Origin of the sequence: Bisbaumannia pacifica (assembly GCF_007989625.1) — a bacterium.
GTDB lineage: Bacteria > Pseudomonadota > Gammaproteobacteria > Pseudomonadales > Halomonadaceae > Bisbaumannia > Bisbaumannia pacifica.
This window is the reverse complement of the sequence record NZ_BJUK01000019.1, coordinates 1-55236: the sequence shown is the minus strand read 5'-3', so window position 1 is coordinate 55236 and position 55236 is coordinate 1. Positions and strand designations below refer to the sequence as shown.

Annotated in this window: 51 protein-coding genes and 3 tRNA genes (1 of these 54 only partly in view); 35 read left to right on the top strand and 19 right to left on the bottom strand. The window is 69.2% G+C overall.

Annotated elements, in window-relative coordinates; genetic code table 11:
• The 9 genes from HPA02_RS09840 to HPA02_RS09800 form a co-directional block, all read left to right on the top strand.
• Positions 1-95 carry the 3' portion of an acetyl-CoA sensor PanZ family protein gene (locus tag HPA02_RS09840; RefSeq protein WP_146803008.1) on the top strand. 358 nt of this gene lie to the left of the window's left edge, so the window shows 95 of its 453 coding nt (coding positions 359-453); its start codon lies beyond the left edge, outside the window; its stop codon occupies positions 93-95.
• Positions 92-2416 carry an AsmA family protein gene (locus HPA02_RS09835; RefSeq protein ID WP_146803007.1) on the top strand — a complete coding sequence of 775 codons (2325 nt, stop codon included), beginning with the start codon at positions 92-94 and terminating at the stop codon, positions 2414-2416. The genes HPA02_RS09840 and HPA02_RS09835 overlap by 4 nt, the downstream gene beginning before the upstream one ends.
• A 61-nt stretch (positions 2417-2477) precedes the next feature.
• A complete protein-coding gene (gene mutY / locus HPA02_RS09830) occupies positions 2478-3563 on the top strand; it encodes an A/G-specific adenine glycosylase (protein ID WP_146803006.1) in 1086 nt (361 codons plus the stop codon).
• Positions 3564-3583: 20 nt separating this feature from the next.
• Entirely contained in the window at positions 3584-3856 is a 273-nt protein-coding gene (locus HPA02_RS09825; protein WP_146803005.1) for an oxidative damage protection protein, read from the top strand.
• Positions 3857-3929: 73 nt separating this feature from the next.
• Positions 3930-4005, top strand: a tRNA-Phe gene (locus HPA02_RS09820).
• A gap of 6 nt (positions 4006-4011) precedes the next feature.
• Positions 4012-4086: transfer RNA gene (locus tag HPA02_RS09815), tRNA-Gln, on the top strand.
• 61 nt (positions 4087-4147) lie between these two features.
• A tRNA-Thr gene (locus tag HPA02_RS09810) sits at positions 4148-4223 on the top strand.
• A gap of 256 nt (positions 4224-4479) precedes the next feature.
• Positions 4480-5415, top strand: coding sequence for an ectoine hydroxylase (gene thpD, locus HPA02_RS09805; RefSeq protein ID WP_146803004.1), 936 nt, complete (start codon positions 4480-4482; stop codon positions 5413-5415).
• A gap of 96 nt (positions 5416-5511) precedes the next feature.
• Positions 5512-6177 (top strand): fumarylacetoacetate hydrolase family protein, encoded by a 666-nt coding sequence (locus HPA02_RS09800; protein WP_146803003.1) that lies wholly within the window; start codon positions 5512-5514, stop codon positions 6175-6177.
• 72 nt (positions 6178-6249) lie between these two features.
• On the opposite strand, the gene speA is transcribed toward HPA02_RS09800, so the two are convergent.
• From speA to HPA02_RS09785, 3 genes are all read right to left on the bottom strand, one after another.
• The gene (speA, locus tag HPA02_RS09795; protein WP_146803002.1) at positions 6250-8151 is read right to left on the bottom strand and encodes a biosynthetic arginine decarboxylase; all 1902 of its coding nucleotides are present in this window, start codon (positions 8149-8151) and stop codon (positions 6250-6252) included.
• A complete protein-coding gene (locus HPA02_RS09790; RefSeq protein ID WP_146803001.1) occupies positions 8148-9110 on the bottom strand; it encodes a homoserine kinase in 963 nt (320 codons plus the stop codon). Before HPA02_RS09790 ends, speA begins: the two co-directional genes overlap by 4 nt.
• 75 nt (positions 9111-9185) lie before the next feature.
• Positions 9186-9452: a DUF2782 domain-containing protein gene (locus HPA02_RS09785; RefSeq protein ID WP_146803000.1), complete on the bottom strand. Its 267-nt coding sequence runs from the start codon at positions 9450-9452 to the stop codon at positions 9186-9188.
• Positions 9453-9605: 153 nt separating this feature from the next.
• Here HPA02_RS09785 and polA point away from each other — a divergent pair, with 153 nt between their 5' ends.
• A complete protein-coding gene (gene polA, locus HPA02_RS09780; protein ID WP_146802999.1) occupies positions 9606-12368 on the top strand; it encodes a DNA polymerase I in 2763 nt (920 codons plus the stop codon).
• Position 12369: 1 nt separating this feature from the next.
• Entirely contained in the window at positions 12370-13074 is a 705-nt protein-coding gene (locus HPA02_RS09775; RefSeq protein ID WP_146802998.1) for a TIGR04283 family arsenosugar biosynthesis glycosyltransferase, read from the top strand.
• Between the two features lie 24 nt (positions 13075-13098).
• On the opposite strand, the gene HPA02_RS09770 is transcribed toward HPA02_RS09775, so the two are convergent.
• Genes HPA02_RS09770 through HPA02_RS09760 form a run of 3 tightly spaced genes read right to left on the bottom strand, consistent with a single transcriptional unit; the run spans position 13099 to position 16654 of the window.
• Positions 13099-13812: a sulfite exporter TauE/SafE family protein gene (locus HPA02_RS09770; protein WP_146802997.1), complete on the bottom strand. Its 714-nt coding sequence runs from the start codon at positions 13810-13812 to the stop codon at positions 13099-13101.
• Positions 13805-15280 carry an amidohydrolase family protein gene (locus HPA02_RS09765; protein ID WP_146802996.1) on the bottom strand — a complete coding sequence of 492 codons (1476 nt, stop codon included), beginning with the start codon at positions 15278-15280 and terminating at the stop codon, positions 13805-13807. Before HPA02_RS09765 ends, HPA02_RS09770 begins: the two co-directional genes overlap by 8 nt.
• Before the next feature lie 3 nt (positions 15281-15283).
• Positions 15284-16654: a uracil-xanthine permease family protein gene (locus HPA02_RS09760; RefSeq protein WP_146802995.1), complete on the bottom strand. Its 1371-nt coding sequence runs from the start codon at positions 16652-16654 to the stop codon at positions 15284-15286.
• 140 nt (positions 16655-16794) lie between these two features.
• Between HPA02_RS09760 and HPA02_RS09755 the strand changes: the two genes are divergently transcribed.
• Entirely contained in the window at positions 16795-17700 is a 906-nt protein-coding gene (locus HPA02_RS09755) for a LysR family transcriptional regulator (protein WP_186809965.1), read from the top strand.
• Between the two features lie 73 nt (positions 17701-17773).
• Here HPA02_RS09755 and HPA02_RS09750 read toward each other — a convergent pair whose 3' ends face one another.
• Positions 17774-18802, bottom strand: coding sequence for a Fe(3+) ABC transporter substrate-binding protein (locus HPA02_RS09750; protein WP_146802993.1), 1029 nt, complete (start codon positions 18800-18802; stop codon positions 17774-17776).
• A 206-nt stretch (positions 18803-19008) separates the two neighbouring features.
• On the opposite strand from HPA02_RS09750, the gene HPA02_RS09745 reads away from it, so the two are divergent.
• Positions 19009-20127, top strand: coding sequence for an ABC transporter ATP-binding protein (locus tag HPA02_RS09745; protein WP_146802992.1), 1119 nt, complete (start codon positions 19009-19011; stop codon positions 20125-20127).
• Here the strand turns inward: HPA02_RS09745 and HPA02_RS09740 are convergent.
• A complete protein-coding gene (locus tag HPA02_RS09740) occupies positions 20086-21789 on the bottom strand; it encodes an ABC transporter permease (protein ID WP_146802991.1) in 1704 nt (567 codons plus the stop codon). The two genes, HPA02_RS09745 and HPA02_RS09740, sit on opposite strands and share 42 nt — an antisense overlap.
• 177 nt (positions 21790-21966) lie before the next feature.
• Here HPA02_RS09740 and HPA02_RS09735 point away from each other — a divergent pair, with 177 nt between their 5' ends.
• Entirely contained in the window at positions 21967-24204 is a 2238-nt protein-coding gene (locus tag HPA02_RS09735; RefSeq protein WP_146803030.1) for a tRNA(Met) cytidine acetyltransferase TmcA, read from the top strand.
• 138 nt (positions 24205-24342) lie between these two features.
• Complete coding sequence (locus tag HPA02_RS09730) at positions 24343-25803, top strand: aminoacyl-histidine dipeptidase (protein ID WP_146802990.1); 1461 nt, start codon at positions 24343-24345, stop codon at positions 25801-25803.
• Positions 25804-25874: 71 nt separating this feature from the next.
• Here the strand turns inward: HPA02_RS09730 and HPA02_RS09725 are convergent, their stop codons facing one another.
• A complete protein-coding gene (locus HPA02_RS09725) occupies positions 25875-26348 on the bottom strand; it encodes a Dps family protein (RefSeq protein WP_146802989.1) in 474 nt (157 codons plus the stop codon).
• A gap of 207 nt (positions 26349-26555) precedes the next feature.
• Positions 26556-27707, bottom strand: coding sequence for a glycerate kinase (locus HPA02_RS09720; protein ID WP_146802988.1), 1152 nt, complete (start codon positions 27705-27707; stop codon positions 26556-26558).
• Positions 27708-27873: 166 nt separating this feature from the next.
• Here HPA02_RS09720 and HPA02_RS09715 point away from each other — a divergent pair, with 166 nt between their 5' ends.
• From HPA02_RS09715 to HPA02_RS09690, 6 genes are read left to right on the top strand one after another with little or no spacing between them, the layout of a single operon-like run.
• Complete coding sequence (locus tag HPA02_RS09715) at positions 27874-28392, top strand: hypothetical protein (protein WP_146802987.1); 519 nt, start codon at positions 27874-27876, stop codon at positions 28390-28392.
• The gene (locus tag HPA02_RS09710; protein WP_146802986.1) at positions 28389-28739 is read left to right on the top strand and encodes a hypothetical protein; all 351 of its coding nucleotides are present in this window, start codon (positions 28389-28391) and stop codon (positions 28737-28739) included. Before HPA02_RS09715 ends, HPA02_RS09710 begins: the two co-directional genes overlap by 4 nt.
• Positions 28736-30508, top strand: coding sequence for a sensor histidine kinase (locus HPA02_RS09705; RefSeq protein ID WP_232341166.1), 1773 nt, complete (start codon positions 28736-28738; stop codon positions 30506-30508). The genes HPA02_RS09710 and HPA02_RS09705 overlap by 4 nt, the downstream gene beginning before the upstream one ends.
• Positions 30501-31871 (top strand): sigma-54-dependent transcriptional regulator, encoded by a 1371-nt coding sequence (locus HPA02_RS09700; RefSeq protein WP_146802985.1) that lies wholly within the window; start codon positions 30501-30503, stop codon positions 31869-31871. The genes HPA02_RS09705 and HPA02_RS09700 overlap by 8 nt, the downstream gene beginning before the upstream one ends.
• 32 nt (positions 31872-31903) lie before the next feature.
• A complete protein-coding gene (locus HPA02_RS09695; RefSeq protein ID WP_244945902.1) occupies positions 31904-32572 on the top strand; it encodes a DUF1007 family protein in 669 nt (222 codons plus the stop codon).
• A gap of 34 nt (positions 32573-32606) precedes the next feature.
• Positions 32607-33686 carry a nickel/cobalt transporter gene (locus tag HPA02_RS09690; protein WP_146802984.1) on the top strand — a complete coding sequence of 360 codons (1080 nt, stop codon included), beginning with the start codon at positions 32607-32609 and terminating at the stop codon, positions 33684-33686.
• 12 nt (positions 33687-33698) lie between these two features.
• Here the strand turns inward: HPA02_RS09690 and HPA02_RS09685 are convergent, their stop codons facing one another.
• A complete protein-coding gene (locus HPA02_RS09685; RefSeq protein ID WP_146802983.1) occupies positions 33699-34127 on the bottom strand; it encodes an HIT domain-containing protein in 429 nt (142 codons plus the stop codon).
• A 204-nt stretch (positions 34128-34331) separates the two neighbouring features.
• Here HPA02_RS09685 and HPA02_RS09680 point away from each other — a divergent pair, with 204 nt between their 5' ends.
• From HPA02_RS09680 to HPA02_RS09660, 5 genes are all read left to right on the top strand, one after another.
• Positions 34332-35351, top strand: a complete 1020-nt coding sequence (locus HPA02_RS09680) for a TAXI family TRAP transporter solute-binding subunit (protein WP_146802982.1) — start codon at positions 34332-34334, stop codon at positions 35349-35351.
• A gap of 280 nt (positions 35352-35631) precedes the next feature.
• Positions 35632-37764, top strand: a complete 2133-nt coding sequence (locus HPA02_RS09675) for a TRAP transporter permease (RefSeq protein ID WP_146802981.1) — start codon at positions 35632-35634, stop codon at positions 37762-37764.
• Entirely contained in the window at positions 37761-38507 is a 747-nt protein-coding gene (locus HPA02_RS09670) for a sulfite exporter TauE/SafE family protein (RefSeq protein WP_146802980.1), read from the top strand. Before HPA02_RS09675 ends, HPA02_RS09670 begins: the two co-directional genes overlap by 4 nt.
• Positions 38508-38579: 72 nt before the next feature.
• The gene (locus HPA02_RS09665) at positions 38580-38711 is read left to right on the top strand and encodes an entericidin A/B family lipoprotein (protein WP_146802979.1); all 132 of its coding nucleotides are present in this window, start codon (positions 38580-38582) and stop codon (positions 38709-38711) included.
• A 98-nt stretch (positions 38712-38809) separates the two neighbouring features.
• Entirely contained in the window at positions 38810-39154 is a 345-nt protein-coding gene (locus HPA02_RS09660; protein ID WP_244945901.1) for an I78 family peptidase inhibitor, read from the top strand.
• 55 nt (positions 39155-39209) lie between these two features.
• Here HPA02_RS09660 and HPA02_RS09655 read toward each other — a convergent pair whose 3' ends face one another.
• From HPA02_RS09655 to HPA02_RS09645, 3 genes are all read right to left on the bottom strand, one after another.
• The gene (locus HPA02_RS09655; protein WP_146803026.1) at positions 39210-39722 is read right to left on the bottom strand and encodes an acyl-CoA thioesterase; all 513 of its coding nucleotides are present in this window, start codon (positions 39720-39722) and stop codon (positions 39210-39212) included.
• Between the two features lie 121 nt (positions 39723-39843).
• Positions 39844-41154, bottom strand: a complete 1311-nt coding sequence (locus HPA02_RS09650; RefSeq protein ID WP_146802978.1) for a short-chain fatty acid transporter — start codon at positions 41152-41154, stop codon at positions 39844-39846.
• A 74-nt stretch (positions 41155-41228) separates the two neighbouring features.
• The gene (locus tag HPA02_RS09645) at positions 41229-42569 is read right to left on the bottom strand and encodes an MATE family efflux transporter (RefSeq protein ID WP_244945900.1); all 1341 of its coding nucleotides are present in this window, start codon (positions 42567-42569) and stop codon (positions 41229-41231) included.
• A gap of 101 nt (positions 42570-42670) precedes the next feature.
• On the opposite strand from HPA02_RS09645, the gene HPA02_RS09640 reads away from it, so the two are divergent.
• Positions 42671-42997 (top strand): hypothetical protein, encoded by a 327-nt coding sequence (locus tag HPA02_RS09640; protein ID WP_232341164.1) that lies wholly within the window; start codon positions 42671-42673, stop codon positions 42995-42997.
• Between the two features lie 71 nt (positions 42998-43068).
• Here HPA02_RS09640 and HPA02_RS09635 read toward each other — a convergent pair whose 3' ends face one another.
• From HPA02_RS09635 to HPA02_RS09625, 3 genes are all read right to left on the bottom strand, one after another.
• Positions 43069-43317, bottom strand: a complete 249-nt coding sequence (locus tag HPA02_RS09635; protein ID WP_146802976.1) for a YfhL family 4Fe-4S dicluster ferredoxin — start codon at positions 43315-43317, stop codon at positions 43069-43071.
• A 47-nt stretch (positions 43318-43364) separates the two neighbouring features.
• A complete protein-coding gene (gene coaD / locus HPA02_RS09630) occupies positions 43365-43844 on the bottom strand; it encodes a pantetheine-phosphate adenylyltransferase (RefSeq protein WP_146802975.1) in 480 nt (159 codons plus the stop codon).
• A gap of 134 nt (positions 43845-43978) precedes the next feature.
• Entirely contained in the window at positions 43979-45856 is a 1878-nt protein-coding gene (locus HPA02_RS09625; RefSeq protein WP_146803024.1) for a beta-ketoacyl synthase, read from the bottom strand.
• A gap of 308 nt (positions 45857-46164) precedes the next feature.
• On the opposite strand from HPA02_RS09625, the gene trmB reads away from it, so the two are divergent.
• The 3 genes from trmB to dacB all read left to right on the top strand — a co-directional run bounded on the left by trmB (position 46165) and on the right by dacB (position 48721).
• Entirely contained in the window at positions 46165-46854 is a 690-nt protein-coding gene (trmB, locus tag HPA02_RS09620; RefSeq protein ID WP_146802974.1) for a tRNA (guanine(46)-N(7))-methyltransferase TrmB, read from the top strand.
• 66 nt (positions 46855-46920) lie between these two features.
• Positions 46921-47250: a DMT family transporter gene (locus HPA02_RS09615; protein ID WP_146802973.1), complete on the top strand. Its 330-nt coding sequence runs from the start codon at positions 46921-46923 to the stop codon at positions 47248-47250.
• Between the two features lie 34 nt (positions 47251-47284).
• On the top strand, positions 47285-48721 hold the full coding sequence (gene dacB / locus HPA02_RS09610; RefSeq protein ID WP_146802972.1) for a D-alanyl-D-alanine carboxypeptidase/D-alanyl-D-alanine endopeptidase: 1437 nt from the start codon (positions 47285-47287) through the stop codon (positions 48719-48721).
• Here the strand turns inward: dacB and HPA02_RS09605 are convergent.
• Positions 48709-49596, bottom strand: a complete 888-nt coding sequence (locus HPA02_RS09605; protein ID WP_146802971.1) for a LysR family transcriptional regulator — start codon at positions 49594-49596, stop codon at positions 48709-48711. The genes dacB and HPA02_RS09605 overlap by 13 nt on opposite strands.
• 135 nt (positions 49597-49731) lie before the next feature.
• On the opposite strand from HPA02_RS09605, the gene HPA02_RS09600 reads away from it, so the two are divergent.
• From HPA02_RS09600 to HPA02_RS09590, 3 genes are read left to right on the top strand one after another with little or no spacing between them, the layout of a single operon-like run.
• Positions 49732-49944 carry a hypothetical protein gene (locus HPA02_RS09600; RefSeq protein ID WP_146802970.1) on the top strand — a complete coding sequence of 71 codons (213 nt, stop codon included), beginning with the start codon at positions 49732-49734 and terminating at the stop codon, positions 49942-49944.
• A complete protein-coding gene (locus tag HPA02_RS09595) occupies positions 49937-51394 on the top strand; it encodes a sodium:solute symporter family protein (RefSeq protein WP_146802969.1) in 1458 nt (485 codons plus the stop codon). Before HPA02_RS09600 ends, HPA02_RS09595 begins: the two co-directional genes overlap by 8 nt.
• 17 nt (positions 51395-51411) lie before the next feature.
• Entirely contained in the window at positions 51412-52713 is a 1302-nt protein-coding gene (locus HPA02_RS09590) for an amidohydrolase (RefSeq protein WP_146802968.1), read from the top strand.
• 27 nt (positions 52714-52740) lie between these two features.
• Here the strand turns inward: HPA02_RS09590 and HPA02_RS09585 are convergent, their stop codons facing one another.
• On the bottom strand, positions 52741-53616 hold the full coding sequence (locus tag HPA02_RS09585; RefSeq protein WP_146802967.1) for a LysR family transcriptional regulator: 876 nt from the start codon (positions 53614-53616) through the stop codon (positions 52741-52743).
• A 103-nt stretch (positions 53617-53719) separates the two neighbouring features.
• Between HPA02_RS09585 and HPA02_RS09580 the strand changes: the two genes are divergently transcribed.
• Together HPA02_RS09580 and catC are read left to right on the top strand one after the other, a co-directional pair.
• A complete protein-coding gene (locus HPA02_RS09580; RefSeq protein ID WP_146802966.1) occupies positions 53720-54838 on the top strand; it encodes a muconate/chloromuconate family cycloisomerase in 1119 nt (372 codons plus the stop codon).
• 57 nt (positions 54839-54895) lie between these two features.
• Entirely contained in the window at positions 54896-55186 is a 291-nt protein-coding gene (catC, locus tag HPA02_RS09575; RefSeq protein WP_146802965.1) for a muconolactone Delta-isomerase, read from the top strand.
• The last annotated feature ends 50 nt before the right edge of the window (positions 55187-55236 follow it).

Sequence of the window (55236 nt, the reverse complement as noted above, 5' to 3'; positions counted from 1 at the left end):
ACGATCAACTGCTGCTGTCGCGCCTGGGCTATCGCCCCTCGGCGGACGGTCGCTACTTCCAGTTCGAACCCCCGGCCAAGGAGTCGCCCGAATGAGAGCCTTGCTGCGAGCCCTGCTGGCGGTGGTGGGTGTCCTGGGCCTGGTGATGGTGGCGGCGGTGATCTATGTCACCACCTTCTTCGATCCCAACGACCTCAAGCCGCGGTTGATTCAGGTGGTGCGCGACCAGAGCGGCCTGGAGCTGGCCCTGGAGGGCCCCCTGAGCTGGTCCTTCTATCCCCGCCTGGGGGTCAGTGTCTCCGAGGCGGAGGCCTGGCTGCCGCAGCAGACGCCGGAGGACGCGCCCTTCGTGGCCTTCGACCAGGCCGAGGTGAGCCTCGCCTTCGCCCCGTTGCTGCGCGGCATGATCGCCATCGAGGGACTGACCCTGGATGGCATGCGCCTCAACCTGGAACGTGACGCCGAGGGGCATGGCAACTGGGAGACCCTGCTCGAGCGTCTCGATGGCGAGGAGGCCGCCGAGCAGGCCCTGGCTCCGGCCGCCGCCGGTGTCGCGCCGGAGGAGGCCGGCATGGCGGTGGCCCTGAATATCGCCAGCGTCCAGCTGCGTGGGGGGCAGATCAGTTATGTGGATCGTCGGCAGGACCTGCGGCTGCAGGCCGAGTCGCTGCAGATTACCGGCACCCAGGTCAACCCCAGCCGCGCCTTCCCGCTGCGTGGTGATTTCACCCTGCGCACCTACGCCGAGGGCCAGGAGGCGCCACGCTATACCAGCGAGGTGGGCTTCGATGGTCGGGTGCGTCTGGGGTTTGGCGACGGCCGCTATCGCCTGGAGGATACCAGCCTGACCACCCGCACCGAGCTAGCCATACTCGACGGGCATCGCCAGCGTGTCGACCTGAGGCTGGCAGAGCTGGTGGCCGAGCCGGCCCTGGGTCGCTATCGCGCCGAGGGGGGACGCCTGGAGCTGGGGCTCTCCCATCCCAGGCTGGGCGAGACGGAGCTGCCGCTCTCCCTCGCTTTCGTCGCCGATGCCGACCTGCGTGGCCAGGAAGTGATGCTGCGCGAGCTGGAGCTGGAAGGCCCCGATGGCCTGCGGCTGAGCGGCAACCTCACCGCCAGCCAGCTGTTCGAGGCGCCCCAGTACACCGGCCAGGTGAGCCTGGCGCCGATTTCCCTGCGCCCCTGGTTGAGTCGCTTCGATGCCCTGCCGGCGACCCGCGATGCGGACGTCCTCACCGATGTGGCCCTGACTAGCCCGTTGCGTGGTGACCCCGGCCAACTGGAGCTCACCAACCTGACGCTGATCCTGGATGGTTCCACCTTCACCGGTCGCCTGGGGGGGCGGCTCGATGCTTCGTCGCTGAGTTTCGACCTGCAGGGCGACCGCCTCGATCTCGATCGCTATCTGCCTCCGGAAAGGCCACCCGAGGAGGCCCAGGCCTCGCTGCCCGGGATCGCCGCGGCCCAGGCCGAAGACGAGGCGGCCGGTGCCCTGGCGCTGGAGTGGTTGCAGGGGCTCGACCTCGACGGGCGGCTGGCCCTAGGCCAGTTTCGGGTCTTCGCCCTGGAGCTCGACGAGGTGCGTCTGGGCGTGGTCGGCGAGGGGCGGCGGCACCGCCTGGAGTCGCTGGAGGCACGCCTCTACGATGGCACCCTGACGGCCAGTGGCGAACTCGATCAGCGCGAGTCGCCGGTCCGCTGGACGCTGACCCCACGGCTGGAGCGGGTGCGGGTGGCCCCGGTCTACGAGGCCCTGCTGGAAGAGGTCTCGCCGCTGCGCGGCCGCCTCAACCTCGAGGGCGAGTTGATCACCCGAGGAGAGCGCCCCGCGCGCTGGTCCAACCACCTCAACGGTCGCCTGGCCCTGGATATCGAGGATGGCGCCATGCTCGACGTCAATGTCTCCCGCCAGATGTGCGAACTGGTGGCGGCCCTGGAGGGGGAGCAGAGTCAACGCCAGTGGAGCGATGAGACCCGCTTCGAGCGCGCCCAGGCCGGTCTGGTGATCCGTGACGGCGTGGTTTACAACGACGACCTGGATATCGCCGTGCCGGGCATCGCCCTGGGTGGCGATGGCGAGCTCAACCTGGTGACCCGGCGCTTCGACTATGCCGCCCGGGCACGCTTCGTGGATGCCGCCGACGCCGCCTGTGCGGTCAATCCGCGCCTCGAACGGGTGCCCCTGCCGGTGCGCTGTACCGCCAGCCTGGACGATGCCCCGGCCGGCTGGTGTCGTTTCGATCGCCAGGCCTTCCAGGACGCGGTGGCCGGCCTGCTGCGCGACGAGGCCGCCGATCGCGTCAGCCGCGAGGTGGAGCGTCGCCTGGACGAGGCCACCCAGGGGCTCGAGGAGCGCCTCGGCGAGGGTGCCGGCGAGGAACTTCGCGATACCCTGCGGGGTCTATTCAACTGAGCATCAGAAAGCCAGTCCCTGCGCCGACCCCGTGTCGGCGCTTTTTTATGCGTGATAACCGATGACCGACGACCAGACCGTGCCTCCCATACTCTCTTCCGCCGAGTTCCAGCGCCGCCTGCTGAAGTGGTTCGATGCCCATGGCCGCAAACAGCTGCCCTGGCAGCAGGACAAGCGCCCCTACCGGGTCTGGGTCTCGGAGATCATGCTGCAGCAGACCCAGGTGACCACGGTGATTCCGTATTACGAGCGCTTTATGGCGCGCTTCCCGACGGTGCAGGCCCTGGCCGAGGCGCCCCAGGACGAGGTGCTGCACCTGTGGACCGGCCTCGGCTATTACGCCCGGGCCCGTAACCTGCACAAGGCCGCCCGGGAGGTGGTCGGCGAACACGACGGCGATTTCCCGGTACACAGCCTGGACGCCATGGTCGCGCTGCCGGGCATCGGCCGCTCCACCGCCGGGGCCATCATTGCCATCAGCACCGGCCGCCGGGCGGTGATCCTCGACGGCAACGTCAAGCGCTCCCTGACCCGGCTTCATGCCCTGCCCGGCTGGCCGGGGCGCAGTGCCGTGGAGCGCCGCCTGTGGGCCCTGGCGGAGCATTACACCCCCGAGACGCGGCTGCCCGATTACACCCAGGCGATGATGGACCTGGGCGCCACCCTGTGTCGGCGTGGCCAGCCCGAGTGCGGGCGCTGCCCCTTCGAGGATGTCTGCCTGGCCCATGCCCGGGGCGAGGAGAAGCGCTTCCCCGAGGCCAAGCCGAAAAAGGCGACGCCGGTGCGCGCCACCCAGATGCTGCTGCTGCGCGACGCCGAGGGGCGGGTACTGCTCCAGCAGCGTCCCCCCACGGGGTTGTGGGGCGGGCTCTGGTGCTTTCCCCAGTTCGAGGAGGCGGCGGCCCTCCAGGCCTGGCTCGATGCCCACGCCCCGGGCGCCGAACTGGAGACGCCCTGGTCCACCTTTACCCATGTCTTCAGCCACTTCCGCCTCGAGATCACCCCGCGGCCGGCGCGTACTCGGCGCCAGGCGGCGGTGACAGAGTCGGGCAGCCTCTGGTACAACCCTCGACAACCGGCCAGCGTGGGGCTGGCGGCGCCGGTCAAGGCGCTGCTGGACACCCTCGGCGATGACTTGCTGGCCTGACACCAAGCAGGAGAGATCCCATGACCCAGACCGTGATGTGCCGCAAGTACCAGCAGGAGCTGGAAGCCTTGCCCTTTCCGCCGCTGCCCGGCAAGAAGGGCCAGGAGATCCAGGCCACCGTCTCCAAGCGGGCCTGGGAGGAGTGGCAGGCCCTGCAGACCCGGCTGATCAACGAGAAACACCTCAATATGCTCGACCCGGAGGCGCGGGCCTACCTGATGGAGCAGCTCGAGCGCTTCCTGGACAACCGCGATACCGACCAGGCGGAGGGCTATGTGCCCCCCTCGAACTAGGCCGCCAAGGTTTTGAAAGAAAAAGGCTTGACCGGGAGAAAGCTTTCTAGTTAAATACGTCTCCGTTGGCAGGGGCCAGATAGCTCAGTCGGTAGAGCAGGGGATTGAAAATCCCCGTGTCGGGGGTTCGATTCCCTCTCTGGCCACCACACTGCTGGGGTATCGCCAAGTGGTAAGGCACCGGTTTTTGGTATCGGCATGCGCAGGTTCGAATCCTGCTACCCCAGCCATCGCCAACCCAGTTTCTCGTAGCACCGTGTGTAAGGTGCAGGGTTGCAAGGCAGTGCCCACGCCGGCATAGCTCAGTTGGTAGAGCAACTGACTTGTAATCAGTAGGTCCCGGGTTCGACTCCTGGTGCCGGCACCAACGACATTGCAATCCCATCAAGACCTTATGCACATCAGGAGAGTCGCCCACGAGGCGGCTTTTTTGTGCTTGTCGACAAAACGTCGACGCCTTGCCCACAGGGCACGCGCCGCCCGCCCGGGCGAACTTGAAAGCCGCTTCCGGCGCCCTTACCTCGATAACGCGGCGCCGCGGATCGCCGGCGCACTCTCGGCACTTCACCGTACTGCCGGACTGAACCTGAGACCCCGATCACAAGCCTCTGGAGGTGATTTGGATGTCAGTACAGACCGCATCCCGTACCGCTAACGCCCCACTGAACCAGCACCAGGACCCCTACCCCACCCGCCTGGCGCGGCCCCTCGACATGCCCTGGCTAAAGCGCCAGGAGGCGGTGGTCAAGGGGCGTGACCTGGACGGCCCCCTGGACGCGACCCAGCTCGACGAGTTCGAGGACAAGGGCTTTCTCTTCGAGCCCGACTTCCTCGATGCCGAGGAGATCGAGGCACTGCGCGAAGAGCTGGCCGCCCTGCTGGATCGGGACGACTTCCGCGGCGAGGAGTTCGCCGTCACCGAGCCGCACAGCCAGGAGATCCGCTCGCTGTTCGCGGTGCATTGCCTCTCCGAGCGCCTGCGGCGCCTGGCCGAGGATCCGCGCCTCACTCGACGGGTGGCACAGATCCTCGGCGGCGAGTCCTATGTGCATCAGTCGCGGATCAACTACAAGCCGGGCTTCGAGGGCCAGGGCTTCGCCTGGCACTCCGACTTCGAGACCTGGCATGCCGAGGATGGCATGCCGGCGATGCATGCGGTCAGCGCCTCCATCGTCCTGACCGAGAACCATGCCTTCAACGGCCCGCTGATGCTGATCCCCGGCTCCCATCGGGTCTTCGTGCCTTGCCTGGGGGAGACCCCGGAGGCCCACCACAAGCAGTCCCTCAAGCGGCAGCGCTTCGGCGTGCCGGGGCGCGAGGCCCTGAGCGAGTTGATTCGGCGTGGCGGCATCGAGGCGCCCACCGGGGCCGCCGGTGGCCTGCTGCTATTCGACTGCAATGTGCTGCATGGCTCCAATGCCAATATGTCGCCGGACCCGCGCAGCAACGTCTTCTTCGTCTTCAATCGTCGCGACAACGCCTGCGTGGCCCCCTATGCGGCCAAGGCGGCACGCCCCGACTTCCTGGCCCATCGCCCGGGATCCGGCTGGTCGCCCTGAGGGGCGTCGGCCGGCCTCCCGGTGGCGCCGGAATCGGGTAGACTGTGGTCAATCCCGCGGCGCCTCGGCGCCGCCGCTGCCTGCTCAGGAGACCCCATGCGCTTCGTACCCCGCTTCACCGATGGCCAGGACTTTACCCAGGCGCTCGGCAAGATCGTCTGCGTCGGCCGCAACTACGTCGACCATGCCAAGGAACTGGACAACCCGGTGCCCAGCGAGCCGCTGCTGTTCATGAAGCCGGCCACCAGCGCCGTGGCCCTGGACGAGCCCATCGATGCCCCCTTCTCGCGGGGCGAGGTGCACTTCGAGACCGAGCTGGCGCTGCTGATCGGCGAGACCCTGAGCGAGGCCACCGCCGCCGAGGCGGAGCGCGGCGTGGTGGGGATCGGCCTGGCCCTGGATCTCACCCTGCGCGACGTCCAGTCGCGGCTCAAGGAGAAGGGCCACCCCTGGGAGGTCGCCAAGGCCTTCGACGGGGCCTGCCCGCTGTCGAACTTCCTGCGCCTGGAGCGGGTGCCCAACTGGAGCGCCCTGACCTTCAGCCTGGATATCGACGGCGAGCGTCGCCAGTATGGCGAGGGCGCCGACATGATCTTCCCGGTGGCCACCCTGCTGGCCGAGATCTCCCGCCACTTCACCCTGGAGCCGGGGGACGTGGTGATCACCGGTACCCCCGCCGGGGTCGGCGAGCTGCCCCGTGGCAGCGAGCTGCACTTTACCCTGACCGGCGGCCTGGAAGTGGTGACCCGGGTCGTCGACTAGGTTTGGTCTTATAGCAAAAGAGGCCCCGCAGCGCTGCTGCGGGGCCTCCGTCGTTCGGGCTGGGTGAAGGGCCTACTCTAGGTAGGTGTAGCCCTCCAGCCCCGCCGAGAGGTCCTCCAGGAAGGCCTCCCGTTCGACGGCCTCCAGGCCGCTGGCCGCCAGCTGGCCGGCCAGGTGACGACGCAGCACCTCGGTATCGAAGTTCACGTGGCGCAGCACCTGGGCCACGGTATCGCCGTGGATCGCCTCGGAGAGCACCCAGTTGCCATCGGCGTCCAGGGCGGCGTCCACCGAGTCGGTGTCGCCGAAGAGGTTGTGCAGGTCGCCGAGGATCTCCTGGTAGGCCCCCACCAGGAAGAAGCCCAGCAGCTTCTCCTCGTCGTCGGCCCACTCCGGCAGCGGCAGGGTGGTCTCCACCCCCTCGCCGTCGACGTAGTTGTCGATGCGGCCGTCGCTGTCGCAGGTGATGTCCTGAACCACGGCGCGGCGGGTCGGCTCGCGATCCAGGCCGCTCAGCGGCAGCACCGGGAAGATCTGGCGGATGCCCCAGACGTCGGGCACCGACTGGAACAGCGAGAAGTTGACGAACAGCTTGTCGGCGAGTTTCTCTGCCAGCTCGTCGAGGATCTCCCGGTGGGCGCGGTTACGGGTGTTGAGGCGCTCGCGCAGGCGCTCGCAGGCGGCGAAGTAGACCGCCTCCCCCTCGGCCCGGGCCTCGATGCCGGCCAGGCCCATCACGAAGCGGTCCTGCAGCTCGCCGATGGCCTGCACCAGGTCATGGTAGGCCTCGACCAGGCCGCGGGGCTCGCGCATCGCCTCCAGGCGATCATGCACCCGGCGCAGCTCGTCCACCTGGGGGTCGCCCTCGACCCTCGCCTCCGGCGCCCGGGTGGGGGTGCGCTCCTCGCCGATCACGTCGGCGATCAGCACCGCGTGGTGGGCGGTCAGGGCGCGCCCCGACTCGCTGATCAGGTGGGGGTGGGGCAGCCCCTGGTCCTCGCAGGCCTGGCGGAAGGCCCAGACCACGTTGCTGGCGTACTCGCGCATCGAGTAGTTGATGGAGAACTCGCTGCGCGAGCGGGTGCCCTCGTAGTCGATGCCCAGGCCGCCGCCCACGTCCACGGTATCCACCGGGGCGCCCAGCTCCCGCAGGCTCTGGTAGAAGCGCGCACATTCGCGCAGGCCGCGCTGGATATCGCGAATATTGGCGATCTGCGAGCCCAGGTGGAAGTGCACCAGCTGCAGGCTGGCCAGGGCGTCGCTCCGCTCCAGGCGCTCCACCACGCCCAGCACCTGGCTGGCGGTGAGGCCGAACTTGGACTTCTCGCCACCGGTGTCCTGCCACTTGCCGCGCCCCACCGAGGCGAGGCGCGCGCGCAGGCCAATGCGCGGCTTGACGTTCAGGCGCTCGGCCTCCTCGAGGATGATATCCAGCTCGGAGAACTTCTCCACCACCAGATAGACCCGATGGCCGAGCTTCTCGCCCATCAGCGCCAGACGCACGTACTCGCGATCCTTGTAGCCGTTGCAGACGATCAGCGAGGAGCCGTCGCCGGACAGCGCCAGCACCGCCAGCAGCTCCGGCTTGCTGCCCGCCTCCAGGCCGACCCGGCCGTGGCCGCGTTCCTGGGTGGCGAGGATCTCCTCCACCACCCGGCGCTGCTGGTTGACCTTGATCGGGTAGACGGCGGTATAGCCGCCGTCGTACTGCTCTTCGCGCATGGCCAGGTCGAAGGCGGCGCAGAGCTGCTCGACCCGGTCATGCAGGATATCGGTGAAGCGCACCAGCACCGGCAGGCGCAGGCCCGCCTCGCGCAGCTGGCTCACCAGGCCGCGCAGCGGCAGGGCCGGGCCCTCGATCTCGCTGCCCAGGGGGCGGACCAGGGCCTGGCCGCTATCGTCCACATCGAAATAGCCGCTGCCCCACTGGTCGATATTGTAGGTGCGGCGCGCCTTGGCGGCGGGTGAGGTCATGGCTGGCTCCGTTCGGGCAAGGGTAGGGCGCCGTGCTGGAGACGCTCCAGCAGGATGCTACGGAACTGTTGCGGATCATGGGGCGTCAGGTCGTGGGCCGGCGGGTCCACATAGACCACCAGTAGCCGCGACAGCCAGTAGCGCAGGGCGGTGAGGCGCAGCATCATCGGCCACACCTTGCGTTCCTCGTCGCTGAGCGGGCGTCGGGCCTGGTAGGCGCCGAGCAGCGCCTCGTAGCGGTCCGCGTCCAGGCGACCCTGGGCGTCGCAGGCCCAGTCGTTGATGACGATGGCCAGGTCGAAGAGCAGGTCGCCGGTGCAGCCGTTGTAGAAGTCGATCAGCCCGCCCAGGCGATCCCCCTCGAAGAGGGTGTTGTCGCGGAAGAGGTCGCCGTGGAGGGCGCCCTGGGGCAGGCGCGAGGCATCACCGAAGACGCCCTGGTAGGTCTCCACCTCGTCCTTCATCAGCGCCTGGTCTTCCGGCGACAGATAGACCAGCACCCGGTGGTGCATGGCCACCAGCCAGTTCAGGTCGCGGGGATTGGGACGGTGCCCCGGGAAGTGGCGGGAGACCGCATGCAGGCGCCCCAGGGCATCGCCCAGGGCCCGGCACTGGGCCAGGTTCGGGTCCTTGGGATGCTTGCCCGGCAGGCGCGGGAAGAGCAGCGCCGGCTTGCCGGCCAGGCTCTGCAGGGCCGTGCCGTCACGGTCGTGCAGGGGGCCCGGGACCGGCAGGCGGTGCTCGTCCAGGTAGTCGAGCAGCTCGACGAAGAAGGGCAACTCCTCGTGCTCGCCCTGCTCGAAGAGGGTCAGCACCAGCTCACGGCGATCCGTGGTGACGAAGTAGGTGGTGTTCTCGGTGCCGCCGGCCACGCCCTCGAGTCGGGTCAGGGTGCCGGCATCGAAGCGTTCCAGAAAGTCTGCGACCTGAGTCTCGCTCAGCGGGGTGAATACGGCCATGAGTCTCTCGCCCGGATTATCAGGCCGCCTATTGTACTCGCTTGCCCGGGTGATGCATCCCCGCTTGAGCGGCCCTTAACGCTCCTGTACCCAGGCGGGGATCTCCACGCCGTTGCCGGCCTGACGCTGGAAATTGCCGTCGCCGTTGCGGTCCACCAGGAAGTAGCGCTCGCCCTGGGCGGGGCGCACCTCGATGGCGTAGAGCTGGCCGTTGAGGCGGTATTCGCGAACCGTGCGCTGGGCCTCCTGGCGCTCGGTAACCTGCGGCGTCTGGGCCGTGACGCTGCCCGAGGCGAGAAAGGCGGCGAGCCCCAGGGCGAGGAGCGGGCGGAGCGATGGCATAACGACCTCCGAGGTTAAGAAACGCCATTCGTAGTATAGGACCCCGGTCCCGCCGGGGGAATTCCCCATGCGACGGCGTCACGGCCTGACGCGGCCGCCGCCGCTGCGTATCATGGGCCCACGATATTGCCGCCGCAACTGGATACTCCGATCATGGCCAAGCCCCCCATCGTTCTCGTCGACGGTTCCTCCTACCTCTACCGTGCCTTCCATGCCCTGCCGCCCCTGACCACCTCCAAGGGGCAGCCCAGCGGCGCGGTCAAGGGCGTGCTCAATATGCTCAAGAGCCTGATCAAGGAGTACCCGGACAGCCCCATGGCGGTGGTCTTCGATGCCAAGGGCAAGACCTTCCGCGACGACCTCTACGCCGAGTACAAGGCCCAGCGCCCGCCCATGCCCGATGACCTGCGCGCCCAGGTGGCGCCGCTTCACGACTGCATCCGCGCCCTGGGACTGCCGCTGCTGTGCATCGAGGGGGTCGAAGCGGACGACGTCATCGGCACCCTGGCTCGCCATGCCACCGAGGCCGGCCGCGACGCGGTGATCTCCACCGGCGACAAGGACATGGCCCAACTGGTCAATCGGCATATCACCCTGGTCAATACCATGAAGGGCGAGACCCTCGACGAGGCCGGGGTTGAGGAGAAGTTCGGCCTGCCGCCGTCGCTGATCATCGACTTCCTGGCCCTGATGGGCGACAAGGTGGATAACATCCCCGGCGTGCCCGGGGTCGGCGAGAAGACTGCCCTCGGCCTCTTGCAGGGCATGGGCGGCGGCCTGGAGGCGATCTACGCCGATCTCGATCGGGTCACCGGCCTGGGCTTTCGCGGCGCCAAGACCCTGCCCAAGAAGCTCGAGGCGAATCGCGACCAGGCCTTCCTCTCCTACCAACTGGCCACCATCAAGACCGACTGCGAGCTGCCGGTAGGGCTCGACGACCTGGATATCGCCCACCCGGATCGGGAGCGCCTGGTGGAACTCTACCGGGAGCTGGAGTTCAAGACCTGGCTGGCGGAGCTGCTCGAGGGCAAGGACGAGGGCGTCGATGACGTGGCCACGGGCACCTCGGCCGCGGCGGAGGGCGAGGCGTCCTCGACGAGCGCCCAGCGCCGGGACAGCGTGGTCCTCGAGCAGGCCGATTTCGACGCCTGGCTGGCGCGCCTCGAGGCCGCCGAGGCCTTCTGTTTCGACCTGGAGACCACCAGCCTCGACTATATGCAGGCGGAGATCGTCGGCGTGGGGCTGGCGCTGGAAGCCGGCGAGGCGGCCTATATCCCCCTGGCTCACGACTACCTGGACGCCCCGGTCCAGCTCGACCGCCAGGCGGTGCTCGAGGCCCTCAAGCCGCTCTGGGAAGACCCCGCCAAGGGCAAGATCGGCCAGAACCTCAAATACGATATCTCGGTGCTGGCCAACTACGAGATCCGCGTGGTGGGGCCGCTGACCGACACCATGCTGGAGTCCTATGTACTGGACTCCACCGCCACCCGCCACGATATGGACTCCCTGGCGCTGAAGTACCTGGGCGAGAAGACCACCTCCTTCGAGGAGATCGCCGGCAAGGGCGCCAAGCAGCTGACCTTCAACCAGATCGCCCTGGAGCAGGCGGCGCCTTATGCCTGCGAGGACGTGGACATTACCCTGCGCCTGCACCAGACCCTGCGCCCGCGCCTGGAAGGGGAGGGGCGCCTGGCCGAGGTGCTCGATACGCTGGAGCGGCCCTTGATCCCGGTGCTGTCATGCATGGAGCGCCATGGCGTGGCCCTGGATGCCCAGCGCCTGCACGAGCAGAGCCAGGAACTGGCGACGCGCATCCAGGCCCTGGAGGCCGAGGCCTATGAACTCGCCGGCCGCGAGTTCAACCTGAGTTCGCCCAAGCAACTGGGCCAGATCCTCTTCGAGGAGCAGAAGATCCCGGTGCTCAAGAAGACCCCCAAGGGGGCGCCCTCCACCGCCGAGGCGGTGCTCGAGGAGCTGGCGCTGGACTACCCGCTGCCCAAGGTGATCATGGAGCACCGCGGCCTGGCCAAGCTGCGCTCCACCTACACCGACAAGCTGCCGCGGCTGGTCAACAAGGCTACCGGGCGGCTGCATACCAGCTATCACCAGGCGGTCACCGCCACCGGGCGGCTCTCTTCCAGTGACCCCAACCTGCAGAACATCCCTATCCGCACCGAGGAGGGGCGCAAGATCCGCCAGGCCTTCGTGGCGCGTCCCGGCTACCGCATCGTCGCCGCCGACTACTCGCAGATCGAGCTGCGCATCATGGCGCACCTCTCCGAGGACCCGGGGCTGTTGAGTGCCTTCGCCGAGGGGCGCGATATCCATGCCGCCACCGCCGCCGAGGTCTTCGGGGTACCGTTGGACAAGGTCTCCCCGGACCAGCGGCGCAGCGCCAAGGCGATCAACTTCGGTCTAATCTACGGCATGAGCGCCTGGGGGCTGTCGCGGCAGCTGCACCTGGAGCGCAATCAGGCGCAGACCTATATCGACCGCTACTTCGACCGCTACCCCGGGGTGGCCCGCTATATGGAGCGCATCCGCGCCCAGGCCGCCGAGGACGGCTATGTGGAGACCGTCTTCGGCCGGCGCCTCTACCTGCCGGAGATCCATGCCCAGAACCGCGCCCGCCGCCAGGGCGCCGAGCGCACCGCCATCAATGCCCCCATGCAGGGCACCGCCGCGGATATCATCAAGCGCGCCATGATCGAGGTCGACGCCTGGCTGCGGCAGGCCGAGGACGTCGACGCCTGGATGGTGATGCAGGTCCACGACGAACTGGTCTTCGAGGTGGCCGAGGCCCAGGTGGACGACTTTATCGAGGCGGTGAAGGCGCGCATGACCGATGCCGCCGAGCTGCGCGTGCCGCTGATCGTCGAGGCCGAGAGCGGCGCCAACTGGGACGAGGCCCACTAGGATGAGCCCGTCCGGGGGGCGTCCGACGCCAGGGAGCCCCGCCCTGGCGATCGTGATCCCGGTGCTCGACGAGGCCGACAACCTGCCGGGGCTGCTGGCCGCCCTGGCCGAGTACCGCGATGCCGGCGACGAGATCCTGGTGGTGGATGGCGGCAGCCGGGACGCGAGTCCGGCCCTGGCCCGGGCCGGTGGGGCGACCCTGATCGCGTCGCCCCGGGGCCGTGCCGCCCAGATGAACGCCGGCGCCGCGGTGGCCACGGCGCCCAGGTTGCTCTTCCTGCATGCCGATACCCGCCTCCCCGAGGGTGGCCGCGCCGCCCTGCTGGGGGCCCTGGATAAGCGGGAGTGGGGGCGCTTCGAGGTGCGGATCGAGGGGCGGCATCCGTTGCTGCGCTGGGTGGCCTGGCTGATGAACCGGCGCTCGCGGCTGACCGGCATCGCCACCGGCGACCAGGCGATCTTCGTCACCCGGGCGGCTTTCGAGGCCGTGGGGGGCTACCCGGATCAGCCGCTGATGGAGGATATCGAGCTCTCCCGGCGCCTCAAGCGTCGCGGCGCGCCGCGCTGCCTGCGCCTGACCGTGACCACCTCCGGGCGGCGCTGGGAGCGCCGCGGCGTCTGGCGCACCATCCTGCTGATGTGGCGGCTGCGCCTGGCCTACTGGCTGGGCGCCAGCCCCGAGGCCCTGGCGCGATGTTATCGTTGAGCGAGTCGTTGCGTTAGCCGAGGGTCAGCGCGGAATCAGCAGCACGATGCCGGAGATCAGCGCGAAGGTCAGCACCCCCAGGCGCATGCGTCGGGCATCCAGGCGGTGATGGACCAGGCGGCTGGCGATACTGCCCACGGCCAGGGCCGGCAGCAGGGCCAGGGCCCATAGCCACTGGTGGGGCTGGAACTGGCCGGCCAGGGCGAGGATGGCCAGGGAGATCAGCTCGCCGACCAGGAAGCACAGGGCGATGGTGGCGCGCAGCACCGGCCCCGGGCGGTGCTGGTAGAGCAGCGCCAGCGGCGGGCCGCCGACCCCGGTGGCGGTCTCGGTGACCCCGGTGATCAGGCCCACCGCGGCGCAGGCGCTGCGATTGGGCTGGAACACCGGGGCGAAGAGTCCCGCCAGCACGGCGAGGATGGTGGAGGCGCCGATCACCTGGTTGAGGCCGTCGGCGGACATCACCACCAGGATGCCCAGGCCGGCCAGGGTCCCCGGCAGGCGCCCCAGGCTGACCCAGCCGACCCCCTTCCAATCGATGGCGTCGCGTTCCCGCAGCCCCACATAGCCATTGAGGGGCAGCATCAGGATCAGCAGGGCGACCGGCAACAGGTCTGGCCGCAGCAGCCCCATCACCGGCGCCACCACCAGGGCGAAGCCGATGCCCACGGCGCCCTGGATAAAGGCTGCCACGGCGGTGGCCAGGGCCAGGATCAGGAAGATCGTGACATCACCCATGATGCTGGCGCCTCGCGCTATCCAGGGCCTCGGCGATCATCGCCTTGCCGCGGCTGCGGGCGCGGTGCTCGCTGGCCTCGGGGTGGACCCGATAGATCGGCGCCTCGCGCACCGCGGCGGCGGCCTCGCGTACCCGGCGCAGCAGGGCGCGACCGTCCCACTCCAGGGGCCAGCCCTGCCACAGGCGCAGGCGACCGTTGGTGAAGACGGCGTTGATCTGGTCGCGGCTGGCGTAGCGCACCAGCTCCCAGGGGCGATCCCAGGAGGGCGTCATCTCCGGTACCTCCAGGTCCACCAGCAGGAAATCGGCGGCCAGCCCCGGGGCGATCTCGCCGACCAGGCCCTTGAGGCCCGCGGCGTCGGCGCCGCCGCGGGTGGCCTGCTCCAGCCAGCGCCAGCCGCCGCCGCAGGAGGAGTCGCCGCTGGCCAGCCCGAAGGCCAGGCGCTGGCTGGTCTCGGCGGCATCCAGCAGGCGGAAGCCATCGCTGCGGGTGCCGTCGGTGCCCAGGCCGACGCGAATGCCCAGCGCCGCCATCTGCAGGGCCGGGGCCACCGCATTGCCCTTCCAACTGCTGGCCACCGGATTGAAGGCCACCGCGGTGTCGGTGTCGCGCAGCAGGTTGAGCTCGTCCGGAGTGACCAGGGTGGCATGGGCCACCAGGGCCTGGGGGCCCAGGGCGCCGACCGCATGCAGGTGCTCCAGGGGGCGCTGGCGCCGCGCCACCAGGGAGCGCTCCACCGCCTGCAGGTGCTCGTTGACATGGGTCTGGAAGATCACTCCCGCCTCCGCGCTCAGCGCGGAGGCGGCGTGCAGCATGGCGTCGCTGGCCACCTCGGGAATCGAGACCGCCAGCGACGGGCTCACCAGGGGGTGGGACTGCCACCGGGCCAGGTGGCCCTCGGCGCGTTGCAGGATCGCCGCCCTGGCCTCGGGGTCGGAGTCGCCGGCGCCGCCGCCCAGGTCATTGCAGATCATCCCCAGCACGCAGCGCAGGCCGGTCTCCTCGGCGGCTCGGGCGATGGCCGTCATGTCGGCGGCGGAGCGGGTGCCGGCATCCACGGCGGTGGTGAAGCCGCCGCGCAGCGCCTCCAGGGCCGCCAGCTTGGCCGACAGGTGCAGCAGCTCCTCGTCGAGGCTGGCCTCCAGGGGAATCCAGATGCGCTTGAAGATCTCCGAGGGTTCGCCGAACACCAGCGACTTGCCCAGGGACTGGGTCAGGTGATGGTGGGTGTCGATCAGCCCCGGCATCAGCAGCTGTCCCGGCAGTTCGATGGGCGTCAGCTCCGGGTGGCGGCTGCACAGGGTCGCGGCATCGCCCACCTCCTGGAAGCGTCCCCCGGCGACCAGGACCGCCTGGTTCGTCTGGCAGCCCTCGGGGAGCAGCACCTCCTCGGGCAGCAGCAGCAGGGTCTCGTCGTTGAGGCGGTCGGGCGTCAGCCGAGGCGCGGCGCGAGTCGAATCGGTCATGCCTTAGTCTCCCTTGGAGGCGTCGAGGGGCGCCGCTTCGCCGCCGTTGCGCGGCCGGCGCGAGGTGCCCAGGTGATGGAAGAGGATATTCACCAGCACCGCGGTCAGGGTGCCCATGGCCAGGCCGTTGCCCAGCACGATCTGCAGGTGCTGCGGGAAGGCGCTGTAGAAGCCCGGCACCACGATGGGCAGGATTCCCATGGCCAGGGCCGCGGCTAGGGTGAACATATTGCCGTTCTGATCGAAGTCCACCTTGCGCAGGATATTGATGCCCATCACGCCGATGATGGCGAAGACGATCACCGCGGTACCCGCCACCACGGCGGTGGGAACGGCATGGGCCAGCCGGCCCAGGGGCGCGATCAGGGCCAGTAGCACCAGCATGGCGCCGGCGGCGATGGTCACGTAGCGGGAGCGCACCCCGGTGGCGCGGATGATGCCGATGTTCTCGCCGCTGGTGATGATCAGCGAGGTGCCGAAACAGCCGCCGAACAGCGAGCCCAGGGCGTCGGCGCGGATGTTGCGCGGCACGATGGCCTTGTGGTCGCCCTGGCGGCCGACGATCTCGGCGGTGGCCAGGGTCTGGCCGGTGGCCTCGGTCATCGATACCACGCAGAAGATCAGCAGCGGCAGGGAGGCGAAGAGATCGAACTTCGGCATGCCGAAGGGGAAGGGCTGGGGGAAAGCCACGACCGGCCCGCTGAGCACATTGTCGAAGCTCATGGCGCCGCTGAGGACGGCCACCGTCGCCCCGGCCAGCAGGCCGAGCATCACGGCGATACGCTGCCAGATGCCGCTGAAGCAGCGGGCGAAGAGCACGGTACAGGCGATGGTGACCAGGGCCAGGGCGATGCCGCCCATGCTGGCGAATTCCGGCGAGCCGGGGCGTCCGGTGATCAGGCCGCCGAAGATGCGGATCAGGTTGATCGCCACCAGCAGCAGCATGGTGCCGATGACGATGGGCGGAAAGTACTTCAGCAGCCGGGTGAAAAAGGGCAGGGCCAGGAAGTAGAAGAGGCCGGTGAGGATCACCGCGCCGGTGGCGGTCTGCAGGTCGGTGGCCTGGGCGATGGCCAGGAAGATCACCAGGGGGGCGCCGCCGGGGACCTGCACGAAGGGCAGGCGGGCGCCGAAGCCGAAGGCGCCGACGGACTGCAGGATGCCGGCCAGGCCGCAGGCCAGGAAGATGGCGCTCATCAGGCCCACGGTGACGTCGTCCGGCAGGTCCAGGGTATGGCCGATCAGGAAGGCCGCGGTGATGGGCGCGGCCGCCATCACCAGCACATGCTGCAGCCCATAGAGCAGCAGGGTGCCCAGCGGCAGCCGCTCGTCGACGGGTTCGACCGCCTCGGTTGGCTTGGGGGTGGTGTTCATCGGGAGTCCTCTTGTTGTTGTGGTCACCGGCCATGGGAGGGGCGGCCGGTACCTCAACCCTAGCGAGCCCTTGTGTTCTGTTCCATAATATTGTTTCGCACTAATCGTTGCCGAAAAGGCAACAGTTGGCGGAGATGAAAATGCATCTGCTGTTGCCGGGATTGCGCTACTTCGAGGAGGTCGCTCGCCAGGGCTCGCTGCGCCGGGCCGCGGAGCGGCTTCATGTGGCCGCCTCGGCGGTCAATCGCCAGATCCTCAAGCTGGAGGACGAGTTGGGAGTGCCGCTCTTCGAGCGCCTGCCGCGGGGCTTGCGGCTCTCGCCGGCCGGGGAGTTGCTGCTCGAGCAGGTGCGTCAGTGGCAGCGCGACGAGCGGGGACTACAGGAGGAACTGGGGGAAATCCGCGGCAGCGGCTGCGCCGAGGTGAGGATCGCTAGCGTCGAGTCGCTGACCGACCAGCTATTGCCGGAGGTGCTGGCGGAGTTTCGTCGCGACTTCCCGCGGGTACGTTTCGTGGTGATGACCGGCATGACCGACGCCATCCTCGAGCGGGTGGCCACCGGCGAGGCCGATATCGGCCTGTGCATCAACCCGCCGACGCTGCCCAGGATCCGCCTGATCGAACAGGTCGAGCTGGAGTTCGGCGCCGTCATGGCGCCGGATCACCCCCTGGCGGCAGAGGCTTCGGTGAGTCTCGAGGCGTGTCTGGCCTATCCGACGATCCTGCCCGACAGCGAGATGTTCCATGGCTCGACCCTGCAGCAGGTGCTGGCGCGGGCCGACCTCGAGGCGACCCCCTATGTGGCCTGCAACCGTATCCTGGGCATCAAGTCGATGGTCCGGGCGGGCCTGGGGGTGGCCTTTCTCAATCGCCTCGATATCGCCCGCGAGCGGATCCATGGTGAGCTGCTGTTCCGCCCGCTGCGGGAGCGGGGCATCGCCAGGGCCCGGCTGAGTCTCTGCGCGCATAGCGACCGCGACCTGCCGCTGGCCATCCGAGCCCTGGTGGAGCGCCTGGGGGCGGCGATGCGCGGCATCGATCCCTGAAGGCGGCGGCCCAAACGCAAAGACCCGCGGCCTGGGCCGCGGGTCTCGTGGTGCACCGGTTAAGGCGTAACGCTTAGCGCCAGCCGACGCGATCGAAGATGCGGATCGCTTCCGGGTTGTTCTCGCCGAGGACGCTGATATTCAGGTCGTCCTTCTTGAAGTCGCCCCAGGCTTCCAGGTCGTCGCTCTTCGCCACGCCATCGACGACCGGGAACTCGTAGTTGCCGGCGGCGAACAGTTCCTGGGCGGTATCGGAGGCCAGGAACTCCAGCAGGCGGATGGCGTTGTCGCGGTTCGGCGCGCCTTCCACGACGCCGGCGCCGCCGACATTGACGTGGACGCCGCGGTCGTCCTGGTTGGGGAAGTAGATGCCGACGCGGCTCGCCGCCTCGCGATCCGCCTCGTCATCGGAGTTGAGCAGGCGCACATAGTAGTAGTGGTTGGCCACGGCGATATCGCACTCGCCGCTGGCCACGCCACGGATCTGGTCGGTGTCGCCGCCTTCGGGATCGCGGGCCATGTTGTTGACCACGCCCTGGGCCCAGGCCTCGGCTTCCTCTTCGCCGTGATGGGCGATCATCGAGGCCAGCAGGGACTGGTTGTAGATGTTGTTGGAGGAGCGAATGCAGACCTCGCCCTCGAAACGCGGATCGGCGAGGTTCTCGTAGCTGCCGATCTCGCTGGGATCGATGCTCTCGCGATCATAGAAGATCGCCCGCACCCGCTGGCTGAAGCCGAACCACAGGCCTTCCGGGTGGCGCATGGATTCTGGCAGGCGCTCATTGAGCACCTCGGACTCGATGCCCTGGAAGATGCCTTCCTGCTCGGCGCGCCACAGGCGACCGGCGTCCACGGTGATCATCACATCGGCGGGGCTGGCGGCGCCCTCGCGCTGAATGCGCTGGATCAGCTGGTCGGAGTCGCCCTCCAGTACATTGACTTCGATGCCGGTCTCGGCGGTGAAGGCATCGAAGAGCGCCTGGTCGGAGTCATAGTGCCGCGCGGAGTAGATATTCACCTCGTCGGCGGCGACCTGGGAAGCGAAGGCCGAACCGGCCATGACCATGGCGATGGCGGCGGCGAGACGGTGACGGTTGAGCATCGAGCACCTCTAGGATGTGGGATTTATTGCTAGAATGATAATGCTTCGTATTAGTTTCACTATCATTGAACCGTTTCCCATCGGTCCCGTCAATACTCCCTGGCGACACCGGGATGAGAATGCGAGTAAAAGGTAACCGCAGTTGGCGCTTTCTCGCGTAAGATGGGCGGACACTCCTTCGTCGTTGAACCCGATCGTTCGAGCCTATGACCAGCACCGAGACTCTCGCCGATATCGCCCAGGTCGCGCCACATCCCGCCGGCGCCCTCTCCATGCAAGGTGTCCGCCATGCCTACGATGGCCATGCCGTGGTCCATGACGTCAGCCTGGAGATGGCGCCGGGGGAGGTGGTCTGCCTGCTTGGTCCCTCCGGCTGCGGCAAGACCACCCTGCTGCGCATCGCCGCGGGCCTGGAGCCGTTGCAGGAGGGCGAGCTCTTGCTAGGCGGTGAACGCATCGCCGGCCCCGGGCTGCGTCACCTGCCGCCGGAGAAGCGCAACGTCGGCCTGGCCTTCCAGGACTCGGCGCTCTTCCCGCACCTGACGGTGCTCGATAATGTCACCTTCGGCCTCGAGGGGCAGCCCGCCAAGCTGCGCCAGCAGCGCGCCCTGGCGCTGCTCGACCAGTTGGGCATGGGCGGCTACGCCAAGAGCTACCCGCATATGCTCTCCGGGGGCCAGCAGCAGCGCGTGGCCCTGGCCCGGGCCCTGGCCCCGGCGCCGCAGCTGATGCTGCTGGACGAGCCCTTCTCCAGCCTGGACGCGCGGCTGCGCGATCGCATCCGTGACGATACCCTGCACGTGCTCAAGAAGGTCGGCGCGGCCACCCTACTGGTGACCCACGACCCGGAGGAGGCGATGTTCATGGCCGACCGCATCGCCCTAATGCGCGACGGGCGCATCGTGCAAATGGGCACGCCCCAGGAGCTCTACTGCGAGCCCCAGGATCCCTTCGTGGTGACCTTCTTCGGCGAGGTCAACGAGTGGCGGGGGGAGGTGCGCAACGGCGTGGTGCAGACCCCGGTGGGGCCGGTACGTGCCGCGGGGTTGGCCGAGGGCGCCGCCGCCCGGGTGCTGATCCGCCCCGAGGCGCTGAGCGTCACGTCCCTGGAGGCCCCCGCCGATCACGGCGCCAGCCATGTGATCATGGCGCGGCTGCTGGGGCGCTCCAGCCTGCTGCATATCTGTGCCCACTGGCCGGATGGCGAGCATCACCTGCATGCCCGGGTGCCAGGGGTCTTCCTGCCCGAGGAGGGCCAGCCGGTCGGGCTGACCCTGGATCCGTCACAGGTCTTCGTCTTTGCGGACGCCGCTGCCGGGGCGTGAGCGGCGCATCGCCAGGCTCAGCAGGATCACCGGGATGATCCCCACCACCACGATGGCCAGGGAGGAGGTCGAGGCCTCGGCGAGGCGCTCGTCCGAGGCCAGGTTGTGGGCCCGCACCGCCAGGGTATCGAAGTTGAAGGGACGCAGGATGATGGTGGCGGGTAGTTCCTTCATCACGTCGACGAAGACCAGGATGCCCGCCGCCAGCAGGCTGCCGCGCATCAGCGGGGTGTGCACCCGGCGCAGGGTGCCGCCGGCGGTCTGACCCAGGGTGCGGGAGGCGGCGTCCATGGAGGGCGTGACCTTGCCCAGGCTGGCCTCGATGGTGTTGAAGGAGACCGCCAGGAAGCGCACCACATAGGCGTAGACGAGGATAAAGGCGGAGCCGCTGAAGACCAGCCCGACGAGCATGCCGTAGTGCGTCTGCAGGTACTCGTTGAGGCGGCTGTCGAGCCAGGCGAAGGGGATCAGGATGCCCACCGCCACCACCGAGCCGGGGATGGCGTAACCCATGGCGGCGATGCGCGTGGCGGTGCGGGTCACGGAGGTGCGGCTCAGGCGCGCCCCGTAGCTGAGCACCACCGCCAGGCCCACCGCCATCAGCGCCGCCAGGGCGGCGAGGATCAGGCTGTTGCGGGCGAAGTCGATAAAGCGTCGGCCGAACAGGGAATCGCCCTCGGCGATGGCCATATCGAGCAGCAGCAGGCTGGGGATCAGGAAGCCGACCAGCACCGGCAGGGCGCAGGCCAGGAAGGCCCCCAGGCCGCGCAGGCCGCCCAGGCGATACTCCGGAAGCTGCTGATAGCGGCTCGAGGTATGGAAGTAGCGGCGCTTGCCTCGGGACCAGCGCTCCAGCAGCACCAGGGTCATCACGAACAGCAGCAGGCAGGCGGCCAGCTGGGCCGCGGCCACCGGTTCGCCCATGCCGAACCAGGTGCGGTAGATGCCGGTGGTGAAGGTGTCGACGCCGAAGAACTGCACCGCGCCGAACTCGTTGAGGGTCTCCATCAGCGCCAGCGACACCCCGCCGACGATGGCCGGCCGCGCCAGGGGCACGGCGATGCTCGAGAAGAGTCGCCAGGGCCCGCGGCCCAGGGTGCGGCCCACGTCCAGCACGCAGACCGACTGCTCCAGGAAGGCGGCTCGGGCCAGCATATAGACATAGGGGTAGAGCACCAGGGTGATCAGTGTGGCGGCGCCCCCCAGGGAGCGGATATTGGGGAAGTAGTAGTCTCCGCGGCCCCAGTCGAAGAGCTCGCGTAGCCCGCTCTGCAGGGGCCCCGCATACTGTAGGAAGTCGGTGTAGGCGTAGGCGATCACGTAGGTGGGCACCGCCAGGGGCAACAGCAGCGCCCATTCGAAGATCCGCCGTCCCGGGAAGCGGCACATCACCACCAGCCAGGCGGTGGCGGTGCCGATCAGCGCCGTGCCCAGGCCCACGCACAGCGCCAGGATCAGGGTATTGGTCAGGTAGCGGGGCAGCACGGTCGCGGCCAGGTGCTGCCAGACGCCCTCGGTGGGCATCAGGACATGGGCCAGCACCGTGATCACCGGCAGGGCCACCACGGCGGCGATCACCAGGGTCAGCAGGGTCCAGGGGCTGAGATGGGGCAGGAAGCGGCGAGTGGGTGGAGCCGCGGTCTGGCTGGGGGGGTGGGTCACGCGGGGCCTCCTGCCGGAGCACGATATAGAGTGAAATGGGACGAAATCTCAGCGGCGAATCATAGCAGTTAGCCGCCGGCTTGGCAGCCGTGGGGGCGCCCCGCCGGCCTGGCAGGCGCCTGGTATCGCGTCGCGTCGCTGCTACACTGCGGCCCTCAGGAGGTGCCTCCCTTGTCGATGACCGAAGAACTCGCTCCCCTGCTGGCCTGGCACGACGCCCTGGCCGAGCGCCAGTGGCGTGGCCTGGTGTGGCTGGCCGGCGATGCCGAGGCGTGCCGGGCACGGGCCCTGGCGCTCTGGAATGCCGCCGCCTGGGGCCGGCCGCTATGGGTCGCCGACCATCCGCCCGCCGGGGTCGCGGAGCATGGCCTGCCGCCCGGCAAGGCGCGCACCCGCCTGGGCGGCGAACATGACCTGATCGTCTTCGCCGCCCAGGGCGCAGGCGAAGGCTTCGACCCGGAGGCCTTCGGCGCCCTGGCCGGTACCCTGCGGGCCGGCGGCCTGCTGGTGCTGCTGACTCCTGCCGACTGGGGGGCGGCGCCTGATGCCGACTACCGGCGCCTGGCCGAGCACCCCTATCGGGTCGAGCAGCTTAGCGCCCGCTACCTGGCACGGTTGGCGCGGCTGCTGGCGGACGCCCCGGAGGTCCTGAGCTGGCGCCCCGGCATCTTGCCGCAGCCCCCCCGGCTGGGCGAGGCGGTGCCCGTGGCACCGAGCCCCGATGGCGACTGCCTGACCCGCGATCAGGCCGAGGCGGTGGCGCGCCTGGTCAAGCTGCGGCGTCGGCGTCCCCTGGTGCTCACCGCCGACCGCGGTCGTGGCAAGAGCGCCGCCCTGGGCATCGCCTGCGCCCGCTGGCTGGCCGCCGGCGAGCCGCGGATCTTCCTCACCGCCCCGCGTCCCGCTGCCCTTGAGGCGCTATTCGAGCGCCTCGCCGCGCTGTGCCCCGAGGGGCGTCGCCAGGGCAACGACTTCCGTCTCGCGGCCAGCGGCCAGGCGGTGACCTTCCTGGCCCCGGACGCCCTGATGGCGGCCCTGGAGGCCGGCGAGATCGATGCCAAGGGGGGGCTGCTGCTGGTGGACGAGGCGGCGGCCATTCCCGCTCCCCTGCTGGGGCGCTGGCTGGGGCACTTCCCGCGGCTGGTCTTCGCCACCACGGTACACGGCTACGAGGGCTCGGGGCGCGGCTTCGCGCTGCGCTTTCGCGAGCACCTCGAGCGCCAGGCCCCCCAGTGGCAAGGGCTGCGCTTGCTCACTCCGGTGCGCTGGGCCCCGGGAGACCCCCTGGAGGCGCTGACCGATCGCCTGCTGCTGCTGGACGCCGAGCCCGCCGATCCGCCGGCGGCGCTGTCGCCCGTCTCGACCCTGAGTCGTCGGCGCCTGCCGTTGCTGGACGCCGAGCCCGCCGATCCGCCGGCGGCGCTGCCGCCCGCCTCGACCCTGAGTCGTCGGCGCCTGCGGCGCGCCGAACTGGCCGCCGACGAGCCTCGCCTGCGGGCCCTGTTCGGCCTGCTGGTGCAGGCCCACTACCGCACCCAGCCCAGCGACCTGCGCCAGCTGCTCGACGGGCCCGGGGTGCATATCACCAGCCTGGAAGCGAATGGTGCGCCCCTGGGGGTGACCCTCTGCGTGGAGGAGGGGGGCTTTTCCGCCGAGCTGGCGGAGCGGGTGGCCCGGGGAGAGCGCCGCCCCCGCGGGCACCTGCTGGCCCAGTCCCTGGCCGCCCATGCCGGCTCCCGGGCGGCGCTGCGGGCGCGGCTGCGGCGGGTGATGCGTATCGCCGTGCATGGCGACTGTCGCCGCCAGGGCCTCGGCGAGGCGCTGCTGGCCGGTGAGCTGGCGCAGGCCCGCCACGACGGCATCGACCTGCTGGGGGCCAGCTTCGGCGCCGAGCCGGGGCTGCTGGCCTTCTGGCGCGCCGCGGGCTTCCGTACGGTACGCCTGGGGCTGACCCGGGAGGCCGCCAGCGGCGAGCATGCGCTGATGGTGGTCTGCCCCACCAGCCCCGCCGGCGAAGCCCTGGCGGCGGCGCTGGCCGAGGCCTTCCAGGCCCTGCTGCCCAGCCTGCTGGCCTTCGAGCTCGAGGCGCTGGACCCCGAGCTGGCCCTGGCGCTGCTGGCGGAGGGCGCGGCGGCGCCGCTGACCCCGGGGCAGCGCCGCGACCTGGAGGACGTGGCCTTCGCCAAGCGTGCCCCGGCCCTGGCGCGCCCGGCCCTGCAGGCCGCCCTACGCCGGGCGCTGGCCTGCGGCGCGCCCCGGGATGACCACGCCTGGCTGCTGGTCGCGGCGCTCTTCCAGGGCCGCGACACCGCCTGGCTGGCCCGGACCCTCGGGCTTAGCGGTCGGCGCGAGGTGGAGGCCCGGCTGCGCCGGGCCCTGGCGGCGCTGGTGCCCTTTCTGGACGCCCCGGACTAAAGCGCCTCTAAGGCCACGGGAGGCGGAGCGCCGGACGCCGAGGCCGGTGAGGGGCTGACGGCCTTGGCACGGTAAACGCCTTTTCCTGGTCGTGACCGGCCGGTAAGGTAGGCCGGTTATCGACCGAACAGAGCCGCTATGAACGCACATCTCGAACAGCTCGAGCCGCGCCTGCTGTGGCGCCACTTCCGTACCCTGTGCAATACCCCGCGCCCCTCCGGCCACGAGGCGGCCCTGGTGGCGGCCCTCGAGGCCTGGGCCGAGGCCCGGGGCCTGGCCCATGATCGCGACGCCTATGGCAACCTGCGTATCCGCAAGGCGGCCAGCCCCGGGTGTGAGGCGGCCCCCGGGGTGATCCTCCAGGGTCACCTGGACATGGTGGCCCAGGCCAATGCCGATCATCCCCACGACTTCACCCGCGACCCCATCGACACCTATGTGGCGGAGGGCTGGTTGCACGCCCGCCACACCACCCTGGGCGCCGACAACGGCCTGGGGGTGGCCGCGGCCCTGGCGATCCTCGAGGACGAGAGCCTGGTGCATGGCCCCCTGGAAGCGCTCTTCACCCTGGAGGAGGAGTCCTCCATGGGCGGCGCCCTCAACCTCGCCGAGGGCTGGCTTCAGGGGCAACTGCTGCTCAACCTGGACTCCGAGGATCGTGGCCAGGTCTATGTGGGCTGCGCCGGTGGCGCCGACGTGGTGGTGGAGGCGCAGCTACCCACCAGTCCCCTGAGCGAGGAGGAACGCGCCTATCGCCTGGCCCTGACCGGCCTGATGGGCGGCCACTCGGGCATCGATATCCACAAGGGACGCGGCAACGCCAACCGCCTGCTGATGCGGGTCCTGCGCGCCCTGGCGCCCTGCGAGGTGCGGTTGATCGACTACCAGGGGGGCACCCTGCGCAATGCCCTGCCCCGGGAGGCCTTCGCCACCCTGGCGCTGCCGGAGGACGAAGTGGTCTCGGCCCAGGCAAGGCTCGAGGCCCTGGCGGCGGAGCTGCGTGCCGAGCTCAAGGGCGTCGACGAGGGGCTGTGCCTGACGCTAAGCCCCTGGGGCGACGAGGTCGAGGAGGCCCTGACCCCCACCGCCAGCCACCTGCTGGTGGATGCCCTGCACGCCGCCCCCTGCGGGGTCGAGCGCATGAGTGCCGAGCTGCCCGGGGTGGTGGAGACCTCCAATAACCTGGGAGTGGTGAGCCTGGCGGCGGGGCGCTTCCATCTCTGTGCCCTGGTGCGCTCCCTGCGCGATAGCGCCACCCGGGACCTGGCGGACCGCTTCCGTGCCCTGTTCGGGCTGATCGGCGCCCGCACCCGGGTGGAGAACGCCTATCCCGGCTGGACCCCCGACCCCGATAGTCGGCTGCTGGCGCGCTTTTGCGACCTGCATCGACGCCGCCTGGGCCGCGATCCGGAGGTCAAGGTGATCCATGCGGGGCTGGAGTGCGGCATCCTGGGAGGCAAGTACCCGGTGCTGGAGATGATCTCCTTCGGGCCGATGATTCGCGGGGCCCATTCGCCAGATGAACGCGCGGAGCTGGACTCCGTCGAGGAGTTCTGGGGCCTGCTGCGGGCTCTGATCGAGGAGCTGGCCGAGGGCTAAGTCGCACACTCGAGTCAGACACCAAGACGCCGCCCTTAGGGCGGCGTCTTGGAGAGACAGCGGCTGGCTGACTAGCCCAGATAGGCGTTAAGCATCCAGACGGTCTTCTCCTGCTCGCGGATATAGTCGCCGGCCTGGGCGGCGGTGCCCTCGTCGTCGGCGTCCGAGGCCAGGGAGAGGATCTCCCGCTGCAGCTCGATCAGGGTCTGGTAGCCCTTGAGCACGCCGCGCACGCAGGCCTCGCCATCATGGACGTTCTTCTCCTCGGCGATGCGCGACAGCTGGGTGTAATCGCTGTAGGCGTGAACCGGCTGATGGCCCAGGGTCAGGATGCGCTCCGCCACCTCGTCCACCTTGGTCAGCAGGTCGGTATAGAACTCCTCGAACTTGGTGTGCAGCTCGAAGAATTGCGGACCCTTGACGTTCCAGTGGTAGCCGCGCACGTTCATATAGAAGATTTGGTAGTTGGCCAGCAGCTCGTTGAGCTTCTCGGCGAGTTGGCTGGCGCTGGATTCGTGCAGGCCGATGGCATTGATATCGGACATGTGGGATGCCTCCTTGATCCTTGGGTGAATGCTGAGTCCAGTCTAGGCCCCGAGGGCAGAGATGATAAGACGTTTCTTATCATAGCCCCCATAGTCGGCCTCAATCGTGATCCGGCGCAAGGCGCCGGGGGTTCGATTGGGTACCCGAGTACTAGGCGCGGATCGGCCGGACCAGGCGCTCGGCGCGATCCGCCAGCGGCTCGTCTCTCAGGGGGAGAGGCGCCAGGCGCGGATCAGCCGGATCAGCCGGATCAGGCTCTCGGCGCGATCCGCCAGGAACTCATCGCAGCGAGTCAGGGCGCTGTCCAGGTCCATGGGGCCGTCGGCCAGGGCGAAGGCGGCGGTGACGCCCTCATCATGGGCGGCCTGCCACTGGGGCCCCAGGCGCCCCGCCAGCACCACGCAGGGGATCTCGGCGGCCCGGGCGCGGCGCGCCACGCCCACCGGCGTCTTGCCGGCCAGGCTCTGCCCATCCAGCTGCCCCTCGCCGGTGATCACCAGGTCGCTGCCCTCGAGCAGGGCAGCGAAGTCGACCTGCTCCATCACCAGCTCGATACCGGGGCGCAGGTCGGCGCCGAGGAAGGCGCGGGCGGCGAAGCCCATGCCCCCGGCGGCCCCGGCCCCGGGCAGGTCGCGATGCTCCTCGCCGAGGATGGCGGCGACCCGCTCGGCGAAGTTCGCCAGGGCGGCATCCAGGCGCGCCACCTGCGTCGCGTCGGCGCCCTTCTGGGGGCCGAAGACGGCGCTGGCGCCGCGTTCCCCGAGCAGGGGGTTGTCCACGTCGACGGCGGCCTGCACCTCCAGCCCGGCCAGGCGCGGGTCCAGGTCATCGAGCTCGAGGCGATCCAGTTCGGCCAGGGCCGCGCCACCGGGAGGCAGGGCCTCGCCGCGGGAATTTAGCAGGCGGGCGCCCAGGGCCTGGAGCATTCCCGCTCCGGCGTCGTTGGTGGCGCTGCCGCCGAGGGTCAACAGCAGCCGGCGGGCACCGGCGTCCAGGGCCGCGCGGATCAGCTCGCCGGTGCCGAAGGTGGAAGCGCTCAGGGCGTCGCGCTCGTCCCGGCGCAGCGCCTCCAGGCCGCTGGCCTGGGCCAGCTCGACGAAGGCGGTGCGCGACTCCTCCAGCCAGCCCCAGGCCGCCTCGATGGGGCGCCCCAGGGCATCCTGCACCCGAGTCAGGCGGCGTTCGGCGCCGGTGGCGGCGAGCAGGGCGTCCAGGGTCCCTTCGCCGCCGTCGCCCAGGGGGCAGAGCACGCAGCTGGCCTCGGGGGCGGCGCGACGGATACCCTGGGCGATGGCGGCGGCGGCATCGCTGGCCGCCAGGGCATCCTTGTAGCTGTCGGGGGCGATCAGGATCTTCATCTCGGGTCTCCTGGGAATCAAGCCGTGGGCCGGCGGTCAAGAGGCGTATCATTCGTCCGTACGAGCCGGTCGTGCCGGGGGTTACGCTGAGCATAAGAGCTGACCGCGCCCCTTGCACGTCCCGCGGGCTCCGGCGTGGCCGAGGCGATTCCCTGGGAGGTGTGCGATGCGTATCTATGGACTCTGGTTGATTCCGCTGGTCCTGGCGGGGTGCGCGGGGCGGGCCGTGACCCCGCTACACCAGCCGCTGGTGACGGTGGCGGAGTGCCGATGGGAGGCCCCGGCGGCGAGGGACAGGGTCGACTATGCGCAGCGAGTGGTGCGGGCCCTGGAGGCCGAGGGGTTCAGGCTGCGCGACAGCGATATGGCGCTGGGCCTGATCAGCGCCGAGAAGGCCTCGGCGGGGCCGCTGCGGGCCTATGGCTACCCCTTCGAGCGTGATCCGTGGCACCCTCTCGGCCTCGCTTATCCTGGCCCCTATCCGCCCCTTTTCGGCGTCTATCACCCCGACCATCGGGCGATCGACCAGGAGCGCGTCTCGGTGTGGTTGAGCCGTGACGAGGTGCGGGTCGGCCGGGAGGTCCGCCGCCGAGAGCCCCACGGCGTGATCCGTAGCCTGGGGCGCGCCGATAACGCCGGCTTTTGCCGCGGCCTGAGGGCCGCCATCGAGGAGACAACGATATGAAGCGAGTCTGGCTCTGCGCCCTGGCGCTCCTGCTGCTGAGCGGCTGTGCCGCCGCGCCGCCGTCGGCCGAGCCTCGGGAGCTGCGCCTCGATGCCCCGCGCCCGGCGGTGATGACGGCGGCGCTGGAGCTGTTTACCGACCGCGGCTATGTGGCGCTCGGCGGTGATGCCCGTCTCGGGCGCCTCGAGTTCGTCCGCGGCGACGTGCGGATTCGCCTCGATGCCCGCCGCGCGGGGGAGGGGAGTCGCGTCGACCTGCGTGGCTGGCGTCACGGCCGGGCCCTGGCGCCCCATGAGCTCGATCCCCTGTTGGTCGAGCTTGAGGCCGAGCTGGGGCTATTGCCTTGACTCGGCAGGGGCTGCGTCGGCTGCCGTGGCTGGTCCCGGCCGCCATCGCCCTGCTGAGCCTGTGGTGGCTCTGGCACTGGCAGTATGCCCAGGCCCAGGCGGAGGCCCGGCGCCATGCCGAGGCCCGCCTGGCCCTCTATGGCAGCAGCCTGGAGGGCGCCCAGGAGCGCTTCACCTACCTGCCGGATCTGCTGGCGCGCCAGCCCCTGGTGCAGGCCGCCCTGCTCGACCCCGCCGGGGTCTTCCTGCCTCAGGTCAATGCCTACCTGGCGCGGGTCGCGGAACGCTCCGGCGCCGAGGCGATCTTCCTGGTGGACGCCGAAGGCATCACCCTGGCCAGCAGCAACCATGCCGGCCCCGACAGCTTCGTCGGCCACGACTACCGCTTCCGCCCCTATGTGCACGATGCCCTGGCCGAGGGGTGGGGGGAGTTCTTCGCCGTGGGCAGCACCACCGGGCGGCCGGGCTACTTTATCGCTGCGGCGGTGGGCCAGGAGCGGGCATCGCCCACCGGGGTGCTGGTGGTCAAGGTCTCCCTGGAGGCGCTGCAGACCGACTGGCGTCGGGCCGGCGAGCGGGTCCTGTTGATCGATGCCAATGGCGTGGTGATCCTCTCCAGTCGTCCCGAGTGGCGCTATCGACGGCTCGGCGAGCTCTCGCCGAGGGCCCGGGCGGAGATCCGCGCCCAGCGCCAATTCATGGGACGGCCCCTGGAGCCCCTGGGCGAACGCCTGGGCGACGGTACCCTGCGCATCGGCGACCAGGGGCTCGGCGAGCGTTACCTGGCCAGTGCCTTGCCGTTGGCGACCTTGGGCTGGCGGATGCACTACCTGACCCCGGTGCGCCCCCTCTATGTCAGCGCCCGCAATGCGCTGATGGGGGGCGCTGCGGTGTGGGTGGCGCTGCTGCTGCTGGGGCTCTGGCTGCGCGAGCGGCAGAAACGCCAGCGCCTGCGCGAGCGGGAGGCACGGATCTATCGCGAGGCCAACGAGCAGCTGGAGGCGCGGGTGGTGGAGCGCACCCGTGCCCTGCACGAGGCCCAGGCGGAGCTGGTGCAGGCCGGCAAGCTGGCGGCCCTGGGCACCATGGCGGCGGGCATCGCCCACGAGCTCAACCAGCCCCTGTCGGGGATTCGCACCTATGCCGCCAACGGCGAGCGGCTGATGCAGCGCGGGCGTTCGGAGGCCGCGGAGGAGAACTTTCGGCGCATCCAGGGGCTCTGCGAGCGCCTGGCCACCCTGATCCGCCAGCTCAAGCTGTATGCCCGCAAGGGCGGCACCCGGGAGCCGGTCGACCTGTCGGCGTGCCTCGATTTCGTGCTGGAGCTGCTGGCCGAGCGTCTCGATAAGCAGGGTATCGACCCGGTGGTGAGACGCCCCGAGGCCGAGTCGGCCTGGGTGCTGGGGGACGAGGTGCGCCTCGAGCAACTGCTGACCAACCTCTTGCGCAATGCCCTGGATGCCCTGCGCGGCGTCGAGGCGCCACGACTCGAGGTGAACATCGAGGCGGCACCCTCGTGCTGGGTGGTGCATATCGCCGATAATGGGCCGGGCATTCCCGAGGCGCTGCTCGACAAGCTCTTCGACCCCTTCTTTACCACCAAGGCGGTGGGCGACGGCCTGGGCTTGGGGCTCTTTATCAGCTTCGGTATCGTTCAGGACCTGGACGGCCGTCTCCAGGCCGGCAACAACGCGACGGGAGGGGCCTGGTTCCGGGTCGAGCTGCCCCGGGCCGTCGCCCCGGCGACAGACGAGAAAGCGCATGAATGAGAGAGACCCCGCGTCGCTATCCATCTGGTTGGTGGACGACGATCCGGACGTCCGGGCGTCCCTGAGTCAATGGCTGGAGCTCTCCGAGCTCGCGGTGCGTACCTTCGAGCGTGGCCAGGCTGCCCTCGATGCCCTGGCGGCGGGGGAGCCCTGCGGCGTGCTGGTCAGCGACGTCAAGATGCCGGGCCTCAATGGCCTGGCGCTGCTCGACGCCGTCCAGGCCCTGGAGGAACCGCCGCCGGTGGTGCTGATCACCGGTCATGGCGATGTGCCCATGGCGGTCGAGGCGATGCGCGCCGGCGCCTGGGACTTCGTCGAGAAGCCCTTCGCGCCGGAGCGCCTGGAGGCCTGCGTGCGCCGGGCCCTGGAGCGCCGGCGGCTTGCTCAGGAGAACCGGCGGTTGCGCGAGGCGCTGCGCGAGGGTGACCTGGCCGCGCGGCTGCTGGGCGAGGCCCCGGCCATGGTGGCGCTGCGCCGGCAACTGGCCAACCTGGCCCCGACCCGGGCCAATGTGCTGGTGCTGGGGGAGACCGGCAGCGGCAAGGAGGTGGTGGCCCGCTGCCTCCACGAGGCGAGCGGCGCCGAGGGGCCCTTCGTGGCCCTCAACTGTGGTGCCATCGCCGCCGAACTGATCGAGTCGGAGCTCTTCGGCCACGAGAAGGGCGCCTTTACTGGGGCCATCGAGCGGCGCATCGGCACCCTGGAGCACGCCAGCGGCGGCACCCTCTTCCTCGACGAGGTGGAATCCCTGCCGCTGGCGGCCCAGGTCAAGCTGTTGCGCGCCCTGCAGGAGGGGGAACTCACTCGCCTGGGTAGCAATGCGCTGATCCGCGTGGACCTGCGGGTGGTGGCGGCCACCAAGGAGGAGCTGCTGGCGCTGGCGGCCCGGGGCGGGTTCCGCGAGGATCTCTATTATCGCCTGGCCATCGCCGAGCTCGCGCTGCCGCCCCTGCGCGAGCGCCGCGAGGATATCCCCCGGCTCTTCTACCATTTCTGTCGCCAGGCGGCGGAGGTGCATCAGCGTCCGCCGAAGGAGCCGGATGCGGCGCTGCTCGCCGCCTTGAGTCGTCACGCCTGGCCGGGCAACCTGCGCGAGCTGCGTAACATGGCCACCCGCTATATCCTCGACCTGGCGCTGCCCTGGGAGGCGTCGGCATCGGCGGCGCCCGCCGAGACGGCCTCCCTGGCCGCGCAGATGGAGGCCTTCGAGGCGACCCTGCTGCGCGAGGCGCTGAGCCGCCACGGGGGCAATATCCAGGCGGTGATGGAGGCCCTGGACCTGCCCCGGCGCACCCTCAATCAGAAGATGCAGCGCCATGGCCTGCGCCGCGAGGCCTTCCTGTCGCAGGAGGAGCGGGGATAATGTTATCTTGTCACTTTTTCTGGGGGGCCCTTATGTCCAGCCCGAGACGCCTGATGCGGCGCGGCCTGTTGCTGCTGGGCGCCGTGTTGTTGCCCGCGGCCGCCCAGGCCCACCCGCATGGCTGGATCGACCTCAGCGTGCGGGTGATCCTCGATGACCAGGGGCGGGTCGAGGCGCTGCATCAGCGCTGGCGGATGGACCCCTTCTACAGCCTGGTGCTGCTGGAGGAGCTGGGCCGCGCCGAGGGCGACGAGTCCATGGAGGCGCGCCTGGATCAACTGGGCCTGGAGATTCGCGACACCCTGGCCCCCCAGGGCTACTTTACCGAGCTGAGCCTGGATGGGGACGCCCTGGCCCTGGGCGAGGTCAGCGAATACACGGTGATGGAGCGGGGTGGCCGGGTCGAGTTCATCTTCCTGCTGCCCCTGGACGAGCCTCGTCCCCTGGGCGAGGCGACCCTGCGCTACCGGGTCTATGATCCCACCTACTATATCGAGGTGGTTCACGAGGCGGACGAGCGAGCCCCCCGGGAGCAGGCCCTGGTGGTGAGCGGCGATCACGACTGCGAGACCCGTGTCCTGGCCGCCGACCCGGATCCGGCCCAGGTGGCCGAGGCGGCGCGCCTGGACACCGACGATCAGGCCCCGGAGGGCCTGGGCCGCTACTTCGCCGAGACGGGAGAGGTGCAATGTCGTATCTAACCGGCGTCGTCCATGAGCGCCGCGGAGATCACTTATGCCGGCGGTAATCGGTTTCCTGCGCTCTCCCCGGGGCTGGGGCGTCGCCGCCTTGGGCGTATTGCTGCTGGCCGGCGTGCTATGGCTGGCGCAGGGCGGGGCCCAGGGCCTCGGCCTGCAACTGGTGGCCTGGCAGCGCGACCTGCACCGGGCCCTGACCCTGGCGATCACCGAGCTCTCCGGCACGCCCTCGGCGGCGGCCTGGACGGGGCTGCTGGGCATCAGCTTCGGTTACGGGGTCTTCCATGCCGCCGGGCCCGGGCACGGCAAGGCGGTGCTCAGCACCTACCTGCTGACTCAGGGCGGTGCCCTCAAGCGCGCCCTGGCGCTCTCCTGCGCCGCCTCCCTGCTGCAGGCGCTGGTGGCCATCGCCCTGGTCACCGTGCTGATTCACGGCCTGGGTTGGCTGACCCGAGAGGCCATGGGCTCGGTGGTCTGGGTGGAGCAGGCCAGCTTCCTGATGGTGACCCTGCTGGGGCTCTGGCTCTGCGGGCGGGCCCTTCGCCGCCTCAGGGCCGGGCGCGCCTCGTCGCCGGGCGAGGCGCGCCCTCTTCAGCCCCACCCTCATGACCATCCGCACGACCACGACCACGACCACGATCACGATCACGATCACGATCACGACTGCGGTTGCGGCGGGAGCCACCACCTGAGCCCGGCGCAGGCCGGCGACTGGCGCACCGCCCTGGCCACGGTGGTGGCCATCGGGCTGCGCCCCTGCAGCGGCGGCGTCCTCTTGCTGGGGGCCGCATCGCTGCTGGGGTTCTTCTGGGCCGGGGTGGCGGCGGTGCTGGTGATGGCCCTGGGCACGGCCCTGACGGTCTCGGCCCTGGCCCTGGCCAGCGTCCTGGCCCGGGACTGGGCGCGGCGGTGCCTGGCCCGTCAGTCCCGTGCCGCCCTCGCCGGCCCCCTGCTGGGCTGGGCCGCCCTGGGCGGTGGCCTGGCCATCGCTTTGCTGGGTCTCACTCTCTTCGTTACCGGGGTCAAGAACCCCGCCTCGGCGCCGCTGCTGGGGGCGCCGCCGGCCGTTCAGGACGGCGAACCGAGGGCGCCTCGTCTTCCCTTCGGCGGCCAGTAGGCCGCCGCTTGATTACGCCTCCCCCAAGTCGAGCCCCTCGATAATCGCCAGGATCTCGTCGCGGCGCCGGGCCTGGCCATCGGCGTCGTAGGGCTCGGCCCGGCCCTGGCCCCATACCGGGGCCGGCCAGGCGGCGTCCTCCTCGAAGCGAACGATCACATGCAGGTGCAACTGGGGCACCATATTGCCCAGGGTGGCCAGGTTGAGCTTGTCGCCGTCCAGGGTCTTCATCAGCCCTTCGCCCAGGGCCGTGGCCTCGCGCCAGAGCGTCGCCTGGTCCTCCCTCGACAGCTGATAGACCTCGGTGACCCCGGGGCGCCGCGGCACCAGCACCAGCCAGGGGAAGCGGGCATCGTTCATCAACCGGACCTGGCAGAGGCCCAGTTCGGTGACGGGGAGGGTATCGGCTTCCAGCCGCGGGTCGAGGGTGAGGTCGCTCATGGGAGGCTCCTGGGTGGCAAGAAGTGGCCGGGGCGGGGTGCATGGTCGGCAATAGTTTGCCGATCACCGGGGCGCCTTGACCAGTCGTCGACGCGACCCCGTTGCTAATGCGCTGATTCCAAAGCTTATTGGGTAAGCTGGCAGGGATATCGCTCTAGTCGAGTGGCATAACCATAACAAGCCATCATCGACAGGAGAGATAGCATGCACAAGCGCCAGTTCCTCAAGTCCGCCCTTAGCCTCGCCACCGCCGCCGCCCTGGGCCTGGGGGCCGCCGGCGTCAGCGCCAGCGACGAGGGCGGTCAGTACATCATGGGCACCGCCACCACCGGCGGGACCTTCTACCCGGTGGGCGTGGCCCTCTCGACCCTGGTACGGGTCAAGCTGGAGCCGACCCATAATATCGCCGTCTCCGCCATCAGCTCCGCCGGCTCCGCCGAGAACCTGCGCCTGATGGAAGACGACCAGGCCCAGTTCGGCATCCTCCAGGCCCTCTATGGGGCCTGGGCCTGGACCGGCGAGGGCCCGGTGCCCCAGGCCTACGAGAACGTGCGTTCGGTCTCCATGCTATGGCAGAACGTCGAGCACTTCGTGATGCGCAGCGAGCTGACCGAGACGGGCACCATCGACGATCTGACCCGCCTCTATGATCGCGGCTTCTCCATCGGCGCCCGCAACTCCGGCACCGAGGGGTCCGGTCGGCAGATTCTTGCCGGTCTCGAGATCGACCCGGAGCAGATGGACCTGGCCTACCTGGGCTATGGGCCCAGCGCCGATGCCATGCAGAACGGCAATATCGACGGCATGAATATCCCCGCCGGGGTCCCCGCCTCCGCGGTCACCCGCGCCTTCGCCAATATGGGCGACGATATCACCATTCTCGATATCACCGGCGAGCAGTTGGCACGCATCAATAGTGCCTATCCGGTGTGGAGTCCCTACGAGATCGCCGCCGGCACCTACCCGGAGCAGGACGCGCCGGTCCAGACCATCGCTCAGCCCAATATCCTGGTGGTGAATGCCGATGTGCCGGAAGAGCACGTCTACCAGATCACCAAGGCGATGTTCGAGAACCTGCCGTTCCTCAACAATATCCACCCGGCGACCCGCGATATGGCCCTGGAGAAGGCCCTGGATGGCCTGCCCATGCCGCTGCATCCGGGGGCGGCCCGTTACTTCCAGGAGCAGGGGCTGGAGATCCCCGCGCATCTGCTGGAGGGCTGAAGCCCTCTTATCGCCACCGGAGCATCAAACCATTCCTGAAGACCACGGGCTCGTGACCTCGGTACCTCGAGGCCCGGGGCTGTTCTGGGGGCAGGCACTCCGCGAAGACGCTGTAGACCCATCCCTGGGCGCTCGGCTTGTTCGTCCCTGAAAAAGACGCTTCGCTTCGACCTGCCCCCAGCGCCCCTCGGCGATTGCCACTGCGCCGATGTCACCACGCCGCGGCCTCAGCGAGACCTGCTCCAGCCTTCCCATCCACGCCTGCTCCACGAGACTGCTCATGAATACTACGCCTGCCCCCGAGGTACGCGACGAAGACGTCGGCGAGGCCCCCGAGCGCCTCGCGCATTCCTGGCTCGGTCGAGGGCTCTTCGCCCTGACCATCGTTGTCTCCCTGTCGCATCTCTACTTCAATACCCTGGGTACCCTCTCCGAGGTGTGGACCAGCGCCCTGCACTTCGGCATGTTCGGCCTGCTCTGTGCGCTCTCGGTGCCCATGCTCAAGGCGCGTTCCGCCACCGGTCAGCGGCTGGTGCTGGCGGTGGATGTGCTGCTCGGCCTGGCCGCCCTCGGCTGCGCCTTCTACCTGATCGGCTTCGAGGACGCCCTCTACGCCCGCGGGGTGCGCTTCTCCACCGCCGATTGGGTGGTCTCGATCCTCGCCCTGGCGTTGGTGCTGGAGTTCGCCCGGCGCACCACCGGCTGGTTTATCCCGGTGCTGTGCCTGGTGGCGCTGACCTATGTGGCCTGGTGGGGACGCCACGTGAGCGGCGTCTTCGGTTTCCCCGGTCTCAACTGGGAGACGGTGCTCTACCGCAGCTACATGGGCGGTGAGGGCATGCTGGGCTCCATCGCCCGCATCTCCTGGTCCTATGTGTTTATGTTTATCCTCTTCGGCGCCTTCCTGGTACGCTCCGGCGCCGGCGACTTCATCATCGAGCTGGCCCGCTGTGCCGCCGGGCGCTTCGTCGGCGGGCCCGGTTTCGTGGCGGTGTTCTCCTCCGGCCTGATGGGCTCGGTGTCCGGGTCCAGCGTGGCCAACACCGTCTCCACCGGGGTGATCACCATCCCGCTGATGCGCAAGGCCGGCTTCCCGGCGCGTTTCGCCGCCGGCGTCGAGGCGGCGGCCTCCACCGGCGGGCAGCTGATGCCGCCGGTGATGGGCGCCGGGGCCTTTATCATGGCCTCCTATACCCAGGTCTCCTACCTGACCATTATCGGCGTGGCGGCCCTGCCGGCGCTGCTCTACTTCCTCTCGGTGGCGATGTTCGTGCGCATCGAGGCCAAGCGCAGCCATACCGAGGAGGTGGAAGTGGAAGAGGCGCCGCGCCTGCTCGAGGTGCTCAAGGGCGGCTGGCATTTCCTGCTGCCCCTGGTGGTGCTGGTGGCCTCCTTGATCTATGGCTTCACCCCCACCTATGCGGCGGGGATCGCCATCCTCTCGGTGGTGGTGGCCTCCTGGCTGTCGACGTCCCCGATGACCCCCAGGGCGATCCTCGAGGCCCTGGCGCTAGGCAGCCGCAATATGGTGACCACGGCGATCCTGCTGCTCACCGTGGGGCTGATCGTCAACGTAGTCTCCACCACCGGCATCGGCAATACCTTCTCGCTGATGATCACCGACTGGGCCGGCGGCAGCCTCTTGATCACCATCGTGCTGATCGCCGTCGCCTCCCTGGTGCTGGGCATGGGCCTGCCGGTGACCGCCGCCTATATCGTCCTCGGCACCCTCTCGGCGCCGGCGCTTTATAACCTGATGGCCCACGGCCAGTTGGTGGAACTGATCATGGCCGGCGACCTGCCGGAGCAGGCCAGGGCGATCTTCATGCTCGCCGCCCCGGAGCACCTGGAGGCCCTGAATGCGCCCATGGATGCCGCCGCGGCCCGGGAGCTGCTGGCCCTGGTGCCGGACGACTTCCGCGGCCAGCTCTATGAGCAGGCCCTGTCGCCGCATACCCTGACCATGCTGCTGGTGGCGGCGCATATGGTGATCTTCTGGCTCTCCCAGGACTCCAACGTCACGCCGCCGGTCTGCCTCACCGCCTTCGCCGCGGCGGCCATCGCCCAGACGCCGCAGATGCGCACCGGCTTCACCGCCTGGAAGATCGCCAAGGGGCTGTATATCGTGCCGTTGCTGTTCGTCTGGTCGCCGCTGATCACCGGCTCGCCGCTGGAGATGCTCAGCGTCTTCGCCTTCGCGCTGTTCGGCATCTACGCCATTATCGCCGGCCTCGAGGGGTACCTGGAGAGCGAGCTGTCCTGGTGGCTGCGCCTGGCCATGTTCCCCATCGGTGCCCTGATGCTCTGGCCCCATGGTGAGCTCGTGCTCGACCTCTTGGGCCTGGCGCTCTTCCTGGGTATCCTGGCCTGGAGTTCCCGCGCAGGACGCGCGTCGCGACAGGCATTGGCATGACGCTATTCGAAGGCCTGGCCCTGGTTGGCATCGGGGTCGTGGCCGGCTTTATCAATGTGCTCTCGGCGGGTGGGTCGATGCTGACCCTCCCGCTGTTGATGTTTCTGGGGTTGCCGCCCCAGGTGGCCAACGGCACCAACCGGGTCTCCATCGTGCTGCAGAGCCTCTCGGCGGTGACCAGCTTCCTGCGCGCCGGGGCCTCCCATATCGGCCTCAGCCTGCGTCTGGCGGTGCCGGCGGTGGTGGGCTCGCTGCTCGGTGCCTGGCTGGCCCTGCGGGTCAGCGATGCCCTCTTCGAGGCGGTGTTGATCGCGGTGATGGCCGGCTCGGCGCTGCTGATGCTGTTGCCCCAGCCGCGCCTCGACACCCGGCCGCTCACCGTGGAGCGGCTGACGCCGGTGGTCTACCTGGCGATGTTCGCCATCGGCCTCTACGGGGGCTTTATCCAGGTGGGGGTGGGGATCCTCTTTATCGTCGTGCTCTATCGCCTGCTGCGCATCGACCTGGCCCAGGTCAACGTCTTCAAGGTGCTGATCATCCTGGTCTACACCCTGCCGGCCCTGGGGATCTTTATCGCCTTCGGCCAGGTGCGCTGGGGCTTCGGCCTGCTGCTGGCCCTGGGCAGTATGCTGGGCGCCTGGCTCGCGGTGAAGGTCAATATGAGCCCCCGGGGCGCCCTCTGGGTGAAATGGCTGACCCTGACGGTGATCGTCGCCATCATCCTGCGCCTGCTATTCGCTTGACGTGTCTCGGAAGCTGCTAAAGTAAGGACGATAGGTAAGATTGGGTCGGTAACATACCGGGAGGGAATCGCGATGCGACGACTGATGGCATTGATGCTGGTGGCGGTATTCAGCTTGGGCCTGCTGAGCGGCTGCAATACCGTGCGTGGTGCGGGGCAGGATATCCAGGAGGGCGGTGAGGCCCTGGAGCGCTCCACCTATTGAGGGAGCGCCGTCGGCGTTATCCTGTTGCCGGGTCTGAGGGGGTGAGCTGGGGCTCGCCCCTTTTTTCATGCGATCGTGCTATTCGACAAGGAGTCTCCATGTTCAAGTCTTCCCTGACCCTGCTGCTGCCCCTGGCGCTGGCGGCCTGTACGATGGGAGCGCCGCCCCCGGCCAACGAGCCGGCCCCTCGTCCGCCCCAGGTCGGCCAGGACGACGCCGGCCACCAGGGCGGTGGCGAGGATGCCTGCGGTGCCGAGCGGGTCCAGTCACGGCTGGGTCGGGCCTACGGCGAGGCATTGCATCAGGAGCTCGCCACCACCAGCGGGGCGCGCCAGGTGCGAGTGATGCGCCCCGGCCAGGCCTATACCCTGGAGTACCTCCACGACCGGCTGAATATTCGCCTGGACGACGGGGGGCGGATCACCGACCTCTTCTGCGGCTAACTAAAAAAGCGGCGCCTAGAGGGCGCCGCTTTTCGATGGCACGGGAGGGCAGGGCTCAGTGAGTCTCGGCGCCGTAGTGCTGCTCCGCATAGTGGTTCTCGTGGGTGCGCCGCGCCTCCTCCTCGGCCTGCTTGCGCAGCTTCTTGCGCAGCGCCGCCTTCTCGAAGCGTAGCTTCTGCATCGGGGTTTCCAGGTTGAGGGGCGGCACCTCCACCGGGGCGCCCGCCTCGTCCACCGCCACCATGGTCAGGTAGCAGCTGTTGGTGTGGCGGATCACCTTGTCGCGGATATTCTCCGCCACCACCTTGACGCCGACCTCCATGGAGGAGCGGCCCACGTGGTTGACCGAGGCCAGGAAGGTCACCAGCTCGCCCACATGGATGGGCTGCTTGAACAGCACCTGGTCCACCGAGAGGGTCACCACATAGCTGCCGGAGTAGCGGCTGGCACAGGCATAGGCCACCTCGTCGAGCTTCTTGAGAATGGCGCCACCATGCACCTTGCCGCTGAAATTGGCCATATCGGGGGTCATCAGCACGGTCATGGCCAGCTCGTGCTGGCGGGGCATATCGTCGGTCACGGGAAGCTCCAGAGGCAATAAGCGTGCCCATGAGGATAACCGCTTCCCGCGGCGACTGCATAAGGGGTGGCGCCGATAGGCATGTCGGCGCCACTTCTGGCACAGCAGATCATAGATAGGTCAGCAGCAGGCTAATGATGACCCCGGTGACCAGCAACTGCACCAGGCAGAAGCCCATGATGTCCTTGGCCTTGAGGCCGGCGATGGCCAGTACCGGCAGCGCCCAGAAGGGCTGCAGCAGGTTGGTCCAGGCGTCGCCCCAGGCCACCGCCATGGCCACCCGGGAGATATCCGCGCCCAAGGCCTCGGCGGCGGGCAGCATCACCGGGGCCTGGACCGCCCACTGGCCGCCCCCGGAGGGCACGAAGAGGTTGACCAGTCCGGCGCTGAGGAAGGACCAGAAGGGCAGGGTCTGGGCGCTGGCGAAGGCCACGAAGCCCTCGGAGAGGCTCTGGGCCAGCCCCGACTGCACCATGATCGCCATGATGCCGGCATAGAAGGGGAACTGGATAACGATGCCGGCGCCGCCCTTGACCGCCTCTTGCAGGCTGATCAGCAGGTTGCGTGGGGTGCGGTGGAGAACGATGGCCAGGAACAGGAACAGGAAGTTGACGATATTGAGGTTGAGGCCGCCGCCGCGCAGCAGGAAGTGATCGACCAGGAAGAGCAGGCCGGGGATACCCACCAGCCAGGCCAGGCCGCGGCTGTTCTCCAGGCGATCCGCCGGCCGGTGACGGGTCATGCCCTCCTGATCGGGCTCCTTCAGCAGGGCCGGATCGACATAGACGCTCTCCTCGTCGTCGGGGAGCATCAGTCGGTTGACCAGGGGTACGACGACGAAGAGCGCCGCCACGATGGCCAGGTTAAACCAGGCGAAGATGGTCTCGGAGGTGCCCACCACGCCGATGCGGTCGACGGTGAAGTGCCCCTCGGTGGCGATGGTCAGGGGGATGGAGCCGGCCAGGCCGCCGTGCCAGACCACGAAGCCGGAGTAGGCGCTGGCGATCAGCAGCCGGTAATCGACGCGGATCTGGCGGGCCAGCTCCTTGGCGAACAGCGCCCCGACCACCAGGCCGAAGCCCCAGTTGATCCAGCTGGCGGCCAGCGAGACCAGGGTCACCAGGACGATGGCGCCCGCGGCATTGCCGGCCTTGGCCGCCAGGCGTTGCAACAGGCGTTTCACCGGCGGGGTATTGGCCAGCATGAACCCGGTCACCAGCACCAGCAGCATCTGCATGGAGAAGGTCAGCAGGTTCCAGAAGCCGTCGCCCCACATGCGCATCACCGCCAGCGGCGTCTGGCGCTCCACGGCGATGGCCGCGGCGGCGGCCACCAGGGTCAGCAGCAGGACGAAGACATAGGGATCGGGAAGGTAGCGCTCGACCAGCTTCACCGCCGGCCGTGACAGGAACTTGAGCATGGCATATTCGCTTATTGTGATATGGACTATCGCAACATAGCCGAAAAATCCCATTGCACGCTATCGACCTAAGGCTACCGTGGTCTGCCCTGGGGACGGGCCGGCGCGTCTCGCCAGCGGTGGCGCCGGTAATGCAGGTAATAGGCACCGAGGGTCGCCGAGCGCACCAGGGTGAAGAGCGTAAAGGCGAGCCACAGGCCGTGGTTGCCGAGCCCCTGGGCCAACCACCAGGCGGGTAGGTAGGCGGCCAGGGCGACGAAGATGCTGTTGCGCATCTCGCGGCTGGCGGTAGCGCCGATAAAGACCCCATCGAGCAGGTAGCTCCATACCGCCAGCAGCGGCATCAGGATCACCCAGGGCAGGTAGTGGGCGGCGTTGGCGCGCACCTCCGGCAGGTCGGTGAGCAGGGCGATCAGCGTCGGGCCGCCCAGCCAGAAGGCCAGGCTGGCCAGGGCCGCGGTCACCAGCGAGAAGCGGGTGGCGCCGGCCACGGCGGCGCGGAACTCGTCCCAGCGCCCGCGCCCCACGGCGCGCCCGGTGAGGGCCTCGGCGGCATGGGCGAAGCCGTCCAGGCCGTAGCTGGTCAGCATGATGAACTGCAGCAGCACCGCGTTGGCGGCGAGGATGGTATCGCCCTGGCTGGCGCCCTGGGCGGTGAAGAAGGCCATGGCGAAGAGCAGCCCCAGGGTGCGCACGAAGAGGTGACCATTGACCCGGATCAGCTCGCCATAGGCGGCGGGGCGCCGCAGCGCCTGGCGATCGAGTCGCCCGCCCAGGCCGCGCAGCTGGCGCCCGACCAGCCACAGGCCGAAGGCCAGGGCGCTGTAGTCGGCGATGGCCGAGGCCAGGGCCACGCCTTTGCTGGTCATGCCCAGGCCGATCACGAACCACAGGTCGAGGAGAATATTGATGGTGTTGGTCAGCACCAGGATCATCAGCGTGACCCGGGAGTTCTGCTGGCCCAGGAACCAGCCCAGGATGGCGTAGTTGGCCAGCACCGCCGGGGCCGAGACGATGCGGATCCGGGCATACTCCCGGGCCAGCCCGGTGGCCGCCTCGCTGCCATCCAGCAGCCACAGGCCCAGCTCGATCAGCGGTCGCGAGAAGAGGATCAGTGCCACGCCGATGGCCACCGCCAGCACCAGGGATTGGCCCAGCAGGGTACGCACCTGGCTATCGTCGCCGCGCCCCAGGGCCTGGGCAGTCAGGCCGGTGGTACCCATGCGCAGGAAACCGAAGCCCCAGTAGAGAAAGCCGAACAGGGTGGCCCCCAGGGTCACCCCGGCCAGGTAGCGGGAGTCGGGCAGGTGCCCCACCACGGCGGTATCCACCAGGCCCAGCAGGGGCACGGTGATATTTGACAGGATGATCGGCCAGGCCAGTAGCCAGATGCGGCGGTGTGGGGCGATGGGCACTAGACTTCCCTGAGAGGTAACGACGGGCGGGCAGGATAGCCCCGGCATGGGGCCAGCACAAATCGCGCCGCGTCAGGACCATCATCGAGGGGAGAATAGCGATGCGAGGAATCAAGCGAGGGGTAATCGCCTTGGGTGTCGCCCTGGCGCTGGCCAGCGGCGCCGCGGGGGCCCGGGAGGGCGTCATGGAGCAGCGCCTGGCGGCGCAACCCAGCGGAGGCGCGATGATCGCGGATGCGCTGATCGGGCGCCCGCTACTGGCCGCGGCGACCCTGGGAGGCACGGCGCTCTTCCTGGTCTCGCTGCCCTTCAGCGCCCTGGGGGGGAACGTCGAGGCGGCGGCGGAGACCCTGATCAAGACCCCGGCGGAGGCCACCTTCCGGCGCTGCCTGGGGTGCAGCGTCAGCCGCCGCGCCGACGAGCTATAGCGGCTCGGCGCAAAAACGGACGCCGATGTCCTCCCTCGAGGGCACCGGCGTCGTCGTGAGGCGGGCTGGCGTCAGGCCGCGGTGATGCGCTGATACTTCTCCATCAGCTGCTCCCGGGTCTCCTCGCGTTGGGGATCCAGGGGGATGCAGTCCACCGGACAGACCTGCTGGCACTGGGGCTCGTCGAAGTGGCCGACGCACTCGGTGCACAGCGCCGGGTCGATCACATAGATCTCCTCCCCCGGCGAGATGGCGCCATTGGGGCATTCGGGTTCGCAGACGTCGCAGTTGATGCACTCGTCGGTGATCATCAAGGCCATGGGGCTACCTCAGAGAATTGCCTGAGCCGCTTTTCCGAGCGGCTAACTCAGGTATTGTAATGCGCTTTCAAGGCCTCGACGACCCTGGGGTGGACCAGCTTGGAGACGTCGCCGCCCAGGTTGGCGATCTCCCGCACGATGGTCGAGGAGATATAGGAGTTCTGCACCTCCGGGGTCAGGAAGAGGCTCTCCACGTCCGGCGCCTGGGCACGATTCATATTGGCCAGCTGCAGCTCGTACTCGAAGTCGGAGACGGCGCGCAGGCCGCGCAGGATGATGCGTGCCTGCTGGGTCTCGAGAAACTCGGTGAGTAGCCCCGAGAAGCCCATCACCTCGACGTTATTGAGGTCGGCGACCACCTCGCGGGCCAGGGCGACCCGGGTGTCCAGGTCGAGGGTCGGGCGCTTGCCGGGACTGGCGGCGATGGCCACGATCACCCGGTCGAACATGCGCGCGGCGCGCTCGATCAGGTCGGTATGGCCATTGGTGATGGGGTCGAAGGTGCCGGGATAGACCACGGTGTTCATGGGCGGTGTCCTGTGCCGATCATCGGGGGCGGGCCTCAGGGTAGCGAAGGCGCCCCGCGGCGACAATATCATCGCCGGGAGCGCCGCCCCGTCCCCGGCACTTGGCTCGGTCGAGGCGGAGACGGTGCCTTCCGTCAGTCGTCGAGGCGGCCGAAGGGGTTGTCCACGGCCAGGGAGACCGGCTGGGCATAGCCGGGGATACGCAGCTCCTGGTCGTCGATCTCCAGCTCCGGCCCCTCCAGCACCCCTTCGCCGAAGCGGTATTGCACCCGGAACTGGCCCTGGTCGGCCTGCGCCCAGTAGGCCTCGGCGGTGGCCTGGGTGGCGTCGCGCTTGGCGCGCCAGGCGGCCATGGCGGCGGCACCGTGGCGTTGCTCCAGCAGCCGCTCGGTGACGCGCGGCGAGAGCACCAGGCCGGTGGCGTTGTTGCCGCCGAAGCCCTTGGCGTTGATCAGGCTGGCGTCGGCGTCGAAGGCCAGGGGCGTGCGCGAGAAAGTCAGGCGCTCGGCGTGCACGTCGTCGGCCACCGCGTCCAGGGTGGGGATGCCCGGCAGCAGGCCACGGGCGAAGCTGCCCAGGGCGCTGGCGATCTGGTCGCCGGCGGCGCTGCCCTGGGAGTGGCCCACGAAGGCCTTCACCGCCACCACCGGCCAGGCCTCGATGCCGTAGGCGTCGGCGATACGATCGAAGACATGCGACTCGGTGATGCGGTTCTTCGGCGTGCTGGTGCCATGGGCGTGCAGGAAGGTGCGCCGGCGCAGGCCCTCCTCGCCGAGGATCTCCCGGGCCAGGGCGGCGGCCTTGCCCAGGGTGATGTAGTTGCCGATGCCGGGGGCCGAGATGGAGCGCTTCCAGCCGTCGGCGTTGGCGAAGACCCCGGGCACGGAGCCGAGGATCCGCGCGCCCACCTCCAGGGCCAGGGCGTCATCCATCAACAGCACGAACTGGCTGGCCTCGGCGATGGTGAAGCCGCAGTTGCGGGCGAAGGGCCGGCAGGCGCGTTGGTAATCCTCGTCGGTGAGCAGCTCCAGGGCGTCCAGGGCCTTGAGGCTGTCGTCGTCGGCCAGGGCGCCCATGGCGCGGAAGCCCTCGATGATCTCCGGGGTGATGGGGGCGTCCGAGGTGCCCACCATCACCACCCGGCGGCGACCGCTGCGGATGTCCTCCACCCCCAGGCGCAGGTTGTAGAGGAAGCTGGCGCAGGCGCCCTGGATGGCGCCGGTGGGCCCCACACTGCCCAGCACATAGGCATTGAGGAAGTCGGCGGGCATCTGCCCGTAACCCAGGGGCATCTGCTTGGAGGTGGCGCGATTGCCGGAGACGAAGCTCTTCAGCAGGCCGCCCCAGCCGGCATCATCCAGTTGGCCGATGGAGTTGCCGGCATAGACGGCGATGGCGTCCGGGTCGAGGCGGTCGCGCAAGGCTTCCCACGCCAGGCCGCTGTCGCCCAGGCAGTCGGAGGCGCCGAACACCGCCATGGAGAGGCCCCGGGGGTGGTGCACGCTGCGGTAGAGACGCTCCGGCTCGAAGCCGCTGGGCAACTGGCCGGCGGCCCGTACCTGGGCGGCGCGGCGTTCCGGCAGCAGCACATCGAGATGGCCGGCGGGGACGGTGACCTCCACCTGGCGACGGTCGAGCTCGCGCACCTGCCAGGTCTCCGGCAGTGCCTCGGGAAGCTGACGGCGGCGCAGCCGAAACACCAGCGGCGCCTCGATATCGAGACGCGCCTGGCGATTGGCGGGAATGCCGTCGGCGCCGAAGCGGGGATCCTCGATGCGCCGGATCAGGGTGTGGTCGAGAATGCGCTGACGGTACCGCTCGACGACCTCGGTGGCGGCGAGGGGCTGGTCGCCCGCGTCGTGCCACTGGCCATCGGCGGCGCCGGCCAGGCGCATCAGGGCGGCCAGGCCGAGCAGCGTCTCGGCTTGGGCGGATTCGGGCAGGGCCTCGAGGATGGAGCGGCGATAGGCCTGGTGCCCCGAGGTTCTGCCGGCGGCATTGACGCCCCCCATGCCGACGATCACCGGTAAGTGTGACAAGCCGGATTCCTCGTTGTGCTGTTTGATCGTGGAGTCATATTCGAGTAGGAGCCGGATGATAGCACCCCGGCTTCGCCCCCGTCATGCGGGGCTCGTGGGCCGGCACCGGAAAAAGGTTAAAACAGATGTTTGAAATCGACCCTTCTTCGGGCTATCATGAAACGGCTGTTTGAGTCATACGAGTTGGTGTTGGCGCGTCCCTTCCTGCGGATGCGCCATTTTTTTATCGGCCCGCATTGCTAGAATAGGCGCTCACTCTTGCCCCGGCCGAGCCCTAGCCCATGGATGCCAACTCTCGCGTGATCCTCTCCAATCAGACGGGTCCCCACGACGACCTGGCACGCCGGGTGGCGCGGGCCCTGACGCACCCGCTGCGCAAGCCGGTGGCCGAGCACACTCGGGCCGCCTTCGTCGCGGCCCAGGCCTGGCTCGCCGACCAGCACAAGCCGCTGATCCTCGACTCGGGCTGCGGCGTGGGGCTCTCCACCCGCGAGCTGGCGCGACGCTTCCCCGACCATGCGCTGATCGGCGTCGACCGCAGCGAGAGCCGGCTGACCCGGGAGCACGGCGAGCTCCCCGCCAATGCCCGGCTGGTGCGCGCCGACCTGGTGGATTTCTGGCGCCTGGCCCTGGACGCGGGCTGGCGTCCCGAGCGCCACTACCTACTCTACCCCAACCCCTACCCCAAGGCGGCCCACCTCAAGCTGCGCTGGCAGGGGCATCCGGTGCTGCCGGCCTTGCTGGGGCTGGGGGGACGCCTGGAGTTGCGCTCCAACTGGCGGCTCTACGTGGAGGAGTTCGCCCTGGCCCTGACCCAGGCCACCGGCATCACCGCCGAGGTCGAGGCCTACCGGCCCGAGGGAGAGACGTATCTGACGCCCTTCGAGCGCAAGTACCACCTGAGCGGCCAGGCCCTGTGGCGGCTGGTGGCCCGGCTGCCCCATGCTCCCGACCTGATGCCCCGCCCCTGACGCCGCCGCTCGAGCCGGCTAGAATGGCTCGCCGATTCGGGCATCGCCGTGACAAGGAGTCCCCTCATGGCCTACCTCTACCTGGCCCTGGCGATCATCGCCGAAGTGGCCGCCACCAGCGCCCTCAAGTCGTCCCAGGAGTTCACCCGCCTGGGGCCGAGCCTGATCGTGGTGGGTGGCTATGCCACCGCCTTCTATCTGCTGACCCTGGTGCTGCGCACCCTGCCGGTGGGCATCGCCTACGCCTTCTGGGCCGGCCTGGGCATCGTCCTGGTCACCCTGGTGGCCATGCTGGTCTACGGCCAGAAGCCCGACCTGCCCGCCATCCTGGGGATCCTGCTGATCGTCGCCGGGGTGGTGGTGATCCAGGCCTTCTCGCAGATGTCGCCCCACTAAGCCCTTTCCTACGTCGAGCCTCCCGGAATTTGCCATGTTGCGTTCTCTCGTGCTGTTTTGTGCCCTGCTGCTGCCCCTGCCGGCCCTGGCGGACGGTTTTACCCATCTGGCCGGCCTGGTGGAGCGCGGCTTCGCCGTGGGCGCCGAGGCACGCCTGCTGGGCGATGGCGCCGCCCCCGGCGAGTCGCTCGGGGCGATCGAGCCGCGTCGCCAGCTATCGCCGGCCTCGGTCTCCAAGGCCTACCTCGCGGCGGCGGCGCTGAGTGAATGGGGGCCCCAGCACCGCTTCACGACGCGCCTGGTGACGCCCGGCCGCGTGGATCGAGAGGACGTGCTCGACGGCGATCTGATCCTCGAGGGCAGCGGCGACCCGGGCCTGGTGGCCGAGGACCTGTGGAAGCTGGTGCAGGGCCTGCGTCAGCGTGGCGTCACCGCGATCCACGGCGATGTCCTCGTCAGCCAGTGGCGCTTCGGCCCCGTGGCGTGCGTCACCACCGACCGCTGCCAGGCCCGCCGGCGCGCCGCCAACGCCTACAGTGCGCAGCTCTCCGCGGCGGGGGTCAATCACGGCAGCTGGTGCCTGTCGATTCGCCCGGGGGCCGTGGGCGAGCCGGCCCGGGCGCTGAGCTGCGATACCGCCGAGCCCCTACTGCCCCTGGATAACCGCATCGACACCGTGGCCGCCGGTGGCGGCACCGAGTTCAGCGTCGAGCGGGCCGGGGAGGCGGGCAGCGAGCAACTGATCCTACGCGGGCGCATCGCCGCCGATGCCGCGCCCCGCAACGTGCATCGGGCCAGCGCCGACCCCGCCTGGCAGACCGCCCAGACCCTGGGCGCCCTGCTGGTCCAGGCGGGCATCACGGTCGAGGGCGCGCCGCGGGTGACCCGGGAGCCCCCGCCGGTCGAGGTCGCTACCCTGAGCGCGGTGGAGGGGCGCTCCCTGCAGGAGCTGCTGCTGGGGGTGATGCACTATTCCAATAACTACATGGCCGATGTGCTGACCCTGGGGCTCGCCGAGGGCAGCCAGGACCTGCCGGCGGCCGGCGCCGCCCTGGCCGGCTTCGCCGAGGCACTGCCCAACCACGGGCCCTTGACCCTGGACAGCGGCAGCGGCCTGACCACCACCAACCGCACCACGGCCGCCGGGGTCAATGTGCTGCTCGAGCACATGTACCGCCAGCCGGCGCTCTTTCCCGCCTTCGTCGCCGGCCTGCAGTCGCCGGCCACCGGGGTGATGCGCTTTATTCGACGCGGCGGCGACACCTTCCAACACCATGTGATGCTCAAGACCGGGACCCTCAATCAGCCCTTCGCGGTGCGCGCCGCCGCCGGCTACTTCCGCACCGCCAGCGGTCGCTGGGGCGTCTTCTCGGTGCTGGTCAACGGCAACGGCACCACTCCCTACCTGAGCTGGCCCGAGGTGCTCGACCCGCTGGCCCGGGATCTGGAGGCGATGATTCAGTCGCGCTGAGCCACCAGTTCCACCAGGTTGCGCAGGGCCGGGGCGTCGTTGTCGGCGCGCCAGACAAACCACAGCGGCATCTCGCAGGCGCCTAGCTCGGCGAGCTCCACGAAGCGGATGCCGGGCATGGGGTGACAGCGGCTGGCGGCGGGCAGGATGGCGACGCCCAGCCCTGCGGCCACCATGCTGAGGATGGCGATATTGTCGGCGCCGTACTGCACCACTCGGGGATGAAAGTCGAGGCGCTGGAAGTGGGCCTGCATGCGGTCGTAGTAGACCGGCGAGGCGCTGCGGAAGCCCCAGATGAAGTCCGCCTCGGCGAGATCGCTCAGGCGTGTCGGTGGGGCGTCGGCCCAGGAAGAGCCCTCCGGCACCGCGAGGATCAGGTGATCCTCCTCCAGCCGCCGGGCCTCCAACCCTGGGCGGCCGCCATCGTCCAGGTAGAGGATGCCGGCATCCAGGCGGCCCTCCGCGAGGCGTTCTAGCTGCGGTCCCGAGAGCAGCGGGAAGACCTCGAAGGCGACCCGCGGATAGCGATCCCGATAGCGCCGCAGCAGTCCCGCCACCTCCGGCATCCAGAGGTGGGTCACCGTCACCCCCAGGCTGACCTTGCCCTCCAGCCCCTGGCCCAGGGCCGTGAGTCGCGCCCTGAGCCGGGTGCGCCGATCGAGCAGCGCCTGGGCTTCCTCGAAGAGCGCCTGGCCCGCCACCGTCAGTCGCATGCCGCGGGCATGGCGTTCGAAGAGCCGCGTCTCCAGATCCTCCTCCAGCAGGCGAATCTGCCGGGTCAGCGCCGGCTGGGCCACGTGGACGCGGCGGCTCGCCGCCGAGACCGAGCCGGCCTCCACCACGGCGACGAAGTAGTGCAATTGGCGAAACTCCATGAGCCCTCTCGAGAAACCCATATCCAATCGGTATGGGTGGTATCCAATATAGATATTTTTTCTATCTCTCGGCCTGCGCCATAGTCAAGGGACAATCCATAACAAGACTCGCCACGGCGAGCGGGACGACCCTCGATGAACAAGACCTATCACTGGCTGGTGGGGCTGCACTTCACACTGTGCACCCTGGCGATGATCTGGCCAGGCGCGCTGATCGCCAACCGTATCGAGCCCATGCTGCTCGGCCTGCCCTTCCTGTTCTTCTGGTACATCCTGTGGATGCTGGTGCTCTTCGCCGGCATGTGGGTGGCCTTCGTGGTTCGTCACGGAGGGCGTCACCATGATTGATTCGCTGATCATCGTCGGCATCACCCTGACCTATCTCGCCGGCGTGCTCTGGGTGGGGCTGCGCGCCCGCGGCCAGCAGAATTCCAGCCTGGAGGGCTATGTGGCCGGCGGCCGCCACGTGGGCGTGGTGATTTTGTTCTTTATCCTCGGCGCCGAGATCTTCTCCGCCTTCGCCTTCCTGGGGGCCCCGGGCTGGGCCTATCAGCACGGCGCGCCGGCCTTCTATATTCTCGCCTATCTGTCGCTAGTGCCGATCACCATCTGGGCCCTGGGGCCGCGGGTGGCGGCCCTGGGCCGCGAACGGGGCTACCTGACCCAGGGCGACATGATCGCCGATCACTACCGCAGCAAGCCGCTGGGATTCCTCGCCGGGGTGATCGGCGTGCTGGCCCTGGTGCCCTACCTGACCATCCAGATCGCCGGCGCCGGCCTGCTCTTCCAGGCCGCCACCGATGGCCTGGTGCCCTTCTGGCTGGGCGCCCTGTTGGCCTTCCTGGTGGTGGCCGCCTACGTGTTCTGCAGTGGCCTGAGTGGCATCGGCTGGACCAACCTGGTGCAGGGCATCATGATGATCGCCATCGCCTGGTTTCTGGGGCTATCCATCTCCGAGCGCCTCTATGGCGGCGTCGGCGAGATGTTCGCCCAGATCCAGCAGGCGGCACCGGAGTACCTGACCCTGCCCGGGGCCACCGGCATGGACTGGGGCTACTTCAGCACCGCGGTGCTGGTCAGTGCCTTCGGCGGCGCCATGTGGCCGCACCTGTTCATGAAGTTCTACTCCGCCGACAGCGGCAAGACCCTGCGCAAGGTCAGCGTCTTCTACCCGCTTTATGCTTACCTGCTGGTGCCGCTGCTGTTTATCGGCTTCGCCGGCATCCTGGTCTTCGCCGACACCCCTTTGGCGCGTGCCGATACCGTGCTGCTGCGCATGGTCATGGAGGTGGCCGACTTCTCGCCCTGGGTGATCGGCCTGATGCTCTCGGGGGCCCTGGCCGCGGCCATGTCTACCGGCGCCAACCTGGCGCATACCGCAGCCATCGTGCTGGTGCGCGACGTGGCCGGCCCCACCCTGATGAAAGGGGCTAGCGAGCAGACCGTGGTCAGCGCCACCCGCTGGAGCGTGCTGGGGTTGTCGCTGATCGCCTACCTGTTCGCCCTGGCCAATCCCGCCTCTCTGGTATTGCTGCTGCTCGGCGCCTACGGACTGATCGTCCAGCTCTTCCCGATGGTCATCGGCGCGCTCTTTATGCCGCGGCTGCGCCGCGCCAGTGTGATGGCCGGTGCCCTGGTCGGCAGCCTGGCCTATCTGCTGATGGACTTCGTCTGGAGTTCGCCGCTGGGCTGGCACGCCGGCGTCTGGGCCATGCTGCTCAATGTGCTGGTGGTGGCCGTCTGGCAGGGGGCGACCCGCGCCGGCGACGCCGCCCTCTCTCGCACCCAACACTCTTGACCCCCATGGAGGCCATGATGATCACGTCAGCCACGTCTAACGACCTCAAGCGCGATCTCGATGCCCGGGTAGAGGCGGCTTTCGCCGAGGTCCAGGCCCTCTACCGTCAGCTTCATCAGCATCCGGAGCTGCCCTTCCAGGAACACGAGACCGCCGCCCGCCTCGCCGACGCCCTGGAGGGCCTGGGCTTCGAGGTGACCCGCGGGGTGGGGGGCACCGGGGTGGTGGCCCTGCTGCGCAATGGCGAGGGGCCCACGGTGATGCTGCGCGGCGATATGGACGCCCTGCCCATCGCGGAGCAGACCGGCCTCGACTTCGCCAGCACCAGCACCGCGGAGACGGAGGGCGGGACGGTGCCGGTGATGCACGCCTGCGGCCACGACCTGCACAGCAGCTGCCTGGTGGGCGCCGGGGCGGTGCTGGCCGGCCTGCGCCAACGTTGGCGGGGCACCCTGATGCTGGTCTGTCAGCCCGCCGAGGAGGTCTTCGGCGGCGCCCGGGCGATGCTCGAGGATGGCCTCTATACGCGCTTCGCCCGGCCCGATGTGGTGCTGGGCCAGCATAATATGCCGGCCCGGGAGGGCACCGTCGGGCATATCGCCGGCAGCGCCATGGCCGCCGCCACCACCCTGGGGGTGACCATCCACGGCGCCGGCGGGCACGGCTCCATGCCGGCCCAGAGCATCGACCCGGTGGTGATCGCCGCCCATGTGGTGACCCGGCTGCAGAGCATCGTCGCCCGAGAGGTGCCGCCGGAGGAGACGGTGGTGGTCACCGTGGGCAAGCTCCACGCCGGTACCCAGGGCAATATCATCCCGCATACGGCGGAGCTGGAGATCAATGTGCGCGGCTTCGATAACGCCCTGCATGCCCGGGTGCTGGAGTCGATCCGCCGCATCGTGCGCTGCGAGTGCGAGGCGGGGCGCGCCCCCCGGGCCCCGGAGTTCCGGGGGCTCTCCGAGACCATCGCCCTGCATAACGACCCGGAGGCGGTGGCTCGGGTGCGCCGGGCCCACGCCGACCACTTCGGCGAGGATCGCCTCTTTCCCATGCCGCGGCTCAACGGCAGCGAGGACTTCCCCTACTTCGGCGATGCCGAGGCGGGGGGCTTCGGCGGCGAGGCGATCCCCTGCGTCTACTGGTTTATCGGCGCCACCTCCGAGGCGCGCTGGCAGGAGACTCCGGGGGAGGGCGTGGCCGAGAAGATGCGCCACCTGGAGATGCCCCATTCTCCCTACTATGCCCCGGGGCAGGCGGCGACCCTCAAGACCGGGATGGCGGCCCTGGCCAGCGGCGCCCTGGCCTATCTGGGCACCTAAGGGACGACTCCCTCACTATCCGGCGGTCTATTGCACCCGCGCCAGGATGGCGTCCACCTCGCGCATCAGCGGGGTGTCCGCCTCGCCCCGACGGCGGCTGCAGATCACCGGGGTGGTCAGGCTGGCATCCGCCAGGGGCACATAGCCGATGCCCTGACGCTGCACGTTGCGCACCTGCTCCGGCACCAGGGTGATGCCCAGGTTGGAGGCCACCAGCCCCAGCGCCGTCTGCAGCTCGTTGGTCTCCTGCACCACCCGGGTCTTGAGGCCGCGGCGGTGGAAGAGTCCCTGCACCATGTCCGCCAGGCTGGGGCGGGGGCGCGCCGGGAAGAGGATCAAGGGATAGCAGGCCAGTTCCTCCAGGCTGGGTCGGGTGCCCTCCAGGGGGTGGCCCGTGGGCAGCGCCGCCAGCAGCGGCTCGTCGAACAGCACCCGCTGTTCCACGTCCGGGTCGTCCACCCGCAGACGGCCGAAGCCGATATCGATGCGTCCCGCCTTGAGGGCCTGGATCTGCTGTACCGTGGTCAGCTCCACCAGGCTCAGCTCCGCCTTATCCTTTTGTCGTAGTTCCCTGGCCAGCAGGGGCAGCTGGCCATAGAACACCGAGGGCACGAAGCCGATGCTGAACAGCGGTCGCTGGCTACGCTCCATGCGGCGGATGGTGGCGGTGCTGGTCTCCACCTTGTCGAGGATCTGCCGGGCATGCTCGTAGAAGACCTGGCCGGTGGCGGTCAGGGCCAGCCCCTGGGGGCCGCGCCGGAACAGCTGGCTGCCCAGCTCCTCCTCCAGGGCCTTGATCTGCCGGGACAGCGGCGGCTGGGTCATGTGCAGCCGCTGGGCCGCCCGGGTGAGGTTGAGCTCTTCGGCCACCAGGCAGAAGAGACGCAGGTGACGCAGTTCCATCATACCTCCTGAGGTATGGCAGGGTTTCCAAACGATATTGGTCCGAGGCCCGAAAGGCAATCACACTGGAGGGGTTCACTGCTTCCCTGAGGTGCTCCCCGTCATGTCCGCCGTTATCCAGTCCATCGACACCCAATTGGTCGATCTGCCGACCATTCGCCCCCATCAGCTCTCCATGACCACCATGGCCTGCCAGACCCTGGTCATCGTGCGCCTGCGCGACAGCGATGGCATCGAGGGCCTGGGGGAGGGCACCACCATCGGCGGCCTGGCCTATGGGCCGGAGAGTCCGGAGAGCATCAAGCGCAATATCGACACCTACCTGGCGCCCCTGCTGATCGGCCAGGAGGCCAGTAATATCAATGCCCTGCGTGCGCGCCTGGCACGCCATGCCCGGGGCAATATGATCGCCAAGTCGGCGCTGGAGACGGCCCTGCTGGACGCCCAGGGCAAGCGCCTGGGGCTGTCGGTGGCCGAGCTGCTGGGCGGCGCCCGTCAGACCCACCTGCCGGTGCTCTGGACCCTGGCCAGCGGCGATACCCAGAAGGACATCGACGAGGCCGAGCTGCGCCTGGCGCAGCGTCGCCACTGCGATTTCAAGCTCAAGATCGGCGCCCGTAGCGTCGCCGAGGACGTGGCCCATGTGGCGGCCATCAAGGCGGCGTTGGGCGAGCGTGCCAGCGTGCGGGTCGACGTCAACCAGGCCTGGGACGAGACCAGCGCGGTGCGCGGCATCCATGCCCTCCAGGAGGCGGGGATCGAGCTGATCGAGCAGCCCATCCCGGCCCGCGAGCATGCCGGCCTGGTGCGCCTGGCCAATCGTTTCCGGGTGCCCATGCTGGCCGACGAGGCGGTACAGGACGCCCGGGATGGCCTCGACCTGGTCGGCGCCGGCTTCGGTGGCGCCTTCGCCCTGAAGATCGCCAAGGCCGGCGGCCCCCTGGGGGCCATCGAGCTGGGCCGACTGGCCCAGACCGCCGGTATCGGCCTCTACGGCGGCACCCTGCTGGAGGGCACCATCGGTACCGCGGCCTCCCTGCACGCCTGGGCCACCCTGGGCGAGATGGCCTGGGGCACCGAGATGTTCGGCCCGCTGCTGCTCAAGGACGATATCGTCGCCGAGCCGCTCGACTTCCACGACTTCGGGGTCGAGCTGCCGTCCGGTCCCGGCCTCGGCGTTACCCTCGACGAAGACAAGCTGGCCCACTATTCGCGTCAGTAAGGCGCCCGTGGGCGACCCATTACCCTTTCGCAACACACACTTAATCAGGAGAGCGCCATGCTGTTTCAGGTGGAAATGACCGTCAAGCTGCCCCCCGAGATGCCCGCCGAGCGGGCCGCCGAGATCAAGGCCACCGAGAAGGCCTATGCCCAGGAGCTGCAGCGCCGTGGCAAGTGGCGTCATCTGTGGCGGGTGGCCGGCAGCTACGCCAACGTCAGCATCTTCGACGTGGAGGACAACGCCGAGCTCCAGGAGATCATCTCCAACCTGCCGCTCTTCCCCTATATGGAAATCAGCGTCAAGCCGCTGTGCCGCCATCCGTCCTCGATCCGTGACGACGATAGCTGATCGCCGGCTGACGGACGATGCCCATACGACGCGGCCCGCCAATCGGCGGG

Coding starts and splice junctions, on each gene's coding strand:
- trmB (WP_146802974.1), top strand. CDS start 46,165: ATGGATGCCAACTCTCGCGTGATCCTCTCCAATCAGACGGGTCCCCAC.
- HPA02_RS09640 (WP_232341164.1), top strand. CDS start 42,671: ATGCGAGGAATCAAGCGAGGGGTAATCGCCTTGGGTGTCGCCCTGGCG.
- polA (WP_146802999.1), top strand. CDS start 9,606: ATGGCCAAGCCCCCCATCGTTCTCGTCGACGGTTCCTCCTACCTCTAC.
- HPA02_RS09770 (WP_146802997.1), bottom strand. CDS start 13,812: ATGGGTGATGTCACGATCTTCCTGATCCTGGCCCTGGCCACCGCCGTG.
- HPA02_RS09585 (WP_146802967.1), bottom strand. CDS start 53,616: ATGGAACTGCGTCACCTGCGTCTCTTCTGCCTGGTGGCCGAAGAGCTC.
- HPA02_RS09635 (WP_146802976.1), bottom strand. CDS start 43,317: ATGGCCTTGATGATCACCGACGAGTGCATCAACTGCGACGTCTGCGAA.
- thpD (WP_146803004.1), top strand. CDS start 4,480: ATGTCAGTACAGACCGCATCCCGTACCGCTAACGCCCCACTGAACCAG.
- HPA02_RS09680 (WP_146802982.1), top strand. CDS start 34,332: ATGCACAAGCGCCAGTTCCTCAAGTCCGCCCTTAGCCTCGCCACCGCC.
- catC (WP_146802965.1), top strand. CDS start 54,896: ATGCTGTTTCAGGTGGAAATGACCGTCAAGCTGCCCCCCGAGATGCCC.
- HPA02_RS09700 (WP_146802985.1), top strand. CDS start 30,501: ATGAATGAGAGAGACCCCGCGTCGCTATCCATCTGGTTGGTGGACGAC.
- HPA02_RS09670 (WP_146802980.1), top strand. CDS start 37,761: ATGACGCTATTCGAAGGCCTGGCCCTGGTTGGCATCGGGGTCGTGGCC.
- HPA02_RS09835 (WP_146803007.1), top strand. CDS start 92: ATGAGAGCCTTGCTGCGAGCCCTGCTGGCGGTGGTGGGTGTCCTGGGC.
- HPA02_RS09800 (WP_146803003.1), top strand. CDS start 5,512: ATGCGCTTCGTACCCCGCTTCACCGATGGCCAGGACTTTACCCAGGCG.
- HPA02_RS09765 (WP_146802996.1), bottom strand. CDS start 15,280: ATGACCGATTCGACTCGCGCCGCGCCTCGGCTGACGCCCGACCGCCTC.
- HPA02_RS09760 (WP_146802995.1), bottom strand. CDS start 16,654: ATGAACACCACCCCCAAGCCAACCGAGGCGGTCGAACCCGTCGACGAG.
- HPA02_RS09735 (WP_146803030.1), top strand. CDS start 21,967: ATGACCGAAGAACTCGCTCCCCTGCTGGCCTGGCACGACGCCCTGGCC.
- HPA02_RS09715 (WP_146802987.1), top strand. CDS start 27,874: ATGCGTATCTATGGACTCTGGTTGATTCCGCTGGTCCTGGCGGGGTGC.
- speA (WP_146803002.1), bottom strand. CDS start 8,151: ATGACCTCACCCGCCGCCAAGGCGCGCCGCACCTACAATATCGACCAG.
- HPA02_RS09750 (WP_146802993.1), bottom strand. CDS start 18,802: ATGCTCAACCGTCACCGTCTCGCCGCCGCCATCGCCATGGTCATGGCC.
- HPA02_RS09720 (WP_146802988.1), bottom strand. CDS start 27,707: ATGAAGATCCTGATCGCCCCCGACAGCTACAAGGATGCCCTGGCGGCC.
- HPA02_RS09605 (WP_146802971.1), bottom strand. CDS start 49,596: ATGGAGTTTCGCCAATTGCACTACTTCGTCGCCGTGGTGGAGGCCGGC.
- HPA02_RS09580 (WP_146802966.1), top strand. CDS start 53,720: ATGTCCGCCGTTATCCAGTCCATCGACACCCAATTGGTCGATCTGCCG.
- HPA02_RS09685 (WP_146802983.1), bottom strand. CDS start 34,127: ATGAGCGACCTCACCCTCGACCCGCGGCTGGAAGCCGATACCCTCCCC.
- HPA02_RS09745 (WP_146802992.1), top strand. CDS start 19,009: ATGACCAGCACCGAGACTCTCGCCGATATCGCCCAGGTCGCGCCACAT.
- dacB (WP_146802972.1), top strand. CDS start 47,285: ATGTTGCGTTCTCTCGTGCTGTTTTGTGCCCTGCTGCTGCCCCTGCCG.
- HPA02_RS09790 (WP_146803001.1), bottom strand. CDS start 9,110: ATGGCCGTATTCACCCCGCTGAGCGAGACTCAGGTCGCAGACTTTCTG.
- HPA02_RS09710 (WP_146802986.1), top strand. CDS start 28,389: ATGAAGCGAGTCTGGCTCTGCGCCCTGGCGCTCCTGCTGCTGAGCGGC.
- HPA02_RS09600 (WP_146802970.1), top strand. CDS start 49,732: ATGAACAAGACCTATCACTGGCTGGTGGGGCTGCACTTCACACTGTGC.
- HPA02_RS09825 (WP_146803005.1), top strand. CDS start 3,584: ATGACCCAGACCGTGATGTGCCGCAAGTACCAGCAGGAGCTGGAAGCC.
- HPA02_RS09625 (WP_146803024.1), bottom strand. CDS start 45,856: ATGGGGGGCGTCAATGCCGCCGGCAGAACCTCGGGGCACCAGGCCTAT.
- HPA02_RS09755 (WP_186809965.1), top strand. CDS start 16,795: ATGCATCTGCTGTTGCCGGGATTGCGCTACTTCGAGGAGGTCGCTCGC.
- HPA02_RS09595 (WP_146802969.1), top strand. CDS start 49,937: ATGATTGATTCGCTGATCATCGTCGGCATCACCCTGACCTATCTCGCC.
- HPA02_RS09675 (WP_146802981.1), top strand. CDS start 35,632: ATGAATACTACGCCTGCCCCCGAGGTACGCGACGAAGACGTCGGCGAG.
- HPA02_RS09725 (WP_146802989.1), bottom strand. CDS start 26,348: ATGTCCGATATCAATGCCATCGGCCTGCACGAATCCAGCGCCAGCCAA.
- HPA02_RS09590 (WP_146802968.1), top strand. CDS start 51,412: ATGATCACGTCAGCCACGTCTAACGACCTCAAGCGCGATCTCGATGCC.
- HPA02_RS09665 (WP_146802979.1), top strand. CDS start 38,580: ATGCGACGACTGATGGCATTGATGCTGGTGGCGGTATTCAGCTTGGGC.
- HPA02_RS09785 (WP_146803000.1), bottom strand. CDS start 9,452: ATGCCATCGCTCCGCCCGCTCCTCGCCCTGGGGCTCGCCGCCTTTCTC.
- mutY (WP_146803006.1), top strand. CDS start 2,478: ATGACCGACGACCAGACCGTGCCTCCCATACTCTCTTCCGCCGAGTTC.
- HPA02_RS09655 (WP_146803026.1), bottom strand. CDS start 39,722: ATGCCCCGCCAGCACGAGCTGGCCATGACCGTGCTGATGACCCCCGAT.
- HPA02_RS09660 (WP_244945901.1), top strand. CDS start 38,810: ATGTTCAAGTCTTCCCTGACCCTGCTGCTGCCCCTGGCGCTGGCGGCC.
- coaD (WP_146802975.1), bottom strand. CDS start 43,844: ATGAACACCGTGGTCTATCCCGGCACCTTCGACCCCATCACCAATGGC.
- HPA02_RS09775 (WP_146802998.1), top strand. CDS start 12,370: ATGAGCCCGTCCGGGGGGCGTCCGACGCCAGGGAGCCCCGCCCTGGCG.
- HPA02_RS09650 (WP_146802978.1), bottom strand. CDS start 41,154: ATGCTCAAGTTCCTGTCACGGCCGGCGGTGAAGCTGGTCGAGCGCTAC.
- HPA02_RS09690 (WP_146802984.1), top strand. CDS start 32,607: ATGCCGGCGGTAATCGGTTTCCTGCGCTCTCCCCGGGGCTGGGGCGTC.
- HPA02_RS09695 (WP_244945902.1), top strand. CDS start 31,904: ATGTCCAGCCCGAGACGCCTGATGCGGCGCGGCCTGTTGCTGCTGGGC.
- HPA02_RS09730 (WP_146802990.1), top strand. CDS start 24,343: ATGAACGCACATCTCGAACAGCTCGAGCCGCGCCTGCTGTGGCGCCAC.
- HPA02_RS09615 (WP_146802973.1), top strand. CDS start 46,921: ATGGCCTACCTCTACCTGGCCCTGGCGATCATCGCCGAAGTGGCCGCC.